This is a genomic window from Deltaproteobacteria bacterium (assembly GCA_016180855.1).
GTDB lineage: Bacteria > UBA10199 > UBA10199 > JACPAL01 > JACPAL01 > JACPAL01.
The window spans coordinates 1-57,671 of sequence record JACPAL010000016.1; the positions used below are offsets into that span (position 1 = coordinate 1).

Consider the following 57,671-nt stretch of genomic DNA (forward strand, 5'->3'; position numbering starts at 1 on the left):
ATCTGATATAACAGGGGGTGGCGCAGAGGCATCGTGCTCCTGGATCAAGAGGCCGGAGCAGAGAAACAGCAGAAGAATGGGGACTCTTTTTAACATCAGAGGTTTATAGCATTTCAACTTTTAGCGGATACGACTGTATCCGCTAAAAGTTAGAAATACTTGCTGATCAACCATAACAGCACCTTAAACAGCAATCGAGATGCCAATGTCACGATCTTATCACGCCCTCTAACTCTTTGAAATCATTTATTCTGGTCTGTTTATGACTTTGCTTGGCCTTCTCAATATGATAAGTCTGTATCACATTGAGAAGACTCAAATCATCCCCTCTTCAAAAAAACCGGCTCGTTGCCGTCTCCCTTGAGGAGACGGCCCCTCCGATCTGGTCCAAACTCGAATATCTAAACCCCAGTGGCTCGATCAAGGACAGGGTCGCCCAGTATATCCTCAACAAGGCGTTGCAAAACGGCTCTCTCAAAAAGGGGGAGACAGTTATTGAGGCGTCCAGTGGCTCAACGAGCATCGCCCTTGCGCTTGTTTGTGCCGAGCGAGGCCTCCAATTTATTGCCGTCATGCCGGAGGGAGTCAGTCCGGAACGGATCATGATCATTGAGGGGTTCGGGGGCCGCATCATTCTGACCCCCCGAGAAAAAGGAATTTGGGGGGCCCTTGAAAAGGCAAAAAGCGAGGCAGCAAAATTTGGCTATTTCATGACAAACCAATTTGAAAACCCTGACAACCCCGAGGCCCATCATTATGAAACCGGTCCGGAGATCCTCTCTCAAATCCCCGGCGCGAGAGTGGATGCCATAGTGAGCGGTGTCGGTACGGGAGGGACGCTATTGGGGCTTTATCGGGCGTTCCAGGAGAAAAACTCCAGGGTCGTTCCTGTCGCGGCGAAACCGGTGATGCTGGAGAAGATTGGGAGCGAGATCGAGTGCTGCAGCTTTGGTAGCCACATCCCCGGTGTTGTTGAGGGGGTCTCAAAACTGTACAAAAAAGAGCTTCTTCCGGGTTTGATTGAAATCGAGATTGAGGAAAAAAGGGCGATTGAGACAACCCGTCGACTGATCCGGAAGGGATTTCCTGTCGGACCGAGTTCGGGTCTTAACTTTGCTGCCGCGCTCGAGGCACAAAAAATCCTCGGACCTTCATCAATCGTTGTGACCGTCTTCCCCGACCGGATGGAGCGGTATTTTTCGACGGGTCTTTTTGACCGAAAGTCTTGAACAGGAGATCCGTTTGAAACCGGACGAACAAAAGCTGCTTGAGATTCTTTATCACTTTCGGCTGAAAGACGGCAACGAAAAGAGATTCAAGGTGCTTCTCGACGCAAATAGTTTGACACTCAAAAATCCGGTTCCAACAAATCCCCCTCCCTGGACGGCCCTCACCTACGAACAATGCCCCAATTGCCCCCTCAAGAAGGAGAAGGAGCCGTTTTGTCCTCCGGCACTCCACCTTGCTGAGGTGATCGAGTATTTCAAAGATTTTATTTCGTATGACGAAGCTGACATCACGATAGAGACGGCAGCACGCCAATACCAAAAAAAGACGACGTTACAACGGGGGTTGAGCTCCATCATCGGACTTTATATGGCAACAAGCGGTTGTCCCGTTTTAAACAAGCTGCGACCGCTCGCCCCGTTTCACCTCCCTTTTGCGACACTCGAGGAGACACAGTACCGCATCCTCTCGATGTATCTGTTAGCCCAGTATTTCCTTAAAAAAGGTGGCAAAAAACCGGACTGGGGATTCAAGAAACTTGGTCAAATCTACCGGGAGATCAAAATAGTGAACAAGGCGTTCTCGCAAAGACTAAGAACTCTTGAGGGAGAAGATGCGCTGCCCAACGCGGTTGTGATTCTCAATGCGATGGCCGATACCATTTCACTCGCCGTTGATCTCAAACTCCTCCAGAGGATGGAGAGATTGTTCAAGGCGTATTGGGAATAACAATTTTTTTCTTAAGACTCTTCAAGGCCAACGCCTCCAGATCGAGGTAATTTTTTGTGTCTCCCGGGTAGGAGGCGACGCCAAAACAGATACAGTCGATCTCCTGACTGATCCTCCGAATCCGCTCGCTGAGTGCCAAAGCACCCTGATGCGTCGTGTCGGCAAGAATCAGTAGATAGGTGCTCCCGTCAAAATGAAAGAGGCGATCCGCACGACGCAAGACCTCTCGATACAGCTTCTCCTCCCACTGGCTGAAAAACAAGGTTTTCTCACCCTTCTCCCCACATTTCAGCATGATCGCCAGAAGACTGAGCGGCGACTGCGTAATGTCCGCATTCGTCATAAACTCCTTGAGGGTCACATGAAACTCAGAGAGACCCGAATGAATCGGAAGCGTAAAGTGAAATTCGGCTCCGCCCGAACGAGATGAATCAACCCAGATTTTTCCCCCGTGATGAGCAACAATCTCCCGACAGATAGCAAGGCCCAGACCGGTCCCTTTGTAATAACCACCTCCGGTCGGACGATTCAACTGAACGAATTTGTTGAAGAGCTGTTTTTGCAATTCTTTGGGGATACCGCAGCCGTCATCCGCGACCGTTACACGGAGAATAGAATCTTCTCTGGAAACAGCCAACGTGATTTTTTTTTGTGCAAAGCGGATCGCGTTGCTGATCAAATTATGAAGGACCTGGATGACCAGATCCGGATCGGCATAGACGGATAAAAGCTCATGGGGGACATCGGTGCGAATCTCGATTCCTCGCTCCCTTGCCTGCTCCGTAAAATTGGCAGCCGCCTCCATGAGCAGTGGGGCCAAATCGAGCGGGCGACGGTTAATCTTTGTCCGTTTTGACTCCAGGCGCGATAAATCAAGGAGGTTATTGATCAACTGTGAGAGTCGGTCGATACCCCGATTGGTCGCCTCGATTGTTTTTGTCTGCTTTTCCGTCAGCGACCCTGCAACCCCATCTCTCAAATTGCGAATGTTTCCCTTGATAATCGTGAGGGGGGTTCTCAGTTCATGGGAGACGGTCGCTACAAAGTCAGTCTTAACCTGATCCAGCTCGCGAAGCTCTTTGTTCTTTCTCTCCAGATCGGCATAGAGGGATCGTATCTTTCTGAGCTCGGTGATCTCTTGTTGCAGAATCCGGTTACTCTTCATCACCTGAGTGAGTGTTTTCTGAGATGAGCTCTTTTTCGCATTTTTCCGGGATGCTCTCGTTTTAGTCATTTTTTCAAGGCCTCTCAAGGGAAATTAGCCGCATGGGCAGAACGGTGCAAGAGGTTTTGAGAGGCGAAAAAAACAAGCCCCCTCAAGGGGGGCTTGTTTCTTCTGTAGCGGGGGTGGGATTTGAACCCACGACCTTCGGGTTATGAGCCCGACGAGCTACCGGACTGCTCCACCCCGCAAGAACCAAATTCCAGAAATTTCTGGAATCTGCTCTTCCAGGGCCAAACAATCTCGCTTGATAAGGCCGCGTAGACTTACGGGGGGCCCTCCTCCTTGTCAAGGTCTCCTTCGGATGACTCCTGCGGTTGCCCCTGCAAGACCTCCTCCTCGGTCGCCTTGAGATCCTTGATCCTCTCTTCCAACTCGCCCAAAATCTCGCGGTCTTTCTCGTCAAGATCGTTCAGATCCTCGACCGAACGCATGAGATCCCCCAACTGAAGGTCAGTCCCCTCCTCCTTCGGCAGATTCTTTACCTTCTCCTCCAATTCGGAGAGGGGCGGAAGGTCATTCAAATCATTCAATCCAAATAATTCAAGGAACTCCTTCGTTGTTGCAAAAAGGAGGGGCCGGCCTGGCTCCTCCTTGCGTCCGACAACACGAATCAACCTCTTTTCAAGGAGTGTCTTCAGAATCCCCGAGCTATCAACCCCACGGATGTTTTCTATCTCAACACGTGTCAGTGGTTGCCGGTAGGCGATCAGGGCAACTGTCTCGAGGGCACGACCGGACAAACGCTGCGCCTTCTGGGGGTTCAAAAGCTGTATCCAGGGGGCCATTTGAGGGTCGGTCCGGAACTCATATCCACCCGCCACCTTGACCAAACGAATTCCTCCTCCCCTCCCCTCCCATTCCAGAACCATCTGCTCCAGAACTTCCTCTATCTCTTTCTTTTTTACTCCCGGTTGCTCCGGCCCCGAATCCAGAACGGAAAGAATCTCTGACGCTCCCAAGGGACGATCAGAAGAAAAAAGGATCGATTCCAGCAATGCCTTCAATTCCATTCTCTAGGCCTCCCCTTCCTGCAAAATAAGAGGTTGAATAACGATTGCCCCACTTACATTCTCTTGCAGGATTCTTATCAGTTTCTGTCGCGCCATTTCAAGGATGGCGAGAAAGGTGACGATCATCTCCTCCCGCGTCTTTTCGTCCTCAAACAGTCGCTCAAACAGCATTTGGGATTCCCCGCGCATCTTTTCTACGAGTTCGATGATCCGCTCCGCCACCCCGACACGTTCACGACGGACCTCATGGCTCTGCTCGGAAGGGAGCCTCTTTAACAACTCCTGAAAGGCGGTCAACAGGGCAGCCGGTTCCGCCTCAATCATCGGCTCCCTCTCCGGATCATCGAGAGATTGAGAAGGTCTCCGGAAGAGATCCCGTCCCAACATAGGTCGCTGCGATAGAAAAACTGCGGCGAGTTTATACTTGCGATACTCCAATAGTCTGGCCGCCAGGTCGGCCCTTGGATCAGGCCCCTCCTCTTTCTCATTCTCTGATTCCGGCAGGAGCATTTTGGACTTGATCCAGGCGAGCTCAGCAGCAAGCTCCAGAAATTCACCGGCCAGATCGATATTCAGACCTCTCGCCTGTTGAAGATAGCCAAGATACTGGTCAAGGATTAAGGCGATCGGAATCTCCTCGATCTCGACATCGTTCTTTCGAACGAGATGCAGCAACAGATCGAGAGGCCCCTCAAAGAGGGGCAGTTCTACCTTGTAATCAAGTGTCTCCTCTCTCATATCTTCATCACCTTTCGGATCCTCTCCATCGTAGCCTCAGCGACCTGACGGGCCTTCTTCTCCCCTTCCTCAATAATCAAATCGATCTCCTGCGGTTTTTCCAGTAGCCGGGCCTTTTCTTTCCGGATCGGCTCTAGAAAATCGTTCAGGATCTCGATGATCCTCTTCTTGTCTTCCACACAGCCAATCTTCGCTGCACGGCATTCCTCGTTGATCCGATTTTGAAGATCCGACGGGCTGTGGAGCTTGTGGTAATCAAAGATAAGGCAGATATCGGGATTTCCGGGGTCACTCTTCCTCTGGCGTGCCGGGTCGGTGATTGCCTCGGAGACTTTTCGGCGGATCTCATCGGCGGAGTCGCCGAGATAGAGACAGTTGTTATAACTCTTGCTCATCTTCCGGCGATCGGGACCGAGCAATTTCGGAGAATTCGTCAACAACGGTTGGGGTTCAACCAGGGTTTCGCCGTAGATAAAGTTAAACCGTCTCACAACCTCACGTGCCAGTTCAATATGCGGTACCTGGTCCTCTCCGACAGGCACCTTGGTGGCGTTATAAAGGACAATATCCGCTGTCTGCAGAAGTGGATAACCAAGGAACCCGTGGGTGGAGAGGTCCTTCTGGGTCAGCTCTTTTTGAAGATCCTTGTAGGAAGGGACCCGCTCCAGCCAGCCGAGTGGCGTGATCATCGAAAGGAGAAGGTACAGCTCTGCATGCTCCTTAATGTCCGACTGAATAAAAAAGGTCGCTTTGGACGGATTGAGACCGACAGAAAGCCAGTCAATAACCATCTCGCGTGTCGATTGGCGGATCGATTCGGGGGTGGCGTATTCCGTTGTCAAGGCATGCCAGTCAGCCACAAAGAAGAAACAGTCGTGTTCCTCTTGAAGCTTGAGCCAATTTCGGAGAACCCCATGATAATGTCCCAGATGAAGTCGTCCCGTCGGCCTCATTCCTGAAAGAACAATTTCCCGAGTCTGTTTTTTCATGGAAGCAGTATCCCCGCAATCCAATGGATCGGATACATGAGGAGCCGTAACAATCCAATATAAAAGGCAATAAAGAGGAGAATAAATCCGTATTGGCTAAACCGATAGTACCCCTCCAGATACTGGTCCGGTAATAACCCCACCAGGATCCCCGACCCATCCAGCGGAGGGATCGGAATCAGATTGAAGATTGCCAGGGAGAGGTTCAAAAAAACCCCGATCTCCAGCATTTGAATCAGCATGAGGTAAAGTGTTGTTTCTCCCTGCCATCCGAGGACAAAACGAAAAAGGGCCGCAAACAGACCGGCGAGGAGCAGATTCGAGAGAGGTCCTGCGAGAGAAACCTTAAGGTTGCCAACCCTTCCTCCACGCAAGTGATGGGGATTGACAGGAACCGGCTTCGCCCACCCGAAAAGGGTCAGTCCGGGCATGAGGAACATCATGAGAGGGAAAAGGACCGTCCCGATGAGATCAATATGATGCAACGGATTTAATGTGAGCCTTCCCAGAAGCCTGGCGGTCGGATCTCCCAGGCGATTGGCCGTCCAGGCATGAGAGAACTCATGAAACGAGAGTGAAAAAAGGAAGATCGGGAAAAACAGGGCAAATTGGGCAAGGTTCTGAGACATCGAACGGCGACCCGTAGCAGAGCCGAACGGTTTAATCAACCTTCCTTGACAAATATCTTTAAATATACTAATAAACATATCTAATGAGATATCGTATTGAGGTTCGTGAATCTGCAGAGAGGGTGTTGAAGAGACTGGATAAAAAGTATCAGAGGCATGTTTTCGAGAAGATGCTGGAACTTGAAAAAGAGCCAAGAGGCCACAAATGCGAGAAGCTGAAGGGTGTAGAGAATGGCTATCGCAAAGTGGTGTGGCCCTACCGTATTCTTTACACGATTGATGAAGAAAAAAAAGTTGTTGATGTCTATCTCATAGCTCATCGAAAGGAGGCGTACCGATGAAACCTATTTCCATAGGATTTGAAGAATCTCTTTTGAAAGAGATCAACGAAAAAGCAAAGGTCCTTAAGATGACCCGGGCGGAACTGATCCGTAACGCAATTTTAGAATACCTCTTCAAATTTGATGAAGTCCTGGATGCCAAGATGCTTGCTGAGGCAATTGAAAAAGATGAACAGAAAAGACCATTAGAGAAAATTGCACGCGAGCTCGGTTTTCACTAAGTCCTTCGATTCATAAATTCGGTGACGAATTTATTTACTTAGGACTAGTGCTGAGCGAGTAATTTTGTTGATTTTTTGGCTTTGTATATACGTCATAGTCATTACGAGTCGAAGTATTAACCCCTTGGATGTTTGGAGGCGATCTCCTTCAGTCTCTTGAGATTAAGATGGGTGTAGATCTGGGTTGTTGAGATATCGGAATGCCCCAGCATCATCTGGACCGCCCGAAGGTCGGCCCCACGTTCGAGGAGATGTGTTGCAAACGAATGGCGGAGCATATGGGGAGAGACCCTCTTTCTGATCCCTGCCTTCAGGGCGAGTTGTCGCAGGATCTCCCAAAACATCTGTCGCGTCATCGCACGACGACGACGCGTGAGAAAGAGCGGCTCAACAACAGATCCCTTCACTAATTCTCCCCTCCCCTCTTCGAGGTATCTCTTGACGCTCTTCTGGGCGGAGCGACCAATCGGTACAATCCTCTCCTTGGAGCCTTTCCCGAGCGTTCGGACAAAGCCGGCAGTTAAATCAAGGTCATTGAGCGAGAGATTGACGAGCTCGGAGACACGAAGACCAGTTGCATACAGGAGATCGAGCATCGCCCGATTCCGGATCTCCTCGGCGAATTTCCCCGTTGGAAGGGCAAGCATCCGGTCAATCTCCGGAAGGGTCAAAAAATCGGGGAGTTTTCTGGACGATTTGGGCAGGTCTAGCTCGGATGCAGGATTCGTATCACAAGAGCCTTGTTTCACCATAAACCGGAAGAAGCCGCGAAAGGTTATCAGTTGTCTCGCAATAGAACGGGATTTAAGTCCGTTCTTCGAGAGCAGGAGGAGATAGTCCAAAAGATGATGGGGGGAGACCTTCTTCCACAGAGTGATCTTTTTTTGGGCCAGATACCTGCGGAGGTGGAGAAGATCGCTCGCATAAGCCTCAATGGTATGGGCTGCAAGCCCCCTCTCTACGCGGAGGTAATTTAGATACCGTCGACTCTCTGTATCCCCCTGCCCCTCTTGCATCTGACATGAAAGATTACCCCAACTTCCACCCGATGTCCACGAAACCGTTCCATGGGAATATCCACAACTTTTATGACTGACAACGAAAATAGGGCTAAAGCTAAAGGAGATCACTCATGGGCAATTATTACCGTCTTGAGACGAATCAACTTCAAACAGTCTATAACCAATTAAGAGCGGCTGCCAGCCGGTGTGATGATGATAATCGGCCGGTTGCCGCAGAGGCACGGCAGAGCGTCCCTTCGGCACTCACCCCTTGTGATTTCGGCAAACTCTCCGCCTCCGATCGGAAAAAGCTCTCGATCACGATGACGGATAAGGCCGGCACAAAAGTTTTCGTGAAGAGAGAGGATCTTCTTCAAAATCTCTATTCAAAACTCCACCGAAGAGACGAGCGGGATGGAAAGGCCGATGGGACGATTACTAACGTTTCAACCTCCTCCCCGATCACAATCCATGACGGCGAATCAGGCTCCCTCACGGAGCAATTTCAGGAGCTCTATGGTCCTTCGATCTTCGAAATTACGAGGACAGAGATCTCCAGAGGCGGTGGAGCAAGAGGGACGACCTTCATCATCGGAAAGAAAGCGCTGGGAGGGGGAAGGTACCTCTACACCTTCGCCACCAACGACCATGTAGCCGACAACAGAACGGAGGAGGAATTCTCATGGACACTGTCGCATCCGAACCTTCGCGGCGACGACATGAAGGCAAGACTCGTCGGCATAGACCCCGTCGCCGATCTTGCACTTTTTGAGGCAGAACTGAATCTCGATCTCCCGGTTCTTCAATTTGGCGACTCCGAACTCCTTAAACCGGGTGATACCGCAGTCGCTATCGGTAATACGATGGGGCGCGGCATCTTCGCGGCTCAAGGGGAGATCAAGGAGGCGCATGACGGCATGGAGGGGTACCCTTATTCCCTGATCCGAGCGGAAATGGGGACCGCCTGGGGGAACAGCGGCGGCCCTGTTTTTAACGAGGATGGAGAGGTGATCGGCATCGTGAGCCGAGGAGACCCGAATGTCGTTGGAATCATTAATTTTGAGATCCCATCGTCACGTGTGCAAAAATCGATCGAGAATATGCGTCGCAATGCCTCCATGGAAGGGGTCATGACCGGCTATTGGGGATTTGACTTCTGGCCTCTGACACCTGAAAGAAGGAGGCATTTTGATCAGACCCTCAATCATGGTGTCTGGATTAGCCACGTCGATCCAGATTCCCCCGCCAAAAAGGCAGGTCTTCGTCCCGGAGATCTTTTGCTTACAATCAATGGTCGGAGCGAGGTGACACAAATAGACCGGGAGATTGATAGCCACCGCCTGACCTCTGTCATCTACGACAGTCAACGCGGGGAGAGGTTTGTCCTGACGGTGTTACGAGAGGGGGCCATTGAAACGGTACGACTTGAAGCCGATCAGATCCTCGAAAAACGGCTTCAGGTCTTTCATACGCCCTATCCATTCGCCGTCCGGGAGATTAGTCATGACGAGCGGATCACACGTCAGTTGAAGGTAGAAGGGGTCACCGTTATCTTAGATGATCCCAGAGAGCCGCTCTTTCGGACCTTACATAGTGGCAGCATCGTGACTCATATCGATGGGACACCGACCCCAACGGTCCAGGAGTTCAGAACGGTGCTAGCTAAGGCCCATCGACTGGCGAGAAAAAAGGAGCAGAGGATGATACGTCTCGATTTCTACAGGCCCGCTTCGGTTTTTGGACGGGAGGATTATGGGTTCACCTTGCTCCCGACTCAATGAGATATTTTAGGAGATAACGGTACCAACTCCTTTATCGGTGAATATTTCCAACAACAGGGCGTGCTCCACACGCCCATCAATAATATGGGCGGTTCGGACACCCGACTGAACGGCCTTCAAGGCACACTGAATCTTTGGAATCATTCCCCCGATGATCGTCCCTTCCTCAATCAGTCGACTGACCTCTTTTGTCTTGATGCTGGAGAGCAGTTGTTTGTTCTGATCCAAAACCCCTTCGACATCGGTCAATAACACGAGCTTCTCGGCCTGAAGCGATTCGGCGATCACCCCCGCCACAAGATCGGCATTGATATTTAACGCCTGCCCCTTCTCATCAACACCGATCGGCGCAATGACCGGGATGAACTTCGCCTGGTCCAAGGTCGTCAAGACAGAAGGATCAACCGTTTTTACCGTCCCGACCCTTCCCAAATCAACGGTTTCAGGATCCAGTTTTTTCGCCTGAATCATCCGGCCATCTTTCCCCGAGAGGCCGACTGCCCGTCCGCCGTGGCTGTTGACCAAGCTCACAATCTCTTTATTGATATCCCCCGCAAGCACCATCTCGACAACATCCATCGTTCGATCATCGGTAATCCGCATCCCGTTGTGAAAACGAGACTCAATCCCCATTTTTTTCAAAACCTCGCCGATCTGCGGACCGCCGCCATGGACAATCACGGGATTGATTCCAATATAGTCCAGAAGAACCACGTCACGGGCGAAACTGCTTTTGAGTCTCTCATCGAGCATCGCGGCACCACCGTATTTGATCACAACGGTCTTGCCGTGAAATTTACGAATGTAAGGAAGTGCCTCCATGAGAATGGAGGCTTTTTCAATAAGGTGCTGCATGTTAAAGAATATACCGGCTCAGATCGACATCCTTCACAACCCCGGCCACACGATCCTGGACGTATTGCTGGTTGATATGGACCGCATTCCCCTTCATTTCAGGCGCTTTAAAGGAGACGTCATCAAGGACCCTTTCCATAATCGTATGAAGCCTTCTCGCCCCGATGTTTTCGGTTCGATCATTAACAAGGGCCGCAAAAGAGGCGATCTCCGCCACGCCATCTTCGGCAAACTCCACATCGACCCCCTCCGTCTTCATGAGCTCAACGTACTGCCGTGTCAGTGAGTTTTTGGGTTCCTTGAGAATCCTCAAAAAATCTTCCTTGGTGAGAGACTGAAGCTCCACACGGATTGGAAACCTCCCCTGAAGCTCGGGAATCAGATCGGACGGCTTAGAGACATGAAACGCCCCGGCAGCAATAAAGAGGATATGATCCGTCTTGACCATTCCGTATTTGGTTGAAACGGTCGATCCCTCAACAATCGGCAGGATATCTCTCTGGACCCCCTCCCGGGAGACATCCGGGCCTCGACCGGCCGATTCGCGACTCGCAATCTTGTCAATCTCATCCAAAAAGATAATTCCATTCTGTTCTACGAGTCGGATCGCCTGACGGGTCACCTCTTCCAGATCAACCATCTTCGCCATTTCGTCCTGAATGAGAAAATTCAACGCCTCACGCACCTTGAGTTTCTTTTTCTTCTTCTGTTTTGGCATCATGTTCGAAAACATGTCCTTCAAGTTCATCCCAAGATCTTCCAGATTTCCTCCACCTGCCGAGATCACCTCCACCATCGGAACGACCTGTGCGTTGATTTCAAGCTCTACCACTTGATTGTCGAATTCTCCCGAGCGTAACTTTTCTTTCACCTGCGGATTCTCTTCAATTTTAAGCTGGCGCAACAGAACTTCTATCATCTTCTCTTCCGCATGCTCCTGTGCCCGGACACGCACCCTCTGGTGTTCCTCCTCGCGAACCATTTTGATTCCAAGCTCGGTCAACTCACGGATCATGCTCTCGACATCCTTCCCAACATACCCCACCTCTGTAAATTTGGACGCCTCCACCTTGAGGAATGGTGCCCCGGCAAGCTTTGCGAGGCGTCTGGCAATCTCCGTCTTCCCGACACCGGTGGGACCGATCATGATGATATTTTTCGGGGCGATCTCATCCTGGAGTTCGGAGGGAACCTGAAGGCGCCGCCAACGATTACGAAGCGCGATCGCAACCGCCCGTTTTGCCTCATTTTGACCTACAATGTATTTATCAAGCTCTGAGACAATTTCGCGTGGAGTGAACGATTTCATATTCATATCAAGCCTCTTGGATCGTTATCTGGTCGTTTGTAAAAACACAAATCTCGGCGGCAATTTTTAGTGACTGTTCCGCAATCTCCCGTGCGGATAACTGCGTCTGCCGCATGAGGGCCCTGGCTGCTGCAAGTGCATAAGGCCCTCCGGAACCGATCGCCGTAATACCGTCATCCGGCTCAATAACGTCTCCGTTGCCTGAGAGGGTCAGTATCTTGGAGTTATCTCCCACTACGAGAAGCGCCTCCAGACGCCTTAGGATCTTGTCGGTCCTCCAATCTTTGGCGAGTTCAACGGCAGCACGAGCAATGTGGCCGTTGTACTGTTCCAGTTTGGCCTCAAATTTTTCAAACAGCGTCAGGGCATCGGCCGTAGAACCCGCAAAGCCCGCCAGGATCTTCCCGTCCCGCATCGAACGAATTTTGGAGGCCTTCGCCTTAAGGATTGTGTTGCCGACGCTGACCTGTCCATCCGCCGCAAAAACGAGTTTTCCATCGCGAAGGACAGCCAGCACTGTGGTACTCCTGATCTTATGCTTTGGGGTGGGATTTGTCATAAACCTCCATCAACTGTTTCAAGCTCACATGGGTATACTTCTGGGTCGTTGACAGACTTGAATGCCCCAACAACTCCTGAATACCGCGAAGATCGGCTCCACTCTCCAACAGATGGGTTGCATAACTATGTCTCAATGTATGCGGTGTTACGCGTTTGGCAATACCTGCCTTTAAAACATATTTACGAATCATCCGTTGAACGGAACGGGGCGTCAGATTAAAAAGGTGTCCTTTCGGCTCACTCTTCCCGTTCTGCTCCTCGTAGATTCGTAGCGCCTGCCTCGCTTTTCCGCCAACCGGGACAATCCTTTCCTTCTTTCCTTTTCCCAAAACCTTGATCCATCCCTCTTCCAGATCAACATCCTGCCGACGGAGTCCCAGCAACTCACTAACCCGCAGACCGCAGCCATAAAGGAGTTCCAAGATCGCCCGATCCCGTTTCGAGGTTGGAGTTTCAACCAAAGCAAACGCCTCGTCAACCACCAAAAAACGGGGGACCTTTTTAGGCAGCTTGGGGAGTGAAATCTCGTCCGTTGGAGAGACCTGCAGAACTCCCTTTTTAACCAAAAACCGGAAGAAGCTCTTTAAGACAGAAACCTTGCGGGCAATGGAGACGGCCTGTCGTCCCTGATAGAGGGACAAAATAAAACCACGGACGGTCTCCAGAGCAACAAAGTCAAGACTTTTTCGGCCGAGGTAATTATAAAATTGTCTGAGATCCCTCTCATAACTAGCAATGGTATGCCTCGAACACCCCTTCTCTCTAAGATTTTTAAGAAATTCCTTTAAAGGCTCCTTCATGATGAAGAGGCTGTCGGACGCGTGTATTCGCACCCTTTGGTGGCACAGCGGATCTCTTCTCCGGTCTTCTTGAACTTCACAACCAGAAACACCGCCTTACATTCAGGGCATTTTTCAGGAATCGGTTTGTCCCAGGAGGCAAACTTGCACTCGGGATAGGCCGTACAACCGTAGAAGGTTCGCCCCTTCCGGCTTCTCTTCTCCGTCACCTTTCCTTGCTGGCAGACCGGGCAACTGACCCCGATAGAAACGGCACGGGTCGTCTTGCACTCCGGGTATTTGGGGCAGGCCAAAAAACGGCCAAAACGACCTGACTTGATGATCATCTGAGAACCACACTGGGAACAAAATTCACCGGTCACCTCACGTTTGGAGAGCTCGATTTCCCCCTCCTTGTTCCACTGGAATTCCCGCGTATTCTTGCACTCCGGATAATTACTGCAGGCGACAAACTCGCCACGTCTTCCCCATTTGACAATCATCGGACTGTTACATTTTTCACAGACAAGATCGGTCTTGATCTCCTGCGCCTTGATGTTCTTCATCTGTTTCTTGGCCTTTTCAAGCGTCTTTTCAAATGGATCGTAAAAATCTTTGAGGGCCTCGACGTAATGCCGCCTCCCCTCTTCGACCTCATCCAGCTCCCCTTCCATCTGGGCAGTAAACTCCACATTGAGGATCTCCGGAAAATTTTCGACGAGGAGTTTGTTCACGATCACTCCAAGGCGCGTCGGTGTAAACTTGCCTGTCTCCTTCGCAACGTATTCTTTTTCCAGAATGGTAGAAACAATCGCCGCATAAGTGGAGGGACGCCCAATCCCTTTCTCCTCCAATATCTTAATCAACGAGGCCTCATTATAACGGGGAGGCGGCTCGGTAAAATGCTGTTCCGGAAAGGGATGCAGGAGCTTGAGTGTTTCTCCTTCTACAAGTGCCGGCAGGTTGCGGTCTTCATCATCCGCTTCCTCCTCACCCTGCTTCTCCTCAATCAAGCGATCGATCTGATAGGCGGCCAGAAAACCCGGAAACTTGATCTGAGAGCCGGTCGCCCGCAGTCCATAATCACCTGAAGTCATCTGGAAGGTCGTTTGATCGATGACGGCTGATTCCATTTGCGAGGCCACAAATCGTTTCCAGATCAGTTCGTACAACCGGAATTGATCACGATCGAGAAACGGTCTCACCCGGTCCGGCGGATAATCAAGCGAGGACGGCCGAATCGCCTCGTGTGCATCCTGGGCCGCCTTCTTGTTCTTGTAAAAGTTCGGCTGCGGGGGGACAAAGGAAGGGCCAAACTGACCATGAATGTATCCGCGAACCGCCTCGATTGCCGAGGGAGAAACTCGTGTCGAATCGGTCCTCATGTAAGTAATGAGACCGATCGGCCCCTCCTCCCCTAACGAAACCCCTTCATACAGTTGCTGGGCAAGCACCATCGTCTTTTTAGCAGAGAAGCCGAGCTTTTGCGAGGCGTCCTGCTGGATACGGCTCGTGATAAACGGGGGCGGTGCATGGCGCCGGCGCTCCTTCCGTTCGATTGTCTTGAGAAGAATGTTTTCACGGGAGATCTCATCGACAATCCGTTTTGCCTCATCAGCGTTTGTTACCTGAATTTTTTTTCCTTCCAAGGTGACAACACGGGCCCGGAAAGGAGGGGGCGACGAACCCTCACATTCAAAGTCGATCGACCAGTATTCTTCAGGCTTAAATGCGCTAATTTCTTCTTCCCTCTCGCAGATCAGGCGAACCGCCACTGACTGGACGCGACCAGCCGAGAGACCACGGCGAACCTTGTCCCAGAGAAGCGGGCTGATCTGGTAGCCGACGAGTCGGTCCAGGATTCGTCTCGCCTGTTGGGCCTCATAAAGATGTTGATCGAGTTCCTGTGGATTTTTAAGTGCCTCCTGAATCCCATTTTTTGTGATTTCATGCATCAGAATCCGGTGAATCTTCTTTGCCCCTTTACTCCCCTTTCCCTTCTTTCCCTGGATCTCCTCAGCCAGATGCCAGGCAATCGCCTCTCCTTCGCGATCCGGGTCACAGGCGAGATAAATCTCATTCGCCGACTCGGCGGCCTTTCGTATCTGGTCAACTACTTTCTTTTTGGAAGGGAGGAGGAGGTAGGTGGGAGAAAAACCGTTTTCGATATCGACCCCGAGCTTTCCCTTGGGCAGATCCTTGATATGACCGACCGAGGCCTTGACGGTAAAATTCTTCCCTAAATATTTTCCGATCGTCTGTGCCTTCGTCGGTGATTCAACGATAACAAGTGATTTAGCCATGAGTACGGTACCGCCCCCCCGGGAGCTGTGCAATCTTACCACAAATTTCCAAAGAGACCAACAACGCCGTCAACTGCGAGATGGGAAGTCCGGTTTTCCCCCTGATCTCATCGACTGACGCCTCACCGATCTCACCTAAAACTTCAACTATTTTCTCTTCGGGAGAAAAATTTTGCCTCTCTTTTAAGTGTGGAACAAGATGGCTCAAGGAAAGCGCTTCGAGAACATCCTCCACCTGAAGAACAGGGGTCGCCCCATTTTGAATCAGACGATTCGTTCCTGCGCTCAAGGGCGAGGTGATGTTGCCTGGAACGGCAAAAATCTCCTTCCCCTGTGAAAGTCCCCAGGCGGTCGTTGAAAGGGCCCCGCTTCGCACGGCCGCCTCAACAACAATCACTCCGAGTGAAAGGGCACTGATGATACGGTTTCTCCTTGGAAAATGGGGTGAAATCGCGGCCGTTTCGGGAGAAAATTCGGAGAGAACGGCACCCGCGTTAGCGATTCTCTCCTTTAAGTCCAGATTTTTCTTTGGATAGGGATAATCAAGTCCGCATCCAAGAACGGCAATCGTCTTGCCTCCCGCAGCGAGAGCCCCTTCATGGGCCTGACGGTCAATACCATAGGCAAGACCGCTCACGACAATAATCCGGCGCAGGGCGAGTTCATAGGCAAGGTCGTAGGCGACTTTTTCGCCGTAACGGGTTGGTTTGCGTGAACCAACAATTGCGATCCGATATCCCTTACTCAGTGACTCTCTTTCGCCTGAAACCCAAAGTTTTGAGGGGGGCTCCTCTGTCTCCTTTAACGAAGGGGGATAGAAAGGATCGCTTTTATCAAGCTCAAATCTCATGCCGGCGCGTAGGTAGGTCAGTCAGAGAAGGGGGTCAAGAGGATTTTATTTTCCCGTCCACACGTTCCCGCAACTCTTTCCCAACCTTGAAGAATGGAAGTTTTTTTGGTTTGACCTGAATCGATTCGCCCGTTCTCGGATTCCGGCCGGTGTAAGAACCGTACTCTTTCACCATGAAACTGCCCAAACCACGGATCTCAACCCGGTGCCCTTGTTTCATCGCCTCCACCATCGAATCAAAAATCAGATTGACGACATCCTCCGCCTTCTTCTTTGGCATCTTCCCTTGAACACAAACAAGCTCAATAAGATTAGATTTATTCATGACGTCCCCCTCTTCAAAAGAGATCTAATATACTAAAATTATTCAGAAATTTAACATCTTCGAGAGAGGCTGTCAAGCGTTGAAAAATTCATCTACGCCAAATTTTCTGCGCCCCCAGCAGGAATCGAACCTGCATCCCAAGCTTCGGAGGCTCGTACACTATCCATTGTGCTATGGGGGCCAAAGCAGATTGTTAATATTTCAGCAACGAATAGATCTCATGCCCCTTGAGCTTTTCGCGGCCATTCAAGAATTCAAGCTCCATGAGGCAGGCGAATTCAACAACTTTCCCTCCGGTCTTCTCAACAAGCTCACAGGTCGCCCGGGCCGTACCACCCGTTGCAAGGACATCATCGATCACAAGCACCCGGCTTCCTTCATGAACCGCATCCTGATGGATCTCGAGCGTATCGGTACCATACTCCAGGGCATACGTGACCGAATCGGTCTTATGCGGAAGCTTTCCCTTCTTTCTGACCGGGACAAACCCGGCATCGAGTCGATAGGCAAGCGGTGCCCCAAAGAGAAAGCCACGCGACTCAATCGCCACAACATAATCGATTCCCTTGTCGGCATATCGCTTGGCAAAACCGTCAATCACCTGTTGAAAACTGTGCGAGTCTGCCAGCAGCGGTGTGATATCCTTGAAGACAATCCCCGGCTTGGGAAAATTAGGAATATCACGAATCTTCTTTTTAATCTCTTCCATGAATACCTCCTTAATCTCCTCCCATACGAAGGGGAAATACCCCTACTTTTTCTCTGGCAAAAAGAAAAGCGGATTTCTCGACCTCTCCCCCTCACGAACCTCAAAGTGAAGGTGGGGGCCTGTGGCACGACCGGTCCGTCCCACCTTGGCAATCACCTGCCCCTTTTTTACCCGATTCCCCTTTTTAACCAGGTTGACGGAATTGTGGGCATAAACCGTGTAGAAATTGCCCGAATGCTTGAGGAGAACGAGATTCCCATACCCTTTCAGACGATCCGAAAAGGCGACCTCTCCAGCCTCTGCGGCCTGTATCGGCGTCCCACGAGGGGCTCTGATATCAATCCCATCATGACGCCGTCCTCTCCGGACCCCGAATCCTGAGGAGATGGATCCATGAATCGGCCAGGCAAATTTTCCATGATAAAGCTGAATTTTATCGGCCGGTCTCGCTCCGCCTCGCCGTTTTGATCTTTTGAGTAAGGCGAAACTCCTTGCCTTGACCCCAGGAATAAAAATGGACCTCCCTTCTTTAATAGAGGAGATATCCTGAATATCATTGATCTCCGCCAGCTCTTGAAGAGGGAGATGATACCGTTCCGCCAGATCCCCCAACGATTCCCCCTTCTGAAGTCGATGGTACAGCCCCTTGGCGGTGTAGATGTCCGTGCATCCGCAAAGAAAAACAAAATAAACTAAAAAAAAATAGCCGATTCTAATTTTCAAGTTCCCAGCCATGCTCCCCCACGAGTCTCACAAAACGACACCCCACCAGATTCTCTTTAACCATTTTTTTTTCTTCACGACGAAAACGAACCAGAACCTGCTCTTCCTCATTACCGATCGGGATGACAAGCCGCCCACCCTCTCTCAACTGTTGCAGATAGCAGGCAGGGACCTCCGGCGCTCCCGCCGTCACGAGGATCGTATCAAACGGGGCCCTCTCCGGCCATCCCAGCGTACCATCCCCTATTTTTAGCTCAAAATTGATATACCCCAATCGATAAAGATTTTTTCTCGCCTTGTTGGAGAGCTCTGTAATTCTCTCAATCGAGTACACATGAGAGGCCAGTTCGCACAGGACCGCTGTTTGGTAGCCACAACCTGTTCCAATTTCAAGAACCTTCTCTCCACCCTGAAGTTGCAAGGCGGCGGTCATAAAGCCGACTATAAACGGTTGCGAAATTGTCTGTTTAAAGCCGATCGGCAAAGGACGATCCTCGTACGCCTGGCGAGCCATCCCGGGGTCAACAAATTCATGACGGGGAATTCGGCACATCACCTCGAGGACGCGAGGATCATCAACATGGCGTTCCTGTAGCTGCTCCTCAACCATTTTGCGACGTGCAACGGAAAAATAAGCCATACCGTTTAAGGATTGAACATGGTTTTCTTTCAAATCAAAGTGGTTTTTTAAATAAAAAATAGATAGTGGCTATTTTCGGAAGAGTGGCTCAGAAATAATCTTTACGCGCGAAGCCGCGAGGAGAGCGCCGCAGATGCAAAAGATTATAGAGGCGAATCAACTGACCAAACGATTTGGGGCTCTTCTTGCGGTTGACAAGATCAACTTTTATGTGGGCGAGGGGGAATGTCTCGGTTTTCTTGGACCCAATGGAGCCGGAAAGACAACAACACTCAAGATGATCTATGGATTTTCAACCCCAACGGAAGGATCTCTGGAGATTCTGGGATGGAAGCTTCCGGATCATCTGAGGGAGATCAAGAGAAATCTGGGGGTCGCCCCACAGGAGGACAGCCTCGATCCGGAACTGACCGTTATGCAAAACCTCCTCGTTTACGCCCACTACTTTGATATCCCTCGACAGATCGCAAGAAACAGGGCGGAAGAGCTTCTCGATTTCTTCCACCTGGGGGATAAAAAGGGAGAGGAGATCTATCAGCTCTCCGGCGGGATGAAACGGCGTCTCATGATCGCGAGGGCCTTGATGAACAATCCAAAACTTCTTCTCCTCGATGAACCGACAACAGGCCTCGATCCCCAGGCAAGGCGGCTCATGTGGGACCGAATCAGGGGTCTTGGCCAAAAAGGAGTAACGACGCTCCTCACAACCCACTACATGGAGGAGGCGGCGGAGCTCTGCAACCGGGTCCTCATCATGGATAATGGAAGGATCATTGAAGAAGGGAAGCCAAGCGAACTGGTTCGGAAACATGGGGTCAATAATCTGGAAGAGGTCTTTCTGAAATTGGCGGGACGAGAACTTCGCGAATGAACTTTTTTTTCAACCACTACGCAATCAAGGTTTGGTACAGGGATTTTCTGGTCTGGTCCCGCTATTGGGGGATCAGTCTTTTGGGGGCGATCGGGGAACCGGTCCTCTATTTTACCGCGATCGGCTTCGGATTAGGGGCGTTCGTCGAGCAGATCGAAGGAATGTCTTACATCCAGTGGTTGGGACCGGCCTTGATCTGTTCGGCCGTGATGGAGTCGGCCTCATTTGAAACAACCTATAGTTCATTTACCCGAATGGAGCGGCAAAAGACCTATCACTCAATCGCCTCCACACCGGTCAACCTGCAGGAGGTGATCGCCGGTGAGATCCTCTGGGCCGCCTCCAAGTCACTCCTGCCGGGTGGTATTATGTTTCTCGCGGTCATCATCCTCGGACTCGTCAAGTCGTGGATGGCGCTTTTGATGATCCCTGTCCTCTTTGTTGAGGCGATTCTCTTCGCGAGTCTCGGAATGCTCGCCACCTCCTTTGCAAAAGATTATGACTACTTCACCTATTACTTTACCCTCTTCATCTCTCCGATGTTTCTCTTCTCCGGAACCTTTTTCCCCCTGACCAAACTACCGGCGTGGGTTCAGCAAGTTGCCTGGCTGCTCCCGCTGTCGCATCCTGTTAATATCGCACGACATCTCTTTTACGGCTACGGAGAGGGAAATTTTTTCTTGAATCTGCTTTGGCTTGTCCTGCTCGCCTATTTTATCTCACATTGGGCTATTAAAAGGATGTTGAAGAGGTTGGTGGTATAAAAAACAAAACGGACCCGACTATGCAGCCGGGCCCGTTCCTTGACTAGCTAGTCAACTAGTTTGCTGGCTTCGCAGCAGTCGCAGCGGTCGGGGCAGCTGGCTTCTCAGCAGAGGCCTTCAACTCGGTGGCAACGCACTCATCGAGTTTGGCACCTGTGTTACCTGCCTTCGTGCACTTCTCCACAGCAGCCTTGCGGGCTGGGGTCTCCTCAACAGCCTTGGCAACCTCCTCAGCAACAACAACGGAGGAAAGGGCCATGACAGCCACGAGAATTCCAATAATCTTCTTCATTATAATTCACCTCCTCTCTTCCTTGAAAAAGCGATGAGGCCCTTTAAATAATCCAAAAAGAAAGGTCAAGTCTCTCCCCTCCTCCTCTTTTCTCTTGAAAAATCGGGGGTCGGCTATATGATCCTTCGCAATCTTGTAGTTAACGTACTTAACTTTTTTAAGTTTCTTCAAAGGGGGTTTTATGGAAGTCTCTGATGTCCTGCAGTCGTTGTTCCGCTGGATTCATGTGGTCGCCGGGGTGCTCTGGATCGGTCATCTCTATTTCTTCAACTTCGTCAACGGCCCTTTTGCCGGGACGATGGACGGGGAGACCAAAAAGAAGGTCGTTCCCCAACTGATGCCGCGGGCTCTTTTCTGGTTTCGGTGGGCAGCCGCCTACACCTGGGTCACAGGCGTTCTCATGCTGATGCTCGTCTTTTACCATGGCGGGGCACTTTTTGAGGATGCGGTTGGCGGTTGGGGATTTCCAGCGATCCTTATGCTGCTTGTCACCTTTTCAGGCCCTTTTCTTTACGATCTAATTTTAAAGCATCTCTGGGCAAAAAATACCAAGGTAGCAATTGGAGTTGGTTTTATACTCGTCAGCGGGATTGTCTGTCTCTACCATGAGTGGGCCGGTTTCGGTTACCGTGGCTACAACATCCATCTCGGGACATTCCTCGGCACGATCATGGCGTATAACGTCTGGTTCAAGATCTGGCCGTTTCAGCAAAAGATTATCACTGCCGTTAAGAACGGTGAGGCACCCGATGCGGCGCTCGTTGCAGAAGCAGGAGTTCGTTCACGACAGAACACCTATTTCTCGGTCCCTCTGATCTGGACGATGCTGAACGCCCATACGGTCTGGGCCTCGAGTACCAAGCTGTATCTCTTTGCAATGATCATTGTGGGAGCCGTCGGGGTGCATCATCTGCTCAAGAAGGCAACTAAGGTTCAGGGATTCTAGTTAAGCCTCTTGCCTCTTGAGCCACCTTGCATACGCCTGTTGCGGAAGGGCCGCCTTTTCACTCTTGGAGAGAAGCGTGGCGATTACCAGATCCCCGCTCACATTGAGGCAGGTGCGACACATATCGAGCAGACGATCGACGCCCAGGATGATTCCGATCCCCTCCCCCGGTACACCGACCGTCTGAAGCACAATAACGATTAAAGGGATCGAACCGCCCGGGACACCGGCCGTCCCAACCCCTGCTAAAATCGACATCAGAACGACGGTAATCTGCTGTCCCAGTGTGAGATCAACGCCAAAAACTTGTGCCAAAAAAAGGATCGTCACCCCCTCAAAAAGGGCCGTTCCGTTCTGGTTCGCTGTAGAACCAACAGTGAGAACAAAGGTTGCGAGTTTGCGCGGTAATTTGAGATTCCTCTCGGCCACCTCGAGTGTCACCGGCAACGTGGCATTACTGGAGGCCGTTGAAAAGGCGGTCAACATCACTTCTTTGATATTGGAAAAAAACCAGCGGGGGGAAAGACCACCGAGAAGCCGAAGCAGCGTCGAATAAACAATAAACTGCTGAATGAGAAGCCCACCAATCACAACAGCGACATACAAGGCGATATGTCCCAGGATCTCATGCCCAAAACGTCCCGTCATCGTATAAACAAGGCCGGCGACACCAAACGGGGCAAAATCCATGACAAGATCAATGAGTCGCATCGAGACATCCCGAACCCCTTCCAGAAACCGGCAGACCGGTTCCCGCACGCGTTCTTCCACCAGCATCAGCCCAACCCCAAAGAAGAGCGAAAAGACCATGAGGGCGAGCATCTCTCCTTCCAAGGCCTGGGTCGCCGCCGCAATCGGATTTTTGGGTATGAGGGAAAGGATGATATCGATCGGGTCCTTTGACTTCTGCGCAAAGGTAACCGCTTGTTGGGCCGGCCCCTGGAATTCGGTCATCAGTCGAGCTTGGGTCGCCGAATCGAGTCCGTGCCCCGGTTGAATCCAATGGACGAGCGTAATCCCAAGGACAACGGAGATCGAGCTCGCAATGATCGTATAAAACAGCGTCTTGATTCCAACCCGTCCGAGGCTCTTCACCTCCCCCAGCTCGGCAATCCCCATGATGAGCGCCGAGACAACGAGCGGGACAACGAGCATGAAAATCAATCGGAGAAAAATCTGCCCGGCCGGATAGGCAGCATACTTGATAACCGTGGAAACAAGGTCAGCGGGGAGCCAGAGGTTGGAGGCGATACCAAGCAGTCCACCAATAACGAGACCGAGAAGGATCCGGGTATGACGAGGCATCGATTAGCGCTTATAGTAAGTCACCCGACACAAGGAAAGAAATATTTTAGTTGTCTAGAAAATGTTCCTTCGGCAAAAATTATTTGATTCTGATTATAAATCAAAGTGTTCCACGCGTGCCTGTCACCAAACAGCGGCCATTTTCATTCCTGATTGGTGCGCCGCAGGCGCATGACCGGTTGCTAAAAAAACCTCTTAAAAAACACTTGTTTTAAAGGAGGGACCGATGAGTTCACTTTCCCCAACTTTAGCGAGGGGCCAGGTCATTTTTACCCACACAGGTGATTTTGTCTTGACTATTTTTATTTATTAGATAAAAATATCATAGTGTTCCATCGGGCCCTAGAAGAGGTTTGCTTTGATCCACTTTTTGGACGGCAGATGAGATTTGTTGCTGGGCCTAGGCAAGTTGGCAAGACAACACTAGCCCGGTCTTTTTTGGAATCCAAAAAATCGGGGATATTTTACTATAATTGGGACCAACGCACCCTCCGCACCCATTTTAAGAAAGACCCACATTTTTTCCATTCAGATGTTCTGAAAGAGAAAAAGCAAGGAGAGACCTGGATCTGCTTTGATGAAATTCACAAATATCCAAAATGGAAGAACATCTTGAAGGACCTCTTTGATTCGTTTGAAGATCGTTATCATTTCATTGTCACGGGTAGCGCCCGGCTAGACCTTTTTCGGAGGTCGGGTGACTCTCTTTCAGGTCGCTACTTTCTTTTTCGTCTCTTACCGATTTCCCTTTTTGAAATGGAAGGACGCCCACTGGATCTGCCTGATACCGATGCCAAGACATTTATCGAGAAAAATATTCAAGATCGGGAACACGCTTCAGACTTAGAACAACTCCTTCAATTTGGTGGTTTCCCAGAGCCTTTGTTTAAAGCAAACGAGGTTTTTTCCTCTCATTGGCGCGAAGAGTATCTTGAGTCCCTTTTAAAAGAAGATCTTAGGGATCTTACAAAGATTCATGAACTTGAGAATGTGGCAAGTTTTCTTTCCCTTTTGCCCGAACGTGTTGGTTCTCCTTTGTCGCTGAATGCCGTTCGAGAGAATCTGGAGGTGAGCTACACGGCAACAAAAAATTATCTTCAGGCGGCCTTTTTTACGTACATTCTCTTTCAAGTGCCTCCTTACACCCAAAAAATATCAAGAAGCTTAAAAAAAGAGAAAAAAATTTATTTTTTTGACTGGACAAATGTCACAGATCCGTCAAAGCGGTTTGAAAACTATGTAGCGGTAGAACTCAAAAATAGAGTGGATCTTTGGACCTCAGCTACAAAATACAAGTTTGATCTCTTCTTTGTTCGAAGTCGTGATGGGAGAGAGACAGATTTTTTGGTGACTCGAGATGCCAAACCCTATTTTCTTGTTGAAGCAAAACTTTCATCGGATCAAATTGAATCTCACAATCGCCATCATGCAGTGGTTCTTGGAAATATCCCCCTTATCCAGCTAATTGCCAAACAGGGGGTTGTTAAGGCGGGGCGGGATAATACCTATCTTCTTTCCGCATCAAGATTTCTTTAATATCGCCCCCCCTCCCCGCCATGGTTGCTAAAAAACCCGTCTTGTTTTAGAGGAGGGGCCGATGAGTTCACTCTCCCCATGGCTTGTTCTCTTGATTTATCTCGTCCCGATCATCGGAACGATCAGCCAGATCTGGCGACGAATGGGGCAGATCTGGGTCTGGGATGCCCGATTCATCAACTGGAAGCGGCTCCACCCGTTGACCCAATACACAAACCTCCGTTCTCTGAACCATCTTGCGGGACGGATCGAGTACGCCACAGGCCACTTCCGCGACTATACGATCGGTCTCTATATGATGGGAACGGCCGTCTATGAGGCGACCCTCATGGTCTCCTGGGACCCCTCCATTCGGGGGGACCTCTTCTTGAGCCTCTTCTACCACACAGTTTTTGCCCTCCTCTCCCTCTGGACCTACCGCCGACATGTCGCCATCGGCCTTCAAATGACCGAATTCATGAGGATCAACCCGCACGTACACCCCCAGGAGTTTTTTGACCATTATTATGAAAGGCTGGGGCCGGGGGCGATTCCGATCCCGACCAGGGCGGAGAGAACAGTCGATCCGACCAATGTCTCCTACTTAACCGGTCGCCCTCAGAGACAGACCTATTGGACCTGGATTCATGGGGCGTATGACACCGCCCTCTTTGCACGAAGTGCCTTCCGGGCCCTCGAGGTCTTGGGAAAGGAATATGGGAGGGAGGTGTTTGACGTCATGGCCTCACTCTGGGGTTCCCGGATGCTTCAACTCTTTCACGCCAAGATGACGGTTACGGGATCCGAAAAACTGAAGAGCCTTTCAGGGAAAATTATTCTCGTCTTCAATCATAAAACCTACCTTGATTTTGTCTTCAATTTCTTTGCGTTGAGTTCTGCCCAGTTGGCCGACGGCCGTTCCCTTCGCCCTCGCTACATGGCGGCCAAGGATCATCTCGTCGATAATGCCCTCGTTTACAACGGCTTTGGGATCGGAAAATTGGTAGAGAGCGTCGATATGGTCTTTGTCGATCGTCAGGGAAAGGGACAGCTCGCCGTCTCCGACGCCTCCGAAAAAATTGTTGGGAAGGAGATCGACCTCGCACTCTATCCGCAAGGAACACGCGCCCTCCCGAACTACGGATCGCTTGGGGAGCGCCTCGATGCGGGCTACTACACGACCGGTGGTCTCAATTCCCTTAAAAAAGAGCTCGGCCATCTTAAAAAAGGTTGTGCCTACCTTGCCGCGGATGCGGCGATTGCGCTGCGTGACAAAGGCGTTCCCCTGCATCTTGTTTTTATCGGTATCAACGGCGATGCCACGATACTCCCGAAAGGTTCCTTCAAGATCCAGACGGAAGGGGTTGTCGAGTGTCATGTCGGCGAGATTTTGACACTCACTTCGGACGACGTTCGGGAGGTTGAAAAATCAGGACAAAAATATCTGGAGTTGACCGGGCGGATCCACCGGGAAATCAATCGCGGGCTCGTCAAGGCAACCGGAATCAACGAAACCCTGAAACGTCGTTTTCTGGAAGATTCAAGAAAAGATTCGATTGCCTCCAAGGAGCAACAATTGAAACTCCAGGGGCTTTTAAAACAGGCCGATCAGGAGGAAAACTTTCTTCCCTTTATTATTCTGGACCGAATTTTCACCCTTCCTTTCGTGGAGAGGGCCCCCTTCCTTAAAGAACTCGTCGCCCGCCTCACGGAGAGGGGAAATCTGACGGATCTCTCTGAACAGGTTACGGATCAGATGTTCCGGTACCGTGGAACGGAGCTCAAAAGAATTGTTCGGCAGGAACAGGCGAGGAGATCGGCATGAGGGTTCTTGTGACCGGAGCCAGCGGTTTTGTCGGCTCCCACGTTGTCCGCAAACTCCTGGAAAAGCGACACTCGGTTCGTATCCTGCGCCGCAAAAACTCTCCGACAAAACTCCTGGAGGGACTCCCTCTCGAATCGGTGTTGGGAGACGTAACGGATCTTGACTCGATTTTAACCGCCATCAAGGGGTGTGAGGCGGTATTCCACATTGCCGGACATATCTCCTACTGGAAGGGGGAGAGAGAGCTTCAAAACCGGATCAATATTGAGGGGACGCAAAACATCGTTCGGGCCTGCCTCAAAGAACGGGTTACCCGGCTCGTCCATACGAGTTCAATCGCCGCAATCGGTTTTGGAGAAGAGGGTCAAGTCGTCGATGAAGCGCTCTCCTATAACTGGGGACCGTATCGGATCAATTACAACGACTCAAAATTTCTGGCGGAAGAGGAGGTCCGGAGCGGGATTGCCAGAGGCCTCGATGCCGTCATTGTCAATCCGGCCGTTGTCTTCGGGGCTGGTGATATTCATCTCCATGCCGGCGCCATGGTCTGCCAGATTGCTCGCGGAAAGATGCCATTTTATTTCGACGGCGGCTGTTGCACCTGCGATGTGGAGGATGTGGCCGATGGTCATGTTGAGGCGCTTGAGAAAGGGAGGAAGGGGGAACGTTATATCCTGGGGGGTGAAAATTTCAGATGGAGAGAGTTGTTTCGGCTCATTGCCGAAACCGTTCAGGGATCTCCTCCAAAATGGAAAATTCCTCTTCCCCTGATGAAGACACTCGCCCTCCTGGAGGAGGGGTCTTCAAAACTGATGAAAAAACGCCCGCGCTACACGCCGGAGGCGGTGAGGGTTGCGAGCCTTCCCTGTTATTACTCTTCCAAGAAGGCAATCCGGGAACTGGGATACCAGGTCACCCCCTTTAAAAAAACAGTTCAAAAGACCTACGACTGGTATAAGGCAAACGGCTATCTCACATGATTCAGTCACCGCTCCTTACCACATTCTCTTTCATTAATCATGCCTTTGGGACGTTGGCTGACGACAAGATCCCAAGCGATGTTGTCACGGTCAAACAGGTGCATGGAACCTACCTCTATTTTGTTGAGGAGGACCGCGAGATCGAAAAGCCGGGTTATGACATCCTCATGACCGAGAAGAAAGGGACACGGATCGGCGTCAAAACCGCCGATTGCCTGCCAATCCTCATGGTGGAACCGAAAAAGAGAATTATTGTCGCGGCCCACGCCGGCTGGAGGGGAACGCTCGAGAAGATTGCCAGGACGGCCTGTGAAGAGATTACCAAGCGGGGTGGTTCCGTTGAAAATTTGTCTGTTGCCTTGGGCCCCTGTATCGGCGGGAGATGTTATGAAGTTGAAAAGGAGGTCGCCCTCCCGTTTCAAAAAAAATTCCCGAACCACCCCTCTTTTTTAACGCGAAAATCGGAGACGAAGTGGCTCCTGGATATCGGCCGGGCCAATCGTGACGAGTTCATTGCAGCAGGAGTCAAACCGGAAAAGATTGATCAGATTGATCTCTGCACCCACTGTCGTCCGGACCTGTTTCATTCCTACCGGCGTGAGGGAAAGACGGACAAGCGGATGGTGAATTTTATCGGCTTGTTGTAGTTAAAGAAGATTCCCTTCGGATCCACGAACAGGCGATACTTCCAATAAAAAACAAAACAGTCCCCACCAAGAGTACCAAAAAGAGGACCCCCATCTTGGCACCACGAACGAGCGAAGAGTTTCCCCCGAAGCAGACGGAGCAGGCCCAGACCGATCTCTCACAAAAAAGAAGCGGGGCCAAAACAGTGATCATGGAGAGCGTCTTCATCTTTTTTAAGAAATAAAAACCGTACGGAATAAGCGCCACAAGCAGGAGAATGCCAAAAGAGGTCAGCAGAGTACTGAAATTTTGGACGATCAAAAAGAGTCCTAGTGCCGCTGAAATCGTAATAAAAGCGATATGAAATGATTTAAGGGACATGCCTTAACATATCCTGATCGGTCGCAACTGGCAAGAGGAGCAAGGCCACAAAGAATAAAACGGTCAGGGTCAGGACCCAGTAGATAAGTTTTCTCTCTGAAATCAGGTGCATAAAGTAACTCGCCACGAGCGACCCCTTCACGGTCGCAATGATGAGCGCAACCGCAATCGCCCCCTTTGTGGAGAGATCCAGGTAGGAGACTGACACCGTTACAAGCGTCAACGCCGCCAAGGCAACAAACACGGAGATGTAGATCCGGACATGCTTTTTAACATCAAAGAGACCCTCATGAGACATAAGCATCCTCCCGCTCTCTTACAAAAGGTACAGCACAGGAAACAGGAATATCCACACGAGATCGACAAAATGCCAGTAGAGCCCCGCTGCCTCAACACGGCCAGCGAACTGCTTGGGGTTGCTCTTCCAAAGAGCCGCCCCCGGAAATAGCAGATAGGTATTGACCAAAATTCCCCCCATTACGTGCAGGCCGTGCAGACCGGTCAAGGTGAAATAAATGGCAAGAAAGGTGTTTTTTGAGGGGAAGAGGCCGTGGTGAAATTTGGCCGTGTATTCAAAGTACTTGATAATTAAAAAGCCAAAGGAAAGGAGGATCGTCGAAGCCATGAAGAGACGATAGCGGTCAAACCGGTTCATCATGAGCGAGGCCCAAGCCATCACCATCGTGACACTCGAACTGATCAACACCATCGTATTAAGTGTCGCAAGGGGAACATTGAGAATGGAGGAGCCTTCCGGCCAGTTCAGGCTTCCAACCCGAAGGATAATATAAGTCGAAAAGAGGGCGCCAAAAAGCATCACCTCGGAGGCCAAAAACAGCCAGACCCCCAGTTTGGAATTGGTAACCCCTGTAACCGGATGAGGATCTTCAATATGATGAATGAGTGAGTTAGACATTTTGAGGTATGAAATCCTCCTTCTCTCCTGGAACACTGTACTCATACGGCCCACGGTTCACCTCCGGTTCCTTCAAAAAATTTCCGTGGGGCGGAGGCGTTGGCGTAGCCCATTCAAGGGTTGTTGCCTGCCATGGATTCTCGGGGGCCTGTCTCCCCTTCTTAAGGCTCCAGAAAAAATTGATAACAAAGAGGAGCTGAACCAATCCAAGAATCCATGCGGAATAGGACATGAAAACATTTGTCCCCTGAAGACCCTGGGCATGGGCATACATCGTTGGTGTATGTAGACGTCGCGAGGCGCCGGCAATTCCCTGAATGAACATCGGGAAGAAAACCCCGTTTAAGCAAAGAAATGAGCCCCAAAAATGGATCTTGCCTAAAGTCTCATTCATAAATCGGCCCGTCACCTTTGGATACCAGTGGTAAACACCGGCAAACAGCGCCAGCAAGGTCCCTGGGGCCACAACATAATGAAAGTGACCAATCACATAATAGGTGTCGTGGAGGTGAATATCCGAAGCCGCCAGCCCAAGAGGAAGTCCGGTCAATCCACCGATGGCGAACATCGGCAGAAATGCCAGGGCAAAGTGCATCGGCACGGTATAACGGATCGATCCTCCCCAAAGGGTTAAGACAAGGACCGTCAGGATGATAACGGAGGGGATCGAGATGATCATTGTTGTGACCTGAAAGAAATTTGAAATCGCAGTCCCCATCCCGGTCATGAACATATGATGCGCCCAGACAAGGAACGACATGAAACCCAAAAAGAGGGAGGCACCGACAATCGTCTTGTAACCATAAAGAGGCTTGCGTGTATTCGTGACAATAATTTCGGTCACAATCCCCATGGCAGGCAGGATCAGGACATAGACCTCCGGATGGGCCAGAAACCAGAAAAGGTGCTGCCAAAGGATCGGGTTTCCCCCGCCACTTACCGGGAGAGGCATCCCACTCACGACAAGACCGCTTGGCAGAAAAAAACTCGTTCCGGCCAGACGATCCATCAGTTGCAGGACACCGGCCGCCTCGAGGGGCGGAAAGGCAAGCAAAAGCAGAAACGAAGTAACAAACTGCGCCCAGACGAAAAATGGGAGCCTGAAGAACGTAAGCCCTTTCGCGCGGAGCTGAACAATGGTGACAATAAAATTAACCGATCCGAGCAATGACGAGGTGATCAACGCTACCATGCCGAAGAGCCAAACGGTCTGACCGGTCGTCGCGATATCCGATAAGGGGGGGTAGGAGGTCCAACCGGAATTGGCCGCCCCTCCTGGCACAAAAAAACTCGTGAGCATCACAACGCCACCGACGAAGTAGCACCAGTAGCTGGCGGCATTCAGCTTGGGGAATGCCATATCGGGGGCACCGATCTGGAGCGGAACGAGATAGTTTCCAAAGCCCCCCACCGCAAGCGGGACAACCCCCAAGAAAACCATGATCGTTCCGTGCATGGCACCGAGCGAATTATAAAATTCGGGAAGCATCATACCACCCGGCATTGTCGTCTCGCTAAACAAGCCTCCAATCCACGGGAGCGGCTCACCCGGATAGGCGAGCTGCCAACGCATGAGCATCATGAGACAAAAACCGAAAAAGAGAAAAACAAGTCCGGTGAGGCCATACTGGAGGCCGATCACCTTGTGATCAACCGAAAAAACAGTGCGTCGAAGAAAGCCTAAATGTTCACCGTGATCTTCACTCATAGCTGTCCCCCCGGTTGTGTCTCCAGATAACTCTCCTGCTCCTTCATCCAGACCTCATACTCCTCCGGCGTATCAATACTTACAAAACCCCGCATCAGGGTATGGCCGACTCCACAGAGCTGGGCGCACATGATTTCATACTGCCCTGTCTGTGTCGCCTCCCACCAGATCGGAACGACCATCCCCGGAACGGCGTCTTGCTTGACCCGTAAAACCGGGATCGAAAAACTGTGAATGACATCTTTGGACGTAATATGGGCAATGACCGGTTTGTGGACGGGGAAATGGAGCCAGCCAACCGAGACGATATCATCCTTGCCTGCCGGATCATCCGGATTTAAACCGATCGGATCTGCATCGCTGATAAAACGGGGGTCCGTTCCTCCAAAAACACCGTCTCGTCCCGGATAATGAATGTTCCAGGCGAATTGCTGGGCAACAACACGAATGACAAGCGAATCCTGTTCCCGCGGAAATTCCGATTTGTATTTTGACCAGATCGGGAACGAGAGACCGATCAAGAGAAAAATCTCAAACAGGACGACGCCGATCTCAAGATATTTGGGAAGTCGTGACTTGGCCGATTCATAACTGGCCCTCTGGCCGGGTTTCGCACGGAATCGGATCAGCGAATAGAGTAGAAAGAGGCCCCAGCCGACAAACAGGACGGCGGCAAACCAGTGGACAACGTTGATCAACTGATCGATCGCCGGACTCTGTGTCGAAAGACTCGGTGGAAAACCCCAACCGTAACCTGTTGTCTCCATAAAAATGAACTCGCCGCGCTACCATACTGTTTTTTTTACGTCAACAAAACAGTCGCTTGATGAAAAAAAGGCGAGGTGCTAGCAACTCAAATCATCAGAATGAAATCAAGAAAATTGGCACTGGTAATCACGCTTCTCACCTTCTGTCTCATCCTGCTCGGTGGTATTGTGCATGGGACTGACTCGAGCCTTGCCTGCCCCGACTGGCCTCTCTGTTACGGAAGTCTCTTCCCCGAGATGAAAGGGAACATCGCTGTTGAACACGGTCACCGTCTGCTGGCTGCGATGGTCGGCCTGTTGACGATTATCTTGGCCGTTTTTCTGAGACAAGAATTCCCAAACAACAGAGGGCTCCACCGACTTGGCCTAGCTGCCCTCTTTCTCGTAATCTTTCAGGGGGTCCTGGGTGGAATCACCGTCCTCTACAAACTGTCCGATCTCGTCTCAACCGCCCATCTCGGAATGTCGATGATCTTTTTTTCAACGCTACTCCTGATAGTTTTAACTTTAAGGAGTCCTAAAAGTTTTTCTGAGGCGAGGAAGGGTACGCCCCCGTCAACTCAGTTTATAAAACTCATGATCGCCCTCCTTTTTCTTCAGATTCTCCTCGGCGCCTTTGTCCGCCACAGCGGATCGGGTCTCCTCTGCCCTGATATACCGATGTGCTACGGTTCCTGGTGGCCGATCGACAGTTGGGGTCGTCAGATCCATATGCTGCATCGGTTGATGGCGGTTGTCCTCCTCCTGCTTTCAATCCCCCTCCCCTTTCTTTATTGGAAAATAAGCGATGACCTGACAAAGGCAGTCCTTTCGGCAATCCCGCTACTTCTCCTCTCTCAAACTGTTCTGGGAATCTTGAGTATTCAAATGCTGCTTGGATTGATCCCGTTGACAGCCCATCTCGCCATTGCCGTATTGCTCATTGGAAGCCTCATGACGGCCCACGAAAGGCTCAGATGATTCTGGATCTCCCGTCTCTGTCGGGGAAGGTATCGGATCTCTGGGCCCTCACGAAGCCGCGCATTACCTTTCTTGTCCTGTTAACGACGGCCGCCGGCCTCGGAATATCCCCCCTCCCCCTTGACCGCTCCCTCCTCATAATGACACTTGCGGGAACCGCCCTCCTTGTCGGCGCCGCGAATGCCCTCAACATGTATCTGGAGAGGGATGTCGATGCGCTCATGGAGAGGACGATGGATCGCCCCCTCCCTGCCAAGAGGCTTTCTCCTCAGATCGCCCTTTGGATGGGGATTTTTTTTGCAATCTGCTCAACCGTCCTGTTGTTCAAACAGGTCAACCAGCTGACCGCCTTGCTTGGCCTGACCGCCTTTATCAGTTACGTCTTGTTTTATACACCTCTTAAAAGGCGGAGCCTCGTAGCCCTCTTCATAGGGGCGATTCCAGGGGCAATCCCACCCCTTATGGGATGGACCGCAGCAACCGGCTCGATCAGCGGACCTGGATTGGTCCTCTTCTTCATCCTCTTCCTGTGGCAGATCCCTCACTTCCTGGCGATCGCCCTTCTTTATAAGGAGGAATATGCGAAGGGGGGGATCCGGATCCTGCCGCTGGAGGCAGGCAATGAGGAGACGAAGAGGTGGATCGTGCGTTACTCCATTGGGTTAGTGGCGATCAGCCTCTATCCGAATCTGTTGGGCATAGCCGGCCCTCTTTACTTCACGGTCGCCTCCCTGACCGGTCTCCTCTTTCTATGGATTGCCCTCTCCGGAATAAAAAAAAGGGCCTTGAGGCCTTGGGCCAGAACCCTTTTCTTTGCCTCGGTTATCTACCTTCCGGTGTTGTTGATCACCCTCGTTATTGGAAAATAAGACTATCGATTGATATGGATTGTCACTGTATTGTCGTTGCTATTCGCAACCGCCAAGTCGAGCGCCCCGTCTCCGTCAAAATCACCGATTTCAACACCAGTGGGTTGATCTCCAACCGTTAAAAGGGCTTGGGTATCAAAGGTACAATTCCCCTTATTCAAAAAGATGGAGATAGTATCATCTATTGTGTTTTTACCGGCAATATCCAGATCACCATCCCCATCAAGATCGGCACAAACATTGGCGCTCGCTCCATTACCTGCCGTTAATGTAGTGCTTTCTGAAAAACTGCCACTCCCATTATTTTTGACCACAGAAATGGTGGTCCCCGCCCCCTGATTAGCGTTGCCGGCAAACAGGTCCTCATCTCCATCGGCATCGCAGTCACAGCTAACAACACTTAAAGGGCGGGCCCCTACAGAGACGGTGGAGCTACTCCCGCATGTCAAGTTTCCACTACAGGAAAAAACTGTCAGACTGTTCGCCCCGGCCCCTCCATTCGCAACAGCAATATCGAGATCCCCGTCGTTATCAAAATCGGCCATCGTAATTAAATTGGGTCCCGTCAATCCTGTGAGCGTTGATGTAACTGTAAAAGTGCCGCTGCCGTTGTTGGACAAGAGGGAAACGGTATTCCCATCCTCATTCGTTACCGCTAAATCAAGATCTCCATCATTATCCAGATCGCCGGGCATCACAATAAAAGGGGCATCCCCCACGGTAACATTAGTAGCGGTTCCAAATGAGCCCGAACCATTGCCGAGCAAAATCGAGATGCTGTCACCCGCATCATTGGCTGTCACCAGATCCAGGTTTCCACTCCCATCAAAATCCCCCGTGGCAATACCAAATGGTCCCAGCCCAACATTGAAATTAGTACCACCCCCAAAGGTTCCATCACCATTTCCAAAATAACAGGTGATCGTTGTCCCAAGATTGTTGTTATAATTGGTGCAGCAAAGATCATGACGAGAATCCCCGGTATAATCTCCGACGGCACAGCGACGTGGCTCGACCCCTCCCGCCACTAAGGTAGCAGTTCGGCTAAAGTTTGTCCCTCCTGTTCCCCTTACAAAGAGGTTTGTTCCATTGGCCACTTCAGTTTTATCAATCGTATTGTCAGCGTCTCGATCCGTCGTTGAATTGTCACTCGTTGGGTTGAGACCTTGGGTAGGCCTAAGCAGGGCTGTTACATTTCGGGTACAGAGTGTTGAATTCTTGCAGGTACACCAGGTCCATCCATGAGCACTGACAAAAGGTTTTTGTCTGAAGAGGCACTCCTTCCAATCATTGATAGAATCCCCATCGGCATCATTCAAGACAAATGTTGTTGAATCGCTTTTAGAGCCTTCTGTAACCGTATAAACAACTTCAATATCGGCCTTCGTTGTTGAATTAGTCGGGATCGTCGTGTTGCCACTTGAAAGCTTGAGTTCTCTCGTGCCGGTGTCAAAGGTAAGGCCTGTTTCGGTCGATAATCCGGTCATTGAATAGGTCAATGTCGCACCACTCGTTGAGGCAGTTCCTGCCGGCATCGTAATGGTGGTAAACGCCTCTCCAGGGACAATACCGAGCGTATTTGTAGTGGTATTTGTAACTGCTGTTCGCACCGTGGTAGCCGTCGGTGCATCCGGGGTCCCTGAACTGCCGCTGCCGCCATTATCCCCGCCTCCCCCTCCTCCACCTCCCCCAGAACTCTCAGAACTAGAAGTGCTTCCCCCGTCATCAAGGGAGGCGGCACATCCCATCAGAAGTGACAAGAAAAACGCCAACCAAACTGGAAAAAGTCGGAAAATGTAAAGCTGAGACCTTCTCTTCATGATACCGATGGATTCTATAGTAAATCCCCCCGACGTGGTACCGGAATTTAGTCAGGCAACCACCTCTCTGGCAAGTAAGAATATCACTGCCATGAGCAGTGCAGCAAGACAAAAAGGGGCGGCATACCATCGGTCATAAAGGAAACCGGCGATGAGCGGCCCTATAAACCGCCCCAGACTTGCACCGGATTGAAAGGTCCCCATCACGGCGCCCCTCAGGTGGGGGCCTGAACTCTTGGAGGCAAGACTGAGCAAAGAGGGAAAGACAATCCCTCGGCCAAGAGAACCCAAGCAAAGCGGAATGAGAAGAAGAATGACCCAGGGGACATGCGGACTGACCAGATAAGAGAAAACCAGAATGAGGGAGCCGGCCAAAACCAGCTTTTTCTCTCCAATCCTCTCAGAAAGGGGACGAATCAATCCCCCCTGAACCGCCATCATCACACAAGCCATCAAAACGATCACATAACTCACCTGGCGAACATCATAACCAAAACGATCTCTCATAAAAAAAGCAAAGATCGATTCCAACTGGTTGACGGAGAGGGTGAAGAGAAAATGGATGAGACAGAGCCAAAAAACCGGTTTCTGTCTTAAAACCTTCTGTGGAAGCGGATCCGGAATATGATGATGACGTGGCGGCTCTTGCAAGACAAAAAAGGAATAGATCAGATTGATCAAATTTAATAAGGCGGCGGTCAAAATCGGGACCGAATATCCATAGGGGGCGAGCGCCCCACCAAGGGCGGGTCCCAAAAGAAAACCGATCCCAAAGGCAACCCCAATGAGCCCCATACCGACCATCCGCTCCTTCTCAGAGGTCAGGTCGGTCATCATTGCATTGGCGACACTGATGTTGGCAGCAAAAAAACCGCCCAGGGACCTCGCCAGAAGCAAGGACCAAAAACCGTTTGCCGATGCCATGAGGATAAGGGAAAGTGCGGACCCGGTGATCGTTATCAGAAGGATCCGTTTTCTCCCCCACCGGTCAGAGAGCCTTCCCCAAAACGGCGAGAAAAAAAACTGCATCCCCGAATAGGACATTAAGAGGAAACCAAGGCGGGTGGCACTCGCACCAAACTCAGCTGCGTAAAACGGAAGGATCGGGACAACAACACCGAAACCGATGAGATCAAGCGCCACAACACTGAAAAGAATGAATCGAGAACGCCTTAAAGGAGAGGGCGTTGACATAGGGGAACGGTTTATGTCATCGAAGATCCCGTGAGGCAAGCAATACCTGCACTTTTTACCCTCCTCATCTTGTTGTTACCTCTCTCTTGCGATAAACCACTCCCCGTCTTCGGGCCCGTTTCTGATTTTAGCTTAACAGACCAGAGGGGGCGAACGATTGTGAACACGGATCTCGCTGGCACAACCTGGATTGCCAATTTTGTCTACACACGCTGCTCTGATATCTGTCCCATGCTCATGCAGAAGATGTCAGGCCTTCAGGACTTGATACAGAAGAGAGGCTGGCACAATCTGAAGCTCGTTACCTTCTCCGCTGATCCGTTGAATGACACGCCGGAGACGTTAAAGGCGTATGGCGACCGTTTCGGAGTCGACGATTCAGAATGGCTTCTTTTGACCGGCCCCCTGGAGGAGGTTGAGAAATCAGTTATTCGGGGATTCAAAATAACGATGCTAAAACAATCAACCGATCTCAATTCGTTCAGCATCCTCCACGGCGACCAGTTCGTCCTCGTTGACGCCCACGGAAAGATCCGCGGATACTATTCTCAAAGTGATATGCAAAAGCTGGAAAAAGGGATTGAACAATTACTGAGGGAATAAATGGACAACGGCACTCTCCTGGCCACACTCAATGCCTCCCTCAACGGCCTCTCGGCCTTGCTGTTACTGATGGGCCTTTGGGCCATTAAAAAGAAAAAGGTCCTTTTCCATCGAGCCTGTATGATCAGTGCTTTTTCCGTTTCGGTCCTTTTTCTTATCTCTTACCTGACCCGATTTTACCTAACCGGCGTGCATCGATTTCCTGAAGAGGGACTTATAAAAAAGATTTATCTGACAATCCTTTTCTCACATACCTGTTTGGCAGCGATGACACCGTTCCTCGCACTTCGTACCCTATTTTTGGCCTGGAAGAAAAATTTCACCGCCCATCGTCGAATAGCCCGAATCACCTATCCAATCTGGTTGTATGTCTCTGTAACAGGGGTGGTGGTCTATTGGATGCTGTATCATTAATCTAACAAGCAGCAATTTCTCGATAAAGATAGGCCGTCGACCGAATCCCCTTCTCGAAATCAGCAAGGCTCAAACTTTCATCCTCCCCATGGGCGTTGCAAGGAGGGTCCTCAAGCCCTAAAAGAAGTGAAGGAAGGTTTCCAAACACCTCCTGAAAGTAATGGACAAACGGGATACTCCCACCGCAACCGATCAGAACAGGCTCTCGCCCAAAACCTTTTGAGAGCGCCCGTCGCGCGGCATCAAAGTAGGGGCCTTGGGGAACTGTCTTCCAGTAAGGAGCAACCTGAACCGGCCGAACATGAAGTTCCGCACCAAAAGGGAGATTTCTTTGAAGATGCTCCCCGAGCAGCAACTGAATCTTTACGGGGTTCTGGTTCGGAACGGTGCGACAGGAGATGATCGCCTCAGCAGAAGGCACAATCTGATTGGGTGCCCCTTCAAGCCTGGAACCCTCAACGGCAAGGACCGACAAGGTCGGCCGGCTCCAAAGACTCTCATAAGGGCTCCGCGTTGCATCTCCAATCAGGCGAAGACCTTTAACCGCCCCACCCTCTTGGAGAAAATTCTTTTTATTCCATGGGAGGCTTGCCAACTGTTGCCTTTCCCAATTCGACAACTCTTGAACGTCATTGTAAAAACCTTTTACGAGCACCTTCCCCTGATCATCCATCAGAGAGGCAAGTAGTTTAGAGAGGACCATCGGGGCATCCGGCAATAGTCCCCCCCACATCCCGCTATGAACGGGTCCCCGAAGTGTCCGAACTCTGACATGAACAGAGGCCAAACCGCGTAACGAGTAGGTCAACGACGGAAGTCCCGTCTCCAGATTGGAACAGTCAGTCAGGCAAAGGAGATCTGATCTCAATCTTTTTTGATATCTCTTCAAAAAACGAACAAGCGTCCGGGAGCCAGACTCCTCATCCCCCTCAACAACAAACTTTATATTGACCGGAAGTTGTCCCACGGTCTTCAGATAGGCTGAAATCGCCGCCAGATGGATGACAATTCCCGATTTGTCATCGACCGTTCCACGACCATAAAGCCGCCCCTTGCGAACAACCGGTTTAAAAGGGTCAGAGCTCCACCTCAATTCATCTCCGACCGGCTGGACATCATGGTGGGCATAAAGAAAAAGCGTTGGCTTCCCAACGCCCGCCTTTAACCATTCCCCGTAAACGTAAGGTGGTCCTCCTTTAAACGGAATCACCTCCACCCTCTCAAGACCGGCCTCTTTCATGAAACGGGCCGTTAACCGCACCGATCGATCAATCTCTCCCCAGTTTGATTCAAAACGGCTGATGCTGGGAATTTTACAGAGGTCAATCAGTTGGGCACAAAATCGTTTTTGATTTTTCTCAATATAAGAAAGGACGTCCATCGAGCCACCCACTCTTAAACAGCCAGATGATCCGGTTTCACTGCCGCTGTAACCCCTTTGCGTGGCGAACTTCCTGCCACCTCGGGCTCCTTTTCCTGGCAGACCTTTAAAAAAGAGGCTGCCTTGGAGATCCATTCCTTGGCGATCGCCTCATCGACCGTCTTCTTTCGCAGCCCCTGTATCGATCGATGAAAATTGTTCCACTCCGGAAACATCCCACGCGCCACAAACTGATTCTCAAATTCGTGAGTTGTCTCGATGTCATTAAAAGTGGCAACGAGCCAATGATAAAGTAACCCGTTGGCTGACTTCACAATCGACTCATACGCCTTGTTGGAAGCACCAATAAAGTCACTGTGACTCAAGAGGGCCCTTGCTGTCTCCAGTGGTTTTCCCCCATCGCTCACCTGGGGTGTAACGTCCTCCCTCATCTGGCCGGCACATTCTCCAATAACCCCCTTTTGCAAAGCGAACTCCTGCTGACTTTCCCAATCGACGTAGAAGTCAGATCGATCCTTGTAGAGAGGAATTTTGAGAAAGTCCCCCAGAAGCTTCACCACCGCCTCCTTGCCGAGCCGCCCATAAAAATCATTGAATCCTTCCGCTGACCCCCTCTTTTCAGAAAAATGACGAACGAGTCGTATGACGGCGTCTGGAATATTCCTGGATGGGATCTGACAGATAGGGGTCGCCATCTCCGTATCACACCCATAATTTCCGCCCAACACCAATTGGAAGGCAGGTGCCGTATGACCATTGACTGAAATGGCTCCACCATAGAATCCGATATTTGCAATATGGTGCTGCCCGCAGGAGTTGGGGCAACCGCTGATCTTGATTCTTAAAGATCGGGCCGCCTCGGCAATTTTTCCGTCTTCCTTGTACAACCTTTCCTCAAGAACCCTTGCGAGCCCCATGGAAGAGGTAATGCCGAGCCGGCAGGAATCGGTGCCGGGACAGGAGGTCACATCATAGATTGTCTGGGCATCGGGATCTGCCATACCGATATTCTTGAGTTCCTGATAGATTGCGGGCAGATCCTGATTTCTCGCCCAGCGAATCAGAAGATTTTGGTGGACCATCGTTCGTAGCTTTCCACCAACATACTTTCGGAGAAGTGTGGCCAGTTGCCGCATCTCTTTTGGCTTCATGTCACCCGTGCGGAGTTTCACCTCTACCATTGAGTAACCCGATTGTTTCTGGGGAGTAACATTTGTTTTTTTCCAAACAAGGAAGTCAGCCCCCCCCTCTTGCCGCTGTGGACCGGCCTTGGGAAGTTGGAGGGAGGGGGGAGTCCGTGGCGGTCTCTCCTCCCATTCTTGAATATGTTTTAGATAATCGTTCGATTCTTGTGGGAGCTGAACTGTTTTAATTTCGTTCTGTACCATCTCACGAAATTTTTCAAAACCCCACTTCTCAATCAAAAATTTCATGCGGGCCTTCATCCGGACCTTTCTCTCTCCATAACGGTCAAAGACCCGAAGGACCGCCTCAGAAAACCGGAGCAGATCTTCAACGGGCAAAAAATCAAAAAATTTTGATGCAACAACCGGATACGAACCGAGTCCGCCTCCCACATAAACCTCAAACCCACGCCTCAAAACCGTTCCCTCTTTGCGAACCCTCGCAATCAATCCAATCTCATGAATCTTGGGAATTGCGGTAAAACGCCCTCCCCCGTCAAATGCTACCTTGAACTTGCGCGGAAGATTCTGGCAGATCGGGTTTCTGAGGAGATGATAAGTAAAGGCATGGGCGTATGGAGTGACATCAAACGCCTCCTCCGGATCGACACCGGCCGATGGCGACGCTGTCACATTTCGGACCGTATTACCGCATGCCTCGCGAGTTGTCAGCCCGACACGCGCCAACTGACGCATCATCTCCGGCGTGTTCGGCAACTTAACGAAATGGATCTGGATATCCTGCCGGGTTGTTACATGGGCATTGTTTCCGGCAATCGTCTCAGCCAAGTTGGCGACACACTCAATCTGCTCCGCATTGAGTCGCCCCAAGGGTATCTTGATCCGGATCATCTGGACGCCGGACTGTCGTTGCCCGTAGATACCATGCTGAAGACGAAACCGCTGAAACGACTCCTGACCGATCTCTCCCGACAAAAACTTTTTTACGGCCTCTTCGTAATGGTCAATCTCCCGGGCAATTTCATCTGTAAAAGGGATTGGAGAGGAGAGTGATTTGAGTGTTTCCTGATCAAGAGAGGCCATAACGTCAGGGGATAGTAGGTGATCATCGAGAGGGCGTCAAGCAAGAGGAGAGTCGGGCCGGCCGGATTTGAACCGGCGACCACCTGCACCCCAAGCAGGTGCGCTACCAGGCTGCGCTACGGCCCGATGACCAATCAATGCTCTCTTTTCATTTCCGCCACAGCGCCCCTGCTTGGGGTTCCCCCAAGCGCACTAGGCATTTTTTCTACCAATGCTCCAGATTGCTCTCGATCGCACCACCGTAACGATCCGCTGGATCGTTACTTTAATTCCCCACAGCAATCGACTACCAGGCTGCGCTACGGCCCGAGTGAAAAAATTATCCGTTGTTCTTGTTTAAGGCCGCCTTGAGCACCTGACTGGGCCGGAAGGTCAGGACGGTACGGGCTGAAATTTCAATCTCTTCGCCCGTCTGGGGATTACGACCGATCCGGGGTCGTTTCTTGCGAACAACAAAATTCCCAAAACCTGAAATTTTTATCTTCTCCCCCTTCTCAAGAGTTTCCTTCATCGAGCCGAGCACCATCTCGACAATCTCAGCTGACTCCTTCTTGGAGAAGCCTATTTTTGAGTAGATACTTTCGATTATTTCCGCCTTGGTCAACGTCCCGGCCGGAAACACCTCATTCGTTTCATCGGATGTCTGCATGGAATTCCCTTCTGACGGATTCTAGGATCCGTCCCCAGGCCTCACTGATCTCCTCTTCGGTCAATGTTCGATCCGGACGACCGAGAAGGAGCGAAAAAGCAAGGCTCTTCTTCCCCTCTGAAATCTGATCTCCCTTATAATAGTCAAAGACCCTCACTCGCTGTACCAAGCTCTCCTTCTGCTCCCTTAAAAATCCAAGGATTTTCTCTGCTGGAATCGCTTCATCAACCAAGAGAGAAAGATCCCTTTCAACAAGAGGAACCCTCGGATAAGGACTATAGTATGTTGTTTTTTGGGCAAAATCCAAGAATTTTCTCAAAAAAATTTCCCCCAGGACAGCCCCCTTGCTGAGAGCGAATCCCTCAATACGGGAGGGATGGAGCTCACCGATCCAGCCAATCTCCTCCCCGGCCAGAGAGAGTCTCGCTGATTTGCCGGGAAGCAGGAGGGGGTGAGAGGCCGCTTCAAAGTTGGCCTCTAGCCGCCGAAGCCCAAAGACCCCTTCAATAACCCCTTTGGCATCAAAGTAGTCAACCTCCTTACGTCGATCATTGAGGCGTCCCCCAAGCGAAGAACCACTCATGACAAACCCCAACGCAGGCGCCTCTCTCGTCTCTCTCCCCTCACGCCAGAAGACAGTTCGGAGCTCGTAGAGACGCATATCAAACATCCGGTTCAAGTGATGAAATGAGAGGGTCTTCAGAAGGGAGGGAATAAGGGTCGGCCTGAGCAGTGAATCATGAGCCCCAAGCGGGTTGGCAAGGGGAACGGCGCGACCCAAGAGGGTTGGGTCATAATCAAGATCCCCGGGGGAGAGAAACGACATGTGGATCGACTCGTAGAAACCAAGCTCAACCATTCTCCTCTTGATCTCTTTAATCAGGGAGCGGTCGGCTGAGCGTTTTTTCATGACGATCACCTGGGGGTAGGTCAGCGGAATTTTGTTGTACCCTCCAAGGCGGGCCACCTCCTCAACCAGATCTTCGGAGAATTGCAAATCTCCCCGGTAGGAAGGGATCTCCCAAGAGGATCCTTTTGGTTTAAGATGGAGCCGCTTGAGATACTTTTTTACATCGGGAGAAGACCACGTCCCTCCCAATTTTTCTTCTACAGAAGAGGGATCAAGGGAAATCAGCCTTCGCCGGATCTTGCGCGGATAACGATCGACCCAATCTCTTGAGGCCACTCCGCCGGCCAGTTCAAGGATCATCTCCGTTGCCCGATTCAAGGCATTAATCACCCCTTCCGGATCGACCCCTCTCTCAAAACGGTAGGATGAGTCCGAGGAGAGACCAAGTCGGCGGGAACTTTGTCGGATCCAATGGGGATTAAAGAAGGCGCTTTCCAAAACAATATGCCGTGTTCTTTCGCTCACCTCGGAATTTTTTCCGCCCATGAGACCGGCCACGGCAATCCCTTCACGAAGATCCGCAATGAGAAGATCTTCCTCCTTCAATTCACGCCGTTTGCCGTCCAACGTTTCAAAGACTTCTCCTCTCCTGGCCTTTCGGATGATAATCTGGGCTTTTCCCTTCCCCTCGATTTTTTGCAGATCGAAGGCATGGAGAGGCTGTCCGCACTCCAGCATGACATAATTAGTCAGATCGACCACGTTATTCACACTGCGAAGGCCGACCTGTTCCAGGCGTTTCACAAGCCAGGAGGGACTTGGCCCGACGGTGAGATTCCGGATGACACGTGCCGTGTACCGTGGACACCCCTCAGGGTTTTTTAAATCGACACTTAAGAAATCATTGACAGAAAACAGATCCCCCTTCTTCTTGGGAATCGATCGCCGACGCCTCTCACAAAGTGAAGAGCCCAAAAGAGCGCTTACCTCCCTGGCAATCCCAAGAAGAGACAAACAATCCCCCCGATTAGGCGTTACATTGATCTCCAGGACCGGATCCCCTTCCTTGTCCAAAATTTGTTCCACTTCCAATCCCGCATAGGTCAGTTTTTCCGCGAGCGCCTCTGCCTTGAGACGAATCGGCACAATCTCCTTTAGCCATGAAAGGGGAACCTTCATCCAAACTGCTCCAAGAAACGAAGGTCATTCTCAAAAAACATCCGGATATCCGGTATTCTGTATTTGAGCATCGCCAGCCGCTCGATCCCCATACCAAAAGCGAAGCCGGTCAGTTTTTTCGATGAATACCCCACATTGTTGAAAAGGTTCGGGTGAACCATGCCACAACCGATCACCTCCAACCAGTCCCCTTTTTTCCAGGCGATATCCACTTCTGCTGATGGTTCTGTAAAAGGAAAATAACTTGGCCTGAATCGGATCTCGGTCCCTTCTCCGAAAAAGAGATCAAGAAATTTGACTACAACTCCCTTGAGATCGGAGAATCGAATCCCCTCATCCACCACGAGTCCTTCCACCTGATGAAACATCGGCGTATGGGTCATGTCGGAATCTCTTCGATAGACAACCCCCGGAGCGATCATTCGAATGGGTGGCTTTTGTTTTTTCATGACACGAATCTGGACAGGAGAGGTATGGGTTCTTAAAAGTAACTGCTCCCCCCGCCCCTCTGAGTTGACATAAAACGTATCTTGCATGTCCCGTGCCGGATGGTTCTTTGGAATATTCAGCGCCTCAAAATTGTAGTAATCAGACTCGATCTCCGGCCCTTCATGGACCTCAAACCCCATCGTCTGAAAAATTGCTTCGACCTCTTCTAAAACCTGACTGATCGGGTGGAGCGCACCACGGTGCAAATCGGTTCCGGGCAGGGTGACATCAATCGTCTCCCGCCGGGCCTTTGCCTCCTGCCCTTCCCTCTTGAATCGCTCCAGAATGGAACGGCATTCCTCCTCGATTCTGACCTTGAGACGATTCGCCTCCGCACCCACAACGGGACGGCTTTCCTCAGGCAATGAACGAAGGGAGTGAAGAACGTCTGAAAGCTCCCCCTTCTTTCCGAGAAACCGTGCCTTTAGTTGAAGGAGCTCCTGGAGTGACTTGACTTCAAGGATTTCCTGACCAAACTTTTCTTCGACTGTCTTGAGATCGATCATTTAAGAAGATGCGTCAACCACTGCCTTAAACGCCTTAGGATCATGAATCGCCAGCTCCGAGAGCATCTTTCTGTTGATCGCAATCCCCGCCTTGTTCAACTGACCGATCAGACGGGCATAGGAGAGACCATGCTCTTTGGCAGCCGCTCCCAATCGGACGACCCAGAGGCTCCTGAAATCTCTCTTTCGCATCCGTCGATGAATATAGGCATACCGTCCAGCCCTTTTCACCGCCTCGGTCGCCTGACGAACCAGACGTGACTTGGCTCCTCGAAATCCTTTCGCCCTTTTCAAAATCCGGTTGATGCGGCGCCGGGTTTTAAATCCGCCTTTTGCTCTAGCCATACGGTAGTAACCTCCTCAATGCCTTTTCTTGAGTCCAGTGGACCATGCCGGATTGGCGCAGTCTCCTTTTTCTCTTTCGTGTTTTTGATGTCATAATGTGACGATGAAACGGTTTCCCTCGCTTGAATCGGCCCGAGGCGGTGACTTTGAACCTCTTTCTCGCCGCTTTTTTTGTCCTCAGTTTTGGCATACTAAAATTCCTTTCTTAATATATTCTATTAGTGAGGCGAGAGAATCATAATCATCATCCTCCCCTCCATCTGCGGTGCCATCTCAACCTTGCCGACCTCCTTGATCTCCTCCATCACACGGCTCATCAAGTTATGTCCCTGTCCGGTATAGGCCATCTCCCTTCCCCGAAAAACAATCGTCACCTTCGCCTTGTTTCCCTCCTCAAGAAACCTCTTGAGATGCCTGACTTTAAACTGAAAATCATGTTCATCGGTCGCCGGCCTCATTTTAACTTCCTTCAAGTGAATGATTACCTGCTTTTTCTTCGCATCGTGGGCCTTTTTTTTCTGCGTGTACTTGTACTTCCCATAATCAAGGATCTTGCAGACTGGCGGTTTTGCCGTCGGTGAGATCTCAACCAGATCCAGACCTGCCTCCTCGGCTCGCAAAAGCGCTTCCTGCGTTTTCATGATCCCCAGCGGCTCACCACCACTTCCAATCAGTCTGACCTCAGGAACCCTGATTCGATAATTGACCCGCGGTTCCTTTTGTCGCGGATCTCTATTAAAGTACGCCATTGACCTCCTTATTTTTCACGATCTCTTCGAGATGCCTGATCGCCTGCTCCGTCGGGAGAGCACCCAAATCTCCCTCACGACGGCTTCGAACACTGACGGTCCCTGATTCTTTCTCCCGTTTTCCTATCACAAAGATATAAGGGATCTTCTGCAACTCAGCATTCCTGATCTTTCCACCCAATTTTTCGTTACGATAATCCTCTTCAATACGAAACCGCTGGCCTCTTAACTTTTCAGCCACTTCTCGGGCATACGGAATCTGATCCTCAGCGACCGCCAGAACCGCCACCTGCACCGGAGCGAGCCAAGCAGGAAATGCCCCTGCATAATGTTCAATCAAGACCCCAAGAAACCTCTCCAGAGAGCCCAAGAGCGTCCGATGGATCATGATCGGCTGCTGACGGCTCCCATCCTCGGCCACATATTCCAGATCAAACCTCTTGGGGAGATTAAAATCAATCTGGATCGTCGAGCATTGCCAGGCCCTATCCAGCACATCCTTGATCTTGATGTCAATCTTTGGACCGTAAAAAACCCCCTCTCCGGGGTCAATTTGATAGGCCGTTCCACGTCTCTCCAGGGTCTTTTTCAGCCCGGTTGTTGCCCTTTCCCAGTCTTCATCGGTTCCAACCGATTTTTCCGGCCTTGTGGAGAGCATCACCTCGTACTGGTCGAATCCAAACGTCTTGAGCATTGAAAAAACAAAATCGAGGACCTTTCCAACCTCCGTTTCGAGTTGGTCAGGACGGCAATAAAGATGGGCGTCATCCTGTGTAAAGCCACGAACCCGGAGGAGTCCATGCAGGACACCGGAGCGCTCATATCGATAAACGGTCCCCAATTCGGCCCAACGGAGAGGGAGTTCCCGATAACTCCGAAGACGACTCTTGTAGATGCTGTTATGGAAGGGGCAATTCATCGGTTTGAGTTGATACTCAATGCCCTCCATCTCCATCGCCGAGAACAGATAGTCCTTGTAAAAATCGAGATGCCCTGATTTTTTCCAAAGAGTCCTTCGAGCCACATGCGGTGTAAAAAGGATCTCATACCCCGCCTTCTCATGCGCCTCGCGCCAAAAATCCTCAATCACACGTCGGATCCGTGCCCCTTTTGGATGCCAAAGAACAAGACCAGCCCCCTCTTCATCCATTGTACTGAAGAGATCGAGCTCCCTTCCCAGCTTGCGATGATCACGCGCCTCGGCCTCTTTAAGACGATGAAGATACTGTTCCAGCTCCGCAGAAGAAAGAAAGGCGGTTCCGTAAATTCTCTGGAGCATCGGGTTCTTTTCATCCCCCCTCCAGTAGGCACCCGCAACGCTTAAAAGTTTGAACGCCTTGATCTCTCCTGTTGAACCAACGTGTGGTCCCTTGCAAAGATCAACCCAATCCCCATGCCGGTAGAGGGAGATCTCTTCACCCTCCGGAAGCCCCTCAATAATTTCCACTTTATATTTTTCCCCTTTGTTTCTGAAAAACTTCACCGCCTCTTCTCGACTCATCACGCTCCTCTTAAATGGAAGATCCTGGCCAACCAATTCACCCATCCTCTTTTCAATCTTCTGAAGGTCATCGGGGGTAAAAGGCTTTGAGGCATCAAAATCATAAAAAAAGCCGTTGTCGATAACCGGCCCGATCGTCACCTTTGTCCCAGGAAAAAGTTCCTGAACGGCAGAGGCCATCAGATGGGCCGCCGAATGGCGAATCCTCTCAATCGGATCATTTTCATGTCCTGGTCTGCAAACCATAATTCACTGTGGGCACGACTGGACTCGAACCAGTGACCCCTTCCATGTCAAGGAAGTACTCTAACCAACTGAGCTACGTGCCCTTCTCTTTCCTATCGTGGCCCATAAATAACTTTACGCTTTGTCGCCGTTCGTAGAGTGTCCTCGACGTACAGACAAGTACGCCTGCGGCGCTCTCCTCGCGGCTTCGCGCGTAAAGATTATTTCTGAGCCACTCCTCCGAGTTAGTCAACGTATTCACCGGACATCGGACTAAATATATAACCCATTGGAAATTCAGTGCTTTTAAAGATTGGATTGCAATGTGTCAAGGAGATATCTGCTAATTTCCGGTCGATGGAAGAACGACTTGGCCCTGTACCCGAATGGTTGTCTCCTCCTCAGGAAGCGATTTCCCCTCGCCCGTAACCTCTTCCACCTGACCTGAGGCCTCCCCCATACGATTATCAATAGCAGCCGAGCAACCGGTCACCAATATGATCGCCACGATGAGAAATTTTGTAAATTTGAGTGTCATCCGTTTAAACCCTCCCTCAGGTTCTAGTGACGTCCTAACCCTCTTCCATCTCCTTCATCATCCTCTTCGTCGTCATCGTCCCCATGACCGTTTCCATTACCATTGCCATTTCCGTTCCCGTTATTTCCTTCTCCACCGTTCCCACTCCCCCCTTCATGACTGCGAACGGAAGGAGGAGCTGGCTCCTCATCCTCGTCATCATCAATCAGAGGGACTGATGGGGCAGGAGATCCAATATCTTCCTCTTCTTCAGAGAAATCAACCGTCTCAACTGGAGGAGCTGGTGGTGCAGGAGGGGCTGTCTCTTCATCATCTGTTCTCCGCTCGCCATCGTCATGATGGCCATTGCCATTCCCATTACCGTTGTTCCCTTCTCCACCGTTCCGATTCCCCTCTCCATCACTGACAACGGGGGGAAGGGTCTCAACCGGAGGAGCTGGTGGTGCAGGAGGCATTGTCTCTTCATCATCAGAAATGATCGGGTCAACAGGTCTCGGTGATTCATTGACATCGGGCGGCGACATCTCTGTACCAAAAATGGGACCACTCGTCACACCGTCATTACGATTGTCGTTACCATTTCCATTTCCGCGGCGGCCTTCCTCCTCCTCTTCTTCAAAAAACTCACGCAGATTGTCGAGCAGCCAGCGAGGATTAACGGTACGACCAGCCTCGATCTCAGAGGCAATGTAGTGAATAATCTCATCCCGATGTCTTTCGATTCTTTGCCGATCTCCCGACCCTGCCATCTGCATGATCTCGGTCATGAGATGGGCAAGAATTGCCATGTTGTCGGGGGGAAGAACCATGCCAGTTGACTCCTCCGCCTCCCGGATCACCTCCACGGTCTCCTGAACAACCTCCATGAGATTCTCCGCAGACGTTTCATCTTCTCCGGCAGCATTCAGTGAGCCGGCCACGACAACCGCCTCCTCATGGTTCTCAACCAGGGAGTAATCGTCTGCTGCATGCATCTCGTCCACGAGATCAGCAACGATATTGAAAATTTCCCCTGTATTGACCACTGATTCATCGATCCAGTCCTCATCCATCGCATGGGTGATATCAACCATCACCTCTAAGCCTTTCGCATCCTCATCAATGACCTCACAGGCCGTTGCATCTCCCATCGCAAAAGAACTGGTAAAATCGGCCACGGAGCGAATAACCTTCTGCGTCTTGTGGATCTTCTCCTCAAACGCCTCCTCTTTCAAACCACAGCCATCACTCGCATAATTCGCCACGGCCTGGAGGACTTCCTCTCCAATTCTTCCTGAGGAGAGATCACCCATCAGTTGTCCGTAGTTACGGCACCCAAGTTTAGAACAGGAGATTCCGCGCGCCATGAGGCAGCCAATCGCCTTTCGGAAGGTGCCAACGACCCCACCGATCCCGGAGAGGGCATCGTCCGAACGGCTGAAGAACCGGTTCGCAAACGTCTCTGCACAGGTCGCTCTGGCACTGATCTCCTCGGAATGACCTCCCAGGTTTTCACTGATCTGTTCGCGCAGGAGACTGAGCGAGAAGGTGCTATCAATATCAACAGTACCAATAGGGAAAGATTCCTTCCTTGCCTCCCCCAGCGTCGTCTTCATCTCCGCATATTTCTCGATCACAAGGTGCCCAATAGAGGCTGTGAAGACGACCTTGAGACTGCTGAGGTGAGCAACATGGATCTCCTGAAGATTGCTTTCACTCGGATCGACCGCCCGCATAAAATTAATATCCATTGAAAAACTGCAGTCGGGATTGAGCGTTCCCTGTCCCACCATCTCACCCGTCATCAAATTCGTCGCGACCACCGTTCCGCCGGCGCAACTCGAGACGACCGTCTCACCGATCGTTTCGGTCTCCACAACAGGGACCGGGGTTGGCTCCGGAGTTGGTTCCGGCCCGGGTTCCTGCTCTGGCTCTGCAGCAACATCGTTATCGACGACGGTCACATTAATATTGCTGATGGGGGCCACGGCATAAAGGGGATCAAGACTCGTTACCGCCTGGAGAACAGAACTGGCATGGTTCCCTTCAATCTCTTGATCGTCGACGGCTGTGAGGGTGACCGTCTGGGAAACATTCCAGTCAAGCGCCGTAAAGACAAGCATCGCCTGATCCGTACTAACTTCTGCATCTGTGCCGAGGGTCACCGTTACATCCGACATCGGCTCGCTCGTCAGAACGACCTCGTAACTATCGGTCGCTCCCCCTTCTGACAGAACGGTTGCCCCCGCTGATTCGGTGACGACAAAGCCCGCCGTATCGTCATCACTGATCGTAATCTCCAGAGGGGTAACGACTAATGCATTAAAATTGTTATCGGTGCTTGTCGTGGCAAGTGAGAGGGAGGCGTTACGCGCCCCTTCGTCACGTTTATTGTCAACAGCACCCAGCGTAACGGTCTGGAAATCATCCCAGTTATCAGAAGTGAAAGTCACACCGTTCGTATTGACTGTAACGCCCGTATCGGTAGTCAATGTCACTGTCACATCGGCCTCAGGCTGGGCGCCCAAGACCAGTGTAAAGCTGTCAGCTCCTCCCCCCTCGCCAACGAGATTACTACCGCCGGAGAGGCCAACGAGCAGGGCCGCCCTGTCATTCTCCGTGATTTGAACATTGACGGAGGCAACTGAAATTGCATTGTAGAGTGGGTCGGTGCTCACGACAGCATGGGTAATCGTTGAACCATGGTTTTCGGCCTCAACACGTGCATCATCAACTGCTGTCACCGTAACGGTCTGGGGCTGATCCCAATTGGCCGCGGTAAAGACCAGATTGTTCCGATCGACCGTCACCTGACTGTCTGTGGTAACCGTGATCGTCACATCCGCGGTCGGCTCGCTCGTCAGAACGACCTGATAGCTATCAGTCGGACCTGCCTCGGTCACACCGGTTGAGCCACCAGTCTGGGTAACTGAGATGCCGACAGAATCGTTGTCGGTAACCGAAGCAACAACGTTGCCGACGGAAATCCCGTCGTAATCGGTATCGGAGGCACTCGTAACAATATGACTGATCGTAACACTGGATACCTCCTCGTCCAAATCATCATTGGTCGCCGTCACCGTCACTGTCTGCGGTGAGTCCCAGTTAGAGGCATTGAAAATGAGTTCGGAGGTACTAACCGTCACTCCGAGATCGGTATCGGAAGAGGTGATCGCAACGGTCACAACACCGCGTGGACGACTTGTCAGCACAACCGTGTAATCATCCGTTGCGCCGCCTTCCGTCACATTAGTGCTGCCTCCCGAAGAGGCAACGCTCACACCAGCGGAATCGTTGTCTACGATACCGACCATCAAATCACCCAAGGAGACTCCATCGTAATCCGGATCATCGGAAGAGACGGTGTGGGTAATCATTCCCGAATGATTCCCTTCGGCATCGTCGTCATCGACCGCAGAGAGCGTAATCGTCTGGGGAACCGCCCAGTTCTGGGATGTGAAGAGAACAGTTGTCTGATCGGCAACAATCTGGTTGCCCGTATTGAGCAGGATCGTCACATCAGCAGAAGGCTGGCTGACCAGAACAAGGCTATAGGCGTCAGAATTCCCTCCCTCCGTAAGACTGGTGGAGCCCCCTGTCTCCGTCAAAGAAACAGTCCCGCGGTCATCATCCGTGATCGTCAAGGCATACAAATCATTGGCACCCAGAACGGCATTTGTGGGAAGAGACAGGCTGATTTCAACGCTCTCATCCCCCTCATCGAGGGTATCATTCACAATCGACAGGGTTATATTTTTCGTCGTCTCTCCGGGATTAAAGAGGAGGATCCCATCCGTCAGAGAATAATCGGTTCCATTTCCCGTAGCGGAACCACCCGTCACTGTATAGAGGACCGACACCGTCTGGGAGGTATTACCCTGGAGGGCCACCTCCATCGTGACATCTCCCGTCGATTCTCCCTGACTTGAATTTGAGGCGGTAAATGCCACGCTGGGTGTCGAATCGGTGTCCTGTATTGTCAACAGACCGACGGCATCTCCCAGCGTGGCATTGGTGGGGGAGCTTAAAGTAATCTGAATCGTCTCATTCGTCTCATCAATATTATCGCCCAGGAGTGACACGGCAATGGTCTTGCTTGTCTCTCCGGGATTGAAAGAGAACGGCCTCTCTGAGGCAGCGATATAGTCAGAACCTGCCGTGGCCGTCCCGTTCGCCGTTGAGAAATTAGCCGTTACGTACCTCCCGCTGGGGGTCGAGAGAGAAACCGTCATCAAGGCAAAAGAGTCTGTCAGGGGCTCATCGACAACCAGATCATTGATCGAAAGTTGTGGGGCATTATCATCATCCGTGATTTTGACCGTATGCACCATTGTTCCACCTTGAGTTGCATTATGTGGTGTCCCCATCGTCAAAACGATCGTCTCATCATCCTCATCCAGGAGATCATTCGTTAATGTGACCGTAATATCCGCCGTCATCGATCCCGCAGGGATCAGAAGCGGGGCAGCACTGACAGTTCGATCCGAATCCCCGGCCGTCCCGGTCACCGCAAAAGGAACGTCAACATCAAACCCGGAAATAGCTGAGAGCGAGGCCGTCACGGTCAGTGAACCGGCATTCTCGGTGGCATCCTGTACACTAGAAGTGAAGTCAACCGACGGGGTCGCATCATCGTCGGTGATCGTCGCGGTATGAACCGTTGCCCCCCCGACCGTTGCATTGGTCGGTGCCCCCATCGTCACAATAACCGTCTCGTTATTCTCATCGAGCGTGTCATTTGTTACGGCCAGCGTGATTGTTCCCGAGGTGGAGCCGGCTGAGATCGTGATCGGACTCGAGGTTGCTGTATAATCCGCCCCTCCTGCGGTTCCACTCAACACAAATGGAACCGTTACATCCAATCCCGAGGATTGCGAAAGTTGAGCGGTCACAGTGACCGACCCGACGCCCTCGGATTCACTTTGTGAGGTCGTCGTAAAATAAACTATAGGAGGTGAATCATCATCCGTAATCGTCACGGTATGAACCGTTGTCGCCCCGACCGTTGCATTGGTCGGTGCCCCCATCATCACAATAACCGTCTCGTTATTCTCATCGAGTGTGTCATTTGTTACGGCCAGCGTGATTGTTCCCGAGGTGGAGCCGGCCGGGATCGTGATCGGACTCGAGGTTGCTGTATAATCCGCCCCTCCGGCGGTCCCACTCAACGTAAATGGAACCGTTACATTCAATCCCGAGGATTGCGAAAGTTGAGCGGTCAGCGTCATTGTACCGATGCTCTCGGCACCACCCTGAGAGGCCGATGTGAAAGAGATCGTCGGACTCGCATCATCATCCGTTATGGTGACTGTATGTACCGACGTCGCGCCAACCGTTGCATTCGTTGGTGTCCCCATCGTTACAATAACGGTCTCGTTATTCTCATCGAATGCGTCGTCAACAGGGGTCACCGTAATCGTGCCACTGTTTGCGCCAGCGGCAATCACGATCGAACTTGAACTGATACCATAATCAAGGCCGGTCGCCGTACCGCTAACTGTTAATGGAACAGTTACAACCAATCCCGAGGCCGCCGAGAGGTTCGCGGTGATCGTTATGGCCTCGGCCCCCTCCGCCCCCGATTGTGAATCCGAACTGAAGGTAACGACAGGTGTCACATTATTATCCGTAATCGTCGCCGTATGGGTCGTGACCGCTCCCAAGGTGGCATTGGTCGGCGCTCCCATTGTCAGGATAACCGTCTCATCATTCTCATCCAGGAGATCATTCGTTAATGTGACCGTAATATCCGCCATCATCGATCCAGCCGGAACCACAAGCGGGCTAGCGCTGACAGTTCGATCCGAATCCCCGGCCGTCCCGGTCACTACGAAAGGAATGCTAACATCCAATCCGGAAACCGCCGAGAGGAAGGCCGTCACCGTCAGTGAACCGGCATTCTCGGTTGCATTCTGTCTATCAGAGGTGAAGGCAACCGACGGTGTTGCATCATCATCCAGGATCGTCGCGGTATGAACCGTTGTCGCCCCAATCGTTGCATTCGTGGGAGATACCATTGTCACAACAACCGTCTCGTTATTCTCATCGAGCGGGTCATTGATTACGGTCAATGTGATCGTTCCCGAGGCAGAGCCGGCCGGGATGACAAGCGGGCTCGAGGTCGCCGTATAATCCGACCACACTCCCGCGGTTCCAGTCAGTGTAAATGGAACGGTTATGTTGAGTTCAGACGCCGATGAAAGCTGCGCTGTTACTGTCATCGTACCAACCCCCTCGACTCCGTTTTGGGATGCTGATGTAAAAGAGACTGTAGGGGGAATATCATTGGCACTGATCAAGATCGTATGGCTCATATTGGAGCCTGGATTGGCATTATCAATGTCATTAATCGTCAAAACGATCGTCTCTGGGCTCTCTTGTTCCGTATCGTTGATGAGCGTTACGGGGATATTAACAGAGGTAGAACCCTCGGGTACTGTTACCGACCGGGCCGTGAGGGTGTAATCCGTACCGCCTCCCGTTGCGGTTCCCGTCACGTTATAATTAACAATGACGTCCCTTCCAACGACCTTGGAGATCCGTACAGAAACATTGACAACCCCATCACTCTCCGAGACGGTCTGCGAGGCACTCCCAAAATCAGCCAGAGAGCGATCATCATCGTCATCAATCTCTGCCGTGTGTCTGATCGTTGCCCCCTGTGTGGCGTTGACCGGCGTCCCCATATTAACAATAATCTTCTCATCATGTTCATCCAAAACATCATCAACCACCGTAATGACAATAGCCGCCGAGGCCGAACCGGCCGGGATTGTCACGGGGCTTGCTGAAATTGTGTAATCGATTCCCCCTGTGGCAATGCGTGACCCCGTGGTCGTGATTGTAAATGGGACCGTCACATCCCGTCCTGAGACAGTCGAGAGAGCGGTGACAATATTCATCGTCCCGATGACTTCCTTCTTCTTCTGCGAACTGCTCGTAAAGGTGACGGTCGGTGTGGCATCATTATCAGTAATGGAGACCGAATGGACGGGAAGTGGTCCCAGTGTGGCATTGGTTGCCCCCCCTAAAGAGATCACGACGGTTTCATTATCTTCATCGAGGGTATCATTTACCAGCGTTAGCGCCATCGTCACGGAGGCCGACCCGGCCGGGATTATGAGCGGGCTAGCGGACAAACTGTAGTCAACCCCTGCCCCGGTCGCTGTACCGGAAACGGTAAACGGGACCGTCACCTCTCGGCCTGAAACAGGTGAAACGGTTACCTCAATCGAGATCGTACCGAGGTTTTCGTTCTTTTGCTCATCGGAAAGGGTAAATGAGACATAGGGGAGATCATCATTGTCGTTTATTGTCATGGTATGCGAGGTAATCGCCCCTGCCGTTGCGTTCGTGGGAGATCCCATCGTCACCACAACCGTTTCGCTATCTTCATCAAGGGCATCATCGGCTAATGTCAGCAGAATCGTACCGGAGCTTGAACCAGCCGGGATCGTCAGCAGACTATCTGTTACTGTGTAATCGGCCCCTCCGGCCGTTCCACTGAGAGAGAACGGGACCGTCACCTCCTGGCCTGAGATACCCGAGAGCTCGGCGATAATATAAATCTCACCGCCACTCTCTACGACACTTTGAGAGGCCGCTGAGAATGAGACCGTTGGTGGGAGGTCATTATCAACAAGTGTCATGGTATGCGTTGTGACAGCCCCCAGAGTGGCGTTGGTCGGCGACCCCATTGTCAGGATAACCGTCTCATCATTCTCATCAAGTGCATCATCTGTCGCCTGCAGTAGAATCGTTCGTGTCGTTGAACCAGCCGGGATCGTGATCGGACTGCTGAAATCAAGGTTATAATCACCGACCCCTGCGGTACCGCTGATCGAGTAGGGAACCGTAACGTCTCTTCCTGAAACAGCAGAAAGGGTAATGCTTATAGCAGTTGCAACAGGCCCCTCCTCGCCCGCCGTGTCAGTGCTTCTTGTAAAGCGAACCGTAGGAACGGCATCATTATCAAGAATCGTCCCGGTCGCTGGTCCCGAAACCGCATTCGTTCCATTAATGACAGAGGCAACCGATGCCACCACGGTTTCATCATTCTCATCAAGGGCATCATCCACAATACTCAAATTGATAAAGGCATAGAGATTCCCTGGGGTTATAACAATCGAGGGAGAGGGAGCGGTATAGTCACTGTTCAAGGTCGCCGTACCACCCAAGTTGAGATTAACAGTGACATCCTGACCCGAGGCCTGAGAGAGCGTCGCCATAAATCGGATTGCAGCCCCAGGAAAATTTTCCAGGTCGAGTGAGGGATCACCATTAAGATCAAGCGCCGTCACGCTCGGAGGGTCATCATTATCACCGATACTGACCGTATATTCACTGCCGGTCCCTGAAATGATCGGGGCGTTCGTTGGATTCGTGAGCGTAAAGATGAGCGTCTCGGTCGCCTCATCAATCGCATCATCCACGATAGAAAAAGTGACCTCCCTGAAGGGACGACCTCCCGTCTCCATGCCGATCGGGTAGGTCAATCGCTGTGTTGCAGGCACCCCGTGAAAATCGTAAAAGGAGGCCGCTGTACCGGAACTGGCCACATCAACAGTCACCGTCTTTTCAACATAGCTCGTGAGATAAACTCGGACAGAACCATCACCTGAGTTTTCGAAGGTCCCAATGCCTGATGCCGGTTCGGTAAAGCTGCTACCTGAAAAATAGATCTCAGGGGCCGCATCGTTGTCGGTAATCGTGATATCGGCCATGGAAGAGGCATTAATGGTTGCGTCTCCGGCATTCGTAAAATTAAGATAGAGAACCTCATCAAACTCATCGATCGCATCTCCATGAATATCAACGACGACATTTTTTTCTGTCTCTGCAGGGAGAAAACTGAGTGAACCGCTGGCTGTTGAATAATCAGTCGTGTAGGCTGAAGAACCGCTCCGTCGCATTAAAGAATAATTGACGGTCGCATTAACCTCAGAGGCCCCCTCCTTCAAGACCCTGATCGTGACCCTCTGGGTACCGCTATCCCCTTCAGTCACGGAAACGGCATCGTATCGGATCAGGGGTGCCGCATCGTCACTGGCAATACGCATCTGAAAGGTATCGGATCCGCCAACCCGACCGTTGGTTGCGGAACTAATGGAAATCGTCACGTTCTCCAACGACTCATAAGCAGAGTCATCCGTCGCAGAGACGGTCAATGACCCGGTTGTCGATCCGGCAGGGATCACGAGGCTGGCCGGTCCGCTATAATCCCCTGGCGAGGCCGGGATCGCTGGATTGGCAAAGCTACCGACATAAGAGAGGTTGACGGTCACATCCTCCGCAGCAAGGCGATCCAGACTAACTCCAATCTCGACAGAGGCCCCATTTTCCGTAGCGAT

The 57,671-nt window shown here is 51.3% G+C and carries 52 protein-coding genes and 4 tRNA genes (1 of these 56 running past the window's edge); 16 read left to right on the top strand and 40 right to left on the bottom strand.

All coding sequences use genetic code 11. The features are described 5' to 3' along the window. Positions 1-305: 305 nt before the first annotated feature. Complete coding sequence (locus HYT77_08375; GenBank protein MBI2068012.1) at positions 306-1,229, top strand: cysteine synthase family protein; 924 nt, start codon at positions 306-308, stop codon at positions 1,227-1,229. Next, positions 1,213-1,956 (top strand): hypothetical protein, encoded by a 744-nt coding sequence (locus HYT77_08380; protein MBI2068013.1) that lies wholly within the window; start codon positions 1,213-1,215, stop codon positions 1,954-1,956. The genes HYT77_08375 and HYT77_08380 overlap by 17 nt, the downstream gene beginning before the upstream one ends. Here the strand turns inward: HYT77_08380 and HYT77_08385 are convergent. From HYT77_08385 to HYT77_08410, 6 genes are all read right to left on the bottom strand, one after another. Further along, complete coding sequence (locus HYT77_08385) at positions 1,937-3,124, bottom strand: hypothetical protein (protein ID MBI2068014.1); 1,188 nt, start codon at positions 3,122-3,124, stop codon at positions 1,937-1,939. The two genes, HYT77_08380 and HYT77_08385, sit on opposite strands and share 20 nt — an antisense overlap. A gap of 171 nt (positions 3,125-3,295) precedes the next feature. Beyond that, positions 3,296-3,369 (bottom strand) — tRNA-Met (locus HYT77_08390). Positions 3,370-3,444: 75 nt separating this feature from the next. Next, on the bottom strand, positions 3,445-4,191 hold the full coding sequence (gene scpB / locus HYT77_08395; GenBank protein ID MBI2068015.1) for an SMC-Scp complex subunit ScpB: 747 nt from the start codon (positions 4,189-4,191) through the stop codon (positions 3,445-3,447). Positions 4,192-4,194: 3 nt separating this feature from the next. Beyond that, entirely contained in the window at positions 4,195-4,929 is a 735-nt protein-coding gene (locus HYT77_08400) for a segregation/condensation protein A (protein ID MBI2068016.1), read from the bottom strand. Next, on the bottom strand, positions 4,926-5,918 hold the full coding sequence (gene trpS / locus HYT77_08405) for a tryptophan--tRNA ligase (GenBank protein MBI2068017.1): 993 nt from the start codon (positions 5,916-5,918) through the stop codon (positions 4,926-4,928). Before trpS ends, HYT77_08400 begins: the two co-directional genes overlap by 4 nt. Next, the gene (locus HYT77_08410; protein ID MBI2068018.1) at positions 5,915-6,547 is read right to left on the bottom strand and encodes a site-2 protease family protein; all 633 of its coding nucleotides are present in this window, start codon (positions 6,545-6,547) and stop codon (positions 5,915-5,917) included. Before HYT77_08410 ends, trpS begins: the two co-directional genes overlap by 4 nt. A gap of 83 nt (positions 6,548-6,630) precedes the next feature. On the opposite strand from HYT77_08410, the gene HYT77_08415 reads away from it, so the two are divergent. Together HYT77_08415 and HYT77_08420 are read left to right on the top strand one after the other, a co-directional pair. Next, on the top strand, positions 6,631-6,888 hold the full coding sequence (locus HYT77_08415; protein MBI2068019.1) for a type II toxin-antitoxin system RelE/ParE family toxin: 258 nt from the start codon (positions 6,631-6,633) through the stop codon (positions 6,886-6,888). Next, on the top strand, positions 6,885-7,109 hold the full coding sequence (locus HYT77_08420; protein MBI2068020.1) for a ribbon-helix-helix protein, CopG family: 225 nt from the start codon (positions 6,885-6,887) through the stop codon (positions 7,107-7,109). The genes HYT77_08415 and HYT77_08420 overlap by 4 nt, the downstream gene beginning before the upstream one ends. A gap of 116 nt (positions 7,110-7,225) precedes the next feature. Here HYT77_08420 and xerD read toward each other — a convergent pair whose 3' ends face one another. Further along, positions 7,226-8,125, bottom strand: a complete 900-nt coding sequence (gene xerD, locus HYT77_08425) for a site-specific tyrosine recombinase XerD (protein ID MBI2068021.1) — start codon at positions 8,123-8,125, stop codon at positions 7,226-7,228. Positions 8,126-8,241: 116 nt separating this feature from the next. On the opposite strand from xerD, the gene HYT77_08430 reads away from it, so the two are divergent. Beyond that, complete coding sequence (locus HYT77_08430) at positions 8,242-9,891, top strand: trypsin-like peptidase domain-containing protein (GenBank protein ID MBI2068022.1); 1,650 nt, start codon at positions 8,242-8,244, stop codon at positions 9,889-9,891. A 6-nt stretch (positions 9,892-9,897) separates the two neighbouring features. On the opposite strand, the gene argB is transcribed toward HYT77_08430, so the two are convergent. The 11 genes from argB to HYT77_08485 form a co-directional block, all read right to left on the bottom strand. Next, positions 9,898-10,746 carry an acetylglutamate kinase gene (gene argB, locus HYT77_08435; GenBank protein ID MBI2068023.1) on the bottom strand — a complete coding sequence of 283 codons (849 nt, stop codon included), beginning with the start codon at positions 10,744-10,746 and terminating at the stop codon, positions 9,898-9,900. Position 10,747: 1 nt separating this feature from the next. Continuing rightward, complete coding sequence (gene hslU / locus HYT77_08440) at positions 10,748-12,061, bottom strand: ATP-dependent protease ATPase subunit HslU (protein MBI2068024.1); 1,314 nt, start codon at positions 12,059-12,061, stop codon at positions 10,748-10,750. A gap of 1 nt (position 12,062) precedes the next feature. Then, positions 12,063-12,614: an ATP-dependent protease subunit HslV gene (hslV, locus tag HYT77_08445; protein MBI2068025.1), complete on the bottom strand. Its 552-nt coding sequence runs from the start codon at positions 12,612-12,614 to the stop codon at positions 12,063-12,065. Then, positions 12,589-13,416: a tyrosine recombinase XerC gene (locus HYT77_08450; protein MBI2068026.1), complete on the bottom strand. Its 828-nt coding sequence runs from the start codon at positions 13,414-13,416 to the stop codon at positions 12,589-12,591. Before HYT77_08450 ends, hslV begins: the two co-directional genes overlap by 26 nt. Next, complete coding sequence (gene topA / locus HYT77_08455; protein MBI2068027.1) at positions 13,413-15,698, bottom strand: type I DNA topoisomerase; 2,286 nt, start codon at positions 15,696-15,698, stop codon at positions 13,413-13,415. Before topA ends, HYT77_08450 begins: the two co-directional genes overlap by 4 nt. Next, positions 15,691-16,548: a DNA-protecting protein DprA gene (gene dprA, locus HYT77_08460; protein ID MBI2068028.1), complete on the bottom strand. Its 858-nt coding sequence runs from the start codon at positions 16,546-16,548 to the stop codon at positions 15,691-15,693. Before dprA ends, topA begins: the two co-directional genes overlap by 8 nt. A gap of 34 nt (positions 16,549-16,582) precedes the next feature. After that, positions 16,583-16,873, bottom strand: a complete 291-nt coding sequence (locus HYT77_08465) for an integration host factor subunit beta (GenBank protein ID MBI2068029.1) — start codon at positions 16,871-16,873, stop codon at positions 16,583-16,585. 109 nt (positions 16,874-16,982) lie between these two features. After that, positions 16,983-17,054, bottom strand: a tRNA-Arg gene (locus tag HYT77_08470). Positions 17,055-17,066: 12 nt separating this feature from the next. Beyond that, positions 17,067-17,582 (bottom strand): adenine phosphoribosyltransferase, encoded by a 516-nt coding sequence (locus HYT77_08475; GenBank protein ID MBI2068030.1) that lies wholly within the window; start codon positions 17,580-17,582, stop codon positions 17,067-17,069. Positions 17,583-17,624: 42 nt separating this feature from the next. Further along, positions 17,625-18,194, bottom strand: a complete 570-nt coding sequence (locus tag HYT77_08480) for a LysM peptidoglycan-binding domain-containing M23 family metallopeptidase (GenBank protein MBI2068031.1) — start codon at positions 18,192-18,194, stop codon at positions 17,625-17,627. A gap of 100 nt (positions 18,195-18,294) precedes the next feature. Continuing rightward, a complete protein-coding gene (locus HYT77_08485; protein ID MBI2068032.1) occupies positions 18,295-18,945 on the bottom strand; it encodes a protein-L-isoaspartate(D-aspartate) O-methyltransferase in 651 nt (216 codons plus the stop codon). Positions 18,946-19,078: 133 nt separating this feature from the next. Here HYT77_08485 and HYT77_08490 point away from each other — a divergent pair, with 133 nt between their 5' ends. Both HYT77_08490 and HYT77_08495 read left to right on the top strand, forming a co-directional pair. Next, complete coding sequence (locus HYT77_08490) at positions 19,079-19,816, top strand: ABC transporter ATP-binding protein (GenBank protein MBI2068033.1); 738 nt, start codon at positions 19,079-19,081, stop codon at positions 19,814-19,816. After that, complete coding sequence (locus HYT77_08495) at positions 19,813-20,580, top strand: ABC transporter permease (GenBank protein MBI2068034.1); 768 nt, start codon at positions 19,813-19,815, stop codon at positions 20,578-20,580. The genes HYT77_08490 and HYT77_08495 overlap by 4 nt, the downstream gene beginning before the upstream one ends. A gap of 55 nt (positions 20,581-20,635) precedes the next feature. Here HYT77_08495 and HYT77_08500 read toward each other — a convergent pair whose 3' ends face one another. Continuing rightward, positions 20,636-20,872, bottom strand: coding sequence for a hypothetical protein (locus tag HYT77_08500; GenBank protein ID MBI2068035.1), 237 nt, complete (start codon positions 20,870-20,872; stop codon positions 20,636-20,638). A 181-nt stretch (positions 20,873-21,053) separates the two neighbouring features. On the opposite strand from HYT77_08500, the gene HYT77_08505 reads away from it, so the two are divergent. Then, positions 21,054-21,818 (top strand): urate hydroxylase PuuD, encoded by a 765-nt coding sequence (locus tag HYT77_08505; protein MBI2068036.1) that lies wholly within the window; start codon positions 21,054-21,056, stop codon positions 21,816-21,818. Here the strand turns inward: HYT77_08505 and HYT77_08510 are convergent, their stop codons facing one another. Next, positions 21,819-23,123 (bottom strand): dicarboxylate/amino acid:cation symporter, encoded by a 1,305-nt coding sequence (locus tag HYT77_08510; GenBank protein MBI2068037.1) that lies wholly within the window; start codon positions 23,121-23,123, stop codon positions 21,819-21,821. A 327-nt stretch (positions 23,124-23,450) separates the two neighbouring features. On the opposite strand from HYT77_08510, the gene HYT77_08515 reads away from it, so the two are divergent. From HYT77_08515 to pgeF, 4 genes are all read left to right on the top strand, one after another. After that, positions 23,451-24,659, top strand: coding sequence for an ATP-binding protein (locus HYT77_08515; protein MBI2068038.1), 1,209 nt, complete (start codon positions 23,451-23,453; stop codon positions 24,657-24,659). A 61-nt stretch (positions 24,660-24,720) separates the two neighbouring features. Further along, positions 24,721-26,463, top strand: coding sequence for a 1-acyl-sn-glycerol-3-phosphate acyltransferase (locus HYT77_08520; GenBank protein MBI2068039.1), 1,743 nt, complete (start codon positions 24,721-24,723; stop codon positions 26,461-26,463). Then, positions 26,460-27,443 carry an SDR family oxidoreductase gene (locus HYT77_08525; GenBank protein MBI2068040.1) on the top strand — a complete coding sequence of 328 codons (984 nt, stop codon included), beginning with the start codon at positions 26,460-26,462 and terminating at the stop codon, positions 27,441-27,443. Before HYT77_08520 ends, HYT77_08525 begins: the two co-directional genes overlap by 4 nt. Next, positions 27,440-28,090 carry a peptidoglycan editing factor PgeF gene (gene pgeF, locus HYT77_08530; protein MBI2068041.1) on the top strand — a complete coding sequence of 217 codons (651 nt, stop codon included), beginning with the start codon at positions 27,440-27,442 and terminating at the stop codon, positions 28,088-28,090. The genes HYT77_08525 and pgeF overlap by 4 nt, the downstream gene beginning before the upstream one ends. Here pgeF and HYT77_08535 read toward each other — a convergent pair. The 5 genes from HYT77_08535 to HYT77_08555 are packed head-to-tail and all read right to left on the bottom strand — an operon-like array spanning position 28,074 to position 31,842. Beyond that, positions 28,074-28,451: a hypothetical protein gene (locus tag HYT77_08535; protein ID MBI2068042.1), complete on the bottom strand. Its 378-nt coding sequence runs from the start codon at positions 28,449-28,451 to the stop codon at positions 28,074-28,076. The two genes, pgeF and HYT77_08535, sit on opposite strands and share 17 nt — an antisense overlap. After that, complete coding sequence (locus HYT77_08540; protein ID MBI2068043.1) at positions 28,441-28,749, bottom strand: cytochrome C oxidase subunit IV family protein; 309 nt, start codon at positions 28,747-28,749, stop codon at positions 28,441-28,443. Before HYT77_08540 ends, HYT77_08535 begins: the two co-directional genes overlap by 11 nt. Before the next feature lie 18 nt (positions 28,750-28,767). After that, the gene (locus HYT77_08545; GenBank protein ID MBI2068044.1) at positions 28,768-29,367 is read right to left on the bottom strand and encodes a cytochrome c oxidase subunit 3; all 600 of its coding nucleotides are present in this window, start codon (positions 29,365-29,367) and stop codon (positions 28,768-28,770) included. Further along, complete coding sequence (locus tag HYT77_08550; protein ID MBI2068045.1) at positions 29,360-31,075, bottom strand: cbb3-type cytochrome c oxidase subunit I; 1,716 nt, start codon at positions 31,073-31,075, stop codon at positions 29,360-29,362. Before HYT77_08550 ends, HYT77_08545 begins: the two co-directional genes overlap by 8 nt. Then, positions 31,072-31,842: a cytochrome c oxidase subunit II gene (locus HYT77_08555; protein ID MBI2068046.1), complete on the bottom strand. Its 771-nt coding sequence runs from the start codon at positions 31,840-31,842 to the stop codon at positions 31,072-31,074. The genes HYT77_08550 and HYT77_08555 overlap by 4 nt, the downstream gene beginning before the upstream one ends. Positions 31,843-31,941: 99 nt before the next feature. On the opposite strand from HYT77_08555, the gene HYT77_08560 reads away from it, so the two are divergent. After that, entirely contained in the window at positions 31,942-32,802 is an 861-nt protein-coding gene (locus HYT77_08560; GenBank protein ID MBI2068047.1) for a COX15/CtaA family protein, read from the top strand. After that, a complete protein-coding gene (gene cyoE / locus HYT77_08565; protein MBI2068048.1) occupies positions 32,799-33,671 on the top strand; it encodes a protoheme IX farnesyltransferase in 873 nt (290 codons plus the stop codon). Before HYT77_08560 ends, cyoE begins: the two co-directional genes overlap by 4 nt. A gap of 2 nt (positions 33,672-33,673) precedes the next feature. On the opposite strand, the gene HYT77_08570 is transcribed toward cyoE, so the two are convergent. Beyond that, positions 33,674-35,491 carry a VCBS repeat-containing protein gene (locus HYT77_08570; GenBank protein ID MBI2068049.1) on the bottom strand — a complete coding sequence of 606 codons (1,818 nt, stop codon included), beginning with the start codon at positions 35,489-35,491 and terminating at the stop codon, positions 33,674-33,676. A 51-nt stretch (positions 35,492-35,542) separates the two neighbouring features. Beyond that, on the bottom strand, positions 35,543-36,685 hold the full coding sequence (locus tag HYT77_08575; protein ID MBI2068050.1) for an MFS transporter: 1,143 nt from the start codon (positions 36,683-36,685) through the stop codon (positions 35,543-35,545). Positions 36,686-36,844: 159 nt separating this feature from the next. On the opposite strand from HYT77_08575, the gene HYT77_08580 reads away from it, so the two are divergent. Together HYT77_08580 and HYT77_08585 are read left to right on the top strand one after the other, a co-directional pair. Further along, the gene (locus tag HYT77_08580; GenBank protein ID MBI2068051.1) at positions 36,845-37,288 is read left to right on the top strand and encodes an SCO family protein; all 444 of its coding nucleotides are present in this window, start codon (positions 36,845-36,847) and stop codon (positions 37,286-37,288) included. Further along, positions 37,289-37,702 carry a DUF420 domain-containing protein gene (locus tag HYT77_08585; protein ID MBI2068052.1) on the top strand — a complete coding sequence of 138 codons (414 nt, stop codon included), beginning with the start codon at positions 37,289-37,291 and terminating at the stop codon, positions 37,700-37,702. A 1-nt stretch (position 37,703) separates the two neighbouring features. Here the strand turns inward: HYT77_08585 and HYT77_08590 are convergent, their stop codons facing one another. From HYT77_08590 to HYT77_08650, 13 genes are all read right to left on the bottom strand, one after another. Further along, positions 37,704-39,083: a M20/M25/M40 family metallo-hydrolase gene (locus HYT77_08590; GenBank protein MBI2068053.1), complete on the bottom strand. Its 1,380-nt coding sequence runs from the start codon at positions 39,081-39,083 to the stop codon at positions 37,704-37,706. Positions 39,084-39,097: 14 nt separating this feature from the next. Next, positions 39,098-41,311, bottom strand: a complete 2,214-nt coding sequence (locus HYT77_08595; protein MBI2068054.1) for a nitrite/sulfite reductase — start codon at positions 41,309-41,311, stop codon at positions 39,098-39,100. 52 nt (positions 41,312-41,363) lie between these two features. Next, positions 41,364-41,437, bottom strand: a tRNA-Pro gene (locus tag HYT77_08600). 193 nt (positions 41,438-41,630) lie between these two features. Next, a complete protein-coding gene (locus tag HYT77_08605) occupies positions 41,631-41,960 on the bottom strand; it encodes an integration host factor subunit alpha (protein ID MBI2068055.1) in 330 nt (109 codons plus the stop codon). Then, positions 41,944-43,989, bottom strand: a complete 2,046-nt coding sequence (locus HYT77_08610) for a phenylalanine--tRNA ligase subunit beta (protein ID MBI2068056.1) — start codon at positions 43,987-43,989, stop codon at positions 41,944-41,946. The genes HYT77_08605 and HYT77_08610 overlap by 17 nt, the downstream gene beginning before the upstream one ends. After that, positions 43,986-44,984 (bottom strand): phenylalanine--tRNA ligase subunit alpha, encoded by a 999-nt coding sequence (gene pheS / locus HYT77_08615; GenBank protein MBI2068057.1) that lies wholly within the window; start codon positions 44,982-44,984, stop codon positions 43,986-43,988. The genes HYT77_08610 and pheS overlap by 4 nt, the downstream gene beginning before the upstream one ends. Continuing rightward, positions 44,985-45,329, bottom strand: coding sequence for a 50S ribosomal protein L20 (gene rplT / locus HYT77_08620; protein MBI2068058.1), 345 nt, complete (start codon positions 45,327-45,329; stop codon positions 44,985-44,987). It lies immediately after the preceding gene. Further along, a complete protein-coding gene (rpmI, locus tag HYT77_08625) occupies positions 45,322-45,519 on the bottom strand; it encodes a 50S ribosomal protein L35 (GenBank protein ID MBI2068059.1) in 198 nt (65 codons plus the stop codon). Before rpmI ends, rplT begins: the two co-directional genes overlap by 8 nt. Before the next feature lie 28 nt (positions 45,520-45,547). Continuing rightward, positions 45,548-46,078 carry a translation initiation factor IF-3 gene (infC, locus tag HYT77_08630; protein MBI2068060.1) on the bottom strand — a complete coding sequence of 177 codons (531 nt, stop codon included), beginning with the start codon at positions 46,076-46,078 and terminating at the stop codon, positions 45,548-45,550. Continuing rightward, complete coding sequence (gene thrS, locus HYT77_08635; GenBank protein MBI2068061.1) at positions 46,065-47,825, bottom strand: threonine--tRNA ligase; 1,761 nt, start codon at positions 47,823-47,825, stop codon at positions 46,065-46,067. The genes infC and thrS overlap by 14 nt, the downstream gene beginning before the upstream one ends. Positions 47,826-47,834: 9 nt before the next feature. Beyond that, positions 47,835-47,908: transfer RNA gene (locus HYT77_08640), tRNA-Val, on the bottom strand. 239 nt (positions 47,909-48,147) lie between these two features. Then, positions 48,148-48,342 (bottom strand): hypothetical protein, encoded by a 195-nt coding sequence (locus HYT77_08645; protein MBI2068062.1) that lies wholly within the window; start codon positions 48,340-48,342, stop codon positions 48,148-48,150. 23 nt (positions 48,343-48,365) lie between these two features. After that, on the bottom strand, positions 48,366-57,671 hold the 3' portion of the coding sequence (locus HYT77_08650) for a hypothetical protein (protein ID MBI2068063.1). 1,143 nt of this gene lie beyond the right edge of the window; 9,306 of the gene's 10,449 nt are visible here — the last part of the coding sequence; its start codon lies off the right edge, out of view; it ends in the stop codon at positions 48,366-48,368.

Coding starts and splice junctions, on each gene's coding strand:
- HYT77_08450 (MBI2068026.1), bottom strand. CDS start 13,416: ATGAAGGAGCCTTTAAAGGAATTTCTTAAAAATCTTAGAGAGAAGGGG.
- HYT77_08575 (MBI2068050.1), bottom strand. CDS start 36,685: ATGTCAACGCCCTCTCCTTTAAGGCGTTCTCGATTCATTCTTTTCAGT.
- topA (MBI2068027.1), bottom strand. CDS start 15,698: ATGGCTAAATCACTTGTTATCGTTGAATCACCGACGAAGGCACAGACG.
- HYT77_08415 (MBI2068019.1), top strand. CDS start 6,631: ATGAGATATCGTATTGAGGTTCGTGAATCTGCAGAGAGGGTGTTGAAG.
- thrS (MBI2068061.1), bottom strand. CDS start 47,825: ATGGTTTGCAGACCAGGACATGAAAATGATCCGATTGAGAGGATTCGC.
- xerD (MBI2068021.1), bottom strand. CDS start 8,125: ATGCAAGAGGGGCAGGGGGATACAGAGAGTCGACGGTATCTAAATTAC.
- HYT77_08465 (MBI2068029.1), bottom strand. CDS start 16,873: ATGAATAAATCTAATCTTATTGAGCTTGTTTGTGTTCAAGGGAAGATG.
- HYT77_08430 (MBI2068022.1), top strand. CDS start 8,242: ATGGGCAATTATTACCGTCTTGAGACGAATCAACTTCAAACAGTCTAT.
- HYT77_08645 (MBI2068062.1), bottom strand. CDS start 48,342: ATGACACTCAAATTTACAAAATTTCTCATCGTGGCGATCATATTGGTG.
- HYT77_08555 (MBI2068046.1), bottom strand. CDS start 31,842: ATGGAGACAACAGGTTACGGTTGGGGTTTTCCACCGAGTCTTTCGACA.
- HYT77_08520 (MBI2068039.1), top strand. CDS start 24,721: ATGAGTTCACTCTCCCCATGGCTTGTTCTCTTGATTTATCTCGTCCCG.
- HYT77_08420 (MBI2068020.1), top strand. CDS start 6,885: ATGAAACCTATTTCCATAGGATTTGAAGAATCTCTTTTGAAAGAGATC.
- rpmI (MBI2068059.1), bottom strand. CDS start 45,519: ATGCCAAAACTGAGGACAAAAAAAGCGGCGAGAAAGAGGTTCAAAGTC.
- HYT77_08545 (MBI2068044.1), bottom strand. CDS start 29,367: ATGTCTAACTCACTCATTCATCATATTGAAGATCCTCATCCGGTTACA.
- pgeF (MBI2068041.1), top strand. CDS start 27,440: ATGATTCAGTCACCGCTCCTTACCACATTCTCTTTCATTAATCATGCC.
- hslU (MBI2068024.1), bottom strand. CDS start 12,061: ATGAATATGAAATCGTTCACTCCACGCGAAATTGTCTCAGAGCTTGAT.
- HYT77_08400 (MBI2068016.1), bottom strand. CDS start 4,929: ATGAGAGAGGAGACACTTGATTACAAGGTAGAACTGCCCCTCTTTGAG.
- HYT77_08500 (MBI2068035.1), bottom strand. CDS start 20,872: ATGAAGAAGATTATTGGAATTCTCGTGGCTGTCATGGCCCTTTCCTCC.
- HYT77_08475 (MBI2068030.1), bottom strand. CDS start 17,582: ATGGAAGAGATTAAAAAGAAGATTCGTGATATTCCTAATTTTCCCAAG.
- argB (MBI2068023.1), bottom strand. CDS start 10,746: ATGCAGCACCTTATTGAAAAAGCCTCCATTCTCATGGAGGCACTTCCT.
- HYT77_08610 (MBI2068056.1), bottom strand. CDS start 43,989: ATGAAGGTTCCCCTTTCATGGCTAAAGGAGATTGTGCCGATTCGTCTC.
- cyoE (MBI2068048.1), top strand. CDS start 32,799: ATGATTCTGGATCTCCCGTCTCTGTCGGGGAAGGTATCGGATCTCTGG.
- dprA (MBI2068028.1), bottom strand. CDS start 16,548: ATGAGATTTGAGCTTGATAAAAGCGATCCTTTCTATCCCCCTTCGTTA.
- HYT77_08560 (MBI2068047.1), top strand. CDS start 31,942: ATGAAATCAAGAAAATTGGCACTGGTAATCACGCTTCTCACCTTCTGT.
- HYT77_08540 (MBI2068043.1), bottom strand. CDS start 28,749: ATGTCTCATGAGGGTCTCTTTGATGTTAAAAAGCATGTCCGGATCTAC.
- HYT77_08490 (MBI2068033.1), top strand. CDS start 19,079: ATGCAAAAGATTATAGAGGCGAATCAACTGACCAAACGATTTGGGGCT.
- pheS (MBI2068057.1), bottom strand. CDS start 44,984: ATGATCGATCTCAAGACAGTCGAAGAAAAGTTTGGTCAGGAAATCCTT.
- HYT77_08590 (MBI2068053.1), bottom strand. CDS start 39,083: ATGGACGTCCTTTCTTATATTGAGAAAAATCAAAAACGATTTTGTGCC.
- HYT77_08510 (MBI2068037.1), bottom strand. CDS start 23,123: ATGCCTCGTCATACCCGGATCCTTCTCGGTCTCGTTATTGGTGGACTG.
- HYT77_08550 (MBI2068045.1), bottom strand. CDS start 31,075: ATGAGTGAAGATCACGGTGAACATTTAGGCTTTCTTCGACGCACTGTT.
- HYT77_08525 (MBI2068040.1), top strand. CDS start 26,460: ATGAGGGTTCTTGTGACCGGAGCCAGCGGTTTTGTCGGCTCCCACGTT.
- HYT77_08410 (MBI2068018.1), bottom strand. CDS start 6,547: ATGTCTCAGAACCTTGCCCAATTTGCCCTGTTTTTCCCGATCTTCCTT.
- HYT77_08485 (MBI2068032.1), bottom strand. CDS start 18,945: ATGGCTTATTTTTCCGTTGCACGTCGCAAAATGGTTGAGGAGCAGCTA.
- HYT77_08535 (MBI2068042.1), bottom strand. CDS start 28,451: ATGTCCCTTAAATCATTTCATATCGCTTTTATTACGATTTCAGCGGCA.
- HYT77_08505 (MBI2068036.1), top strand. CDS start 21,054: ATGGAAGTCTCTGATGTCCTGCAGTCGTTGTTCCGCTGGATTCATGTG.
- hslV (MBI2068025.1), bottom strand. CDS start 12,614: ATGACAAATCCCACCCCAAAGCATAAGATCAGGAGTACCACAGTGCTG.
- trpS (MBI2068017.1), bottom strand. CDS start 5,918: ATGAAAAAACAGACTCGGGAAATTGTTCTTTCAGGAATGAGGCCGACG.
- HYT77_08495 (MBI2068034.1), top strand. CDS start 19,813: ATGAACTTTTTTTTCAACCACTACGCAATCAAGGTTTGGTACAGGGAT.
- HYT77_08585 (MBI2068052.1), top strand. CDS start 37,289: ATGGACAACGGCACTCTCCTGGCCACACTCAATGCCTCCCTCAACGGC.
- infC (MBI2068060.1), bottom strand. CDS start 46,078: ATGGCGTACTTTAATAGAGATCCGCGACAAAAGGAACCGCGGGTCAAT.
- HYT77_08595 (MBI2068054.1), bottom strand. CDS start 41,311: ATGGCCTCTCTTGATCAGGAAACACTCAAATCACTCTCCTCTCCAATC.
- HYT77_08605 (MBI2068055.1), bottom strand. CDS start 41,960: ATGCAGACATCCGATGAAACGAATGAGGTGTTTCCGGCCGGGACGTTG.
- scpB (MBI2068015.1), bottom strand. CDS start 4,191: ATGGAATTGAAGGCATTGCTGGAATCGATCCTTTTTTCTTCTGATCGT.
- rplT (MBI2068058.1), bottom strand. CDS start 45,329: ATGGCTAGAGCAAAAGGCGGATTTAAAACCCGGCGCCGCATCAACCGG.
- HYT77_08570 (MBI2068049.1), bottom strand. CDS start 35,491: ATGAAGAGAAGGTCTCAGCTTTACATTTTCCGACTTTTTCCAGTTTGG.